The sequence below is a fragment of the Enterovibrio makurazakiensis genome (assembly GCF_050336585.1).
Classification (GTDB): Bacteria; Pseudomonadota; Gammaproteobacteria; order Enterobacterales; family Vibrionaceae; genus Enterovibrio; species Enterovibrio gelatinilyticus.
Genome location: NZ_JAKJSE010000036.1, coordinates 1 through 57,671 on the forward strand (window position 1 = coordinate 1; position 57,671 = coordinate 57,671).

At 47.4% G+C, this 57,671-nt stretch carries 47 protein-coding genes and 2 tRNA genes (1 of these 49 running past the window's edge); 24 read left to right on the forward strand and 25 right to left on the reverse strand.

Going from position 1 to position 57,671, the window contains the following annotated elements:
* Positions 1–5 precede the first annotated feature (5 nt).
* Both L4D06_RS22825 and L4D06_RS22830 read left to right on the forward strand, forming a co-directional pair.
* Positions 6–90: transfer RNA gene (locus L4D06_RS22825), tRNA-Tyr, on the forward strand.
* A 66-nt stretch (positions 91–156) separates the two neighbouring features.
* A tRNA-Tyr gene (locus L4D06_RS22830) sits at positions 157–241 on the forward strand.
* 66 nt (positions 242–307) lie between these two features.
* On the opposite strand, the gene L4D06_RS22835 is transcribed toward L4D06_RS22830, so the two are convergent.
* Both L4D06_RS22835 and L4D06_RS22840 read right to left on the reverse strand, forming a co-directional pair.
* Positions 308–1,276, reverse strand: a complete 969-nt coding sequence (locus L4D06_RS22835) for a glutathione S-transferase family protein (RefSeq protein ID WP_429741587.1) — start codon at positions 1,274–1,276, stop codon at positions 308–310.
* A 226-nt stretch (positions 1,277–1,502) separates the two neighbouring features.
* A complete protein-coding gene (locus L4D06_RS22840; protein WP_429741589.1) occupies positions 1,503–1,931 on the reverse strand; it encodes a hypothetical protein in 429 nt (142 codons plus the stop codon).
* Between the two features lie 211 nt (positions 1,932–2,142).
* Here L4D06_RS22840 and xthA point away from each other — a divergent pair, with 211 nt between their 5' ends.
* Positions 2,143–2,949: an exodeoxyribonuclease III gene (gene xthA / locus L4D06_RS22845; protein ID WP_429741591.1), complete on the forward strand. Its 807-nt coding sequence runs from the start codon at positions 2,143–2,145 to the stop codon at positions 2,947–2,949.
* A 216-nt stretch (positions 2,950–3,165) separates the two neighbouring features.
* Here xthA and L4D06_RS22850 read toward each other — a convergent pair whose 3' ends face one another.
* The 4 genes from L4D06_RS22850 to L4D06_RS22865 all read right to left on the reverse strand — a co-directional run bounded on the left by L4D06_RS22850 (position 3,166) and on the right by L4D06_RS22865 (position 6,429).
* Complete coding sequence (locus L4D06_RS22850) at positions 3,166–3,888, reverse strand: ABC transporter permease (protein ID WP_274165193.1); 723 nt, start codon at positions 3,886–3,888, stop codon at positions 3,166–3,168.
* 11 nt (positions 3,889–3,899) lie between these two features.
* Entirely contained in the window at positions 3,900–4,601 is a 702-nt protein-coding gene (locus tag L4D06_RS22855) for an ABC transporter permease (protein ID WP_274165194.1), read from the reverse strand.
* A 181-nt stretch (positions 4,602–4,782) separates the two neighbouring features.
* Positions 4,783–5,547, reverse strand: coding sequence for a transporter substrate-binding domain-containing protein (locus tag L4D06_RS22860; RefSeq protein ID WP_274165195.1), 765 nt, complete (start codon positions 5,545–5,547; stop codon positions 4,783–4,785).
* Positions 5,548–5,658: 111 nt separating this feature from the next.
* Positions 5,659–6,429 (reverse strand): ABC transporter ATP-binding protein, encoded by a 771-nt coding sequence (locus L4D06_RS22865; protein WP_274165196.1) that lies wholly within the window; start codon positions 6,427–6,429, stop codon positions 5,659–5,661.
* A gap of 382 nt (positions 6,430–6,811) precedes the next feature.
* Here L4D06_RS22865 and L4D06_RS22870 point away from each other — a divergent pair, with 382 nt between their 5' ends.
* Positions 6,812–8,458 carry an ABC transporter substrate-binding protein gene (locus L4D06_RS22870; protein WP_429741594.1) on the forward strand — a complete coding sequence of 549 codons (1,647 nt, stop codon included), beginning with the start codon at positions 6,812–6,814 and terminating at the stop codon, positions 8,456–8,458.
* Between the two features lie 4 nt (positions 8,459–8,462).
* On the opposite strand, the gene L4D06_RS22875 is transcribed toward L4D06_RS22870, so the two are convergent.
* Positions 8,463–9,623, reverse strand: coding sequence for a tetratricopeptide repeat protein (locus tag L4D06_RS22875; protein ID WP_429741596.1), 1,161 nt, complete (start codon positions 9,621–9,623; stop codon positions 8,463–8,465).
* A gap of 206 nt (positions 9,624–9,829) precedes the next feature.
* On the opposite strand from L4D06_RS22875, the gene ycaO reads away from it, so the two are divergent.
* The 5 genes from ycaO to pflA all read left to right on the forward strand — a co-directional run bounded on the left by ycaO (position 9,830) and on the right by pflA (position 18,527).
* On the forward strand, positions 9,830–11,584 hold the full coding sequence (ycaO, locus tag L4D06_RS22880; RefSeq protein WP_274165199.1) for a 30S ribosomal protein S12 methylthiotransferase accessory factor YcaO: 1,755 nt from the start codon (positions 9,830–9,832) through the stop codon (positions 11,582–11,584).
* Positions 11,585–12,071: 487 nt separating this feature from the next.
* Positions 12,072–13,616, forward strand: a complete 1,545-nt coding sequence (locus L4D06_RS22885; RefSeq protein ID WP_274165200.1) for a DUF3360 family protein — start codon at positions 12,072–12,074, stop codon at positions 13,614–13,616.
* 198 nt (positions 13,617–13,814) lie between these two features.
* Positions 13,815–16,091, forward strand: coding sequence for a formate C-acetyltransferase (gene pflB / locus L4D06_RS22890; protein WP_429741599.1), 2,277 nt, complete (start codon positions 13,815–13,817; stop codon positions 16,089–16,091).
* A gap of 224 nt (positions 16,092–16,315) precedes the next feature.
* Positions 16,316–17,521, forward strand: a complete 1,206-nt coding sequence (locus L4D06_RS22895; protein WP_429741601.1) for an EAL domain-containing response regulator — start codon at positions 16,316–16,318, stop codon at positions 17,519–17,521.
* Positions 17,522–17,786: 265 nt separating this feature from the next.
* Positions 17,787–18,527 (forward strand): pyruvate formate lyase 1-activating protein, encoded by a 741-nt coding sequence (gene pflA, locus L4D06_RS22900; RefSeq protein ID WP_274165203.1) that lies wholly within the window; start codon positions 17,787–17,789, stop codon positions 18,525–18,527.
* A 79-nt stretch (positions 18,528–18,606) separates the two neighbouring features.
* Here the strand turns inward: pflA and L4D06_RS22905 are convergent, their stop codons facing one another.
* On the reverse strand, positions 18,607–19,257 hold the full coding sequence (locus L4D06_RS22905) for an energy-coupling factor ABC transporter permease (RefSeq protein ID WP_337992917.1): 651 nt from the start codon (positions 19,255–19,257) through the stop codon (positions 18,607–18,609).
* 211 nt (positions 19,258–19,468) lie between these two features.
* Here L4D06_RS22905 and L4D06_RS22910 point away from each other — a divergent pair, with 211 nt between their 5' ends.
* The 4 genes from L4D06_RS22910 (at position 19,469) to L4D06_RS22925 (ending at position 25,602) form a co-directional block, all read left to right on the forward strand.
* Complete coding sequence (locus L4D06_RS22910) at positions 19,469–19,975, forward strand: YfbU family protein (protein WP_429741603.1); 507 nt, start codon at positions 19,469–19,471, stop codon at positions 19,973–19,975.
* A 659-nt stretch (positions 19,976–20,634) separates the two neighbouring features.
* Positions 20,635–22,557 (forward strand): biosynthetic arginine decarboxylase, encoded by a 1,923-nt coding sequence (speA, locus tag L4D06_RS22915; RefSeq protein WP_274165206.1) that lies wholly within the window; start codon positions 20,635–20,637, stop codon positions 22,555–22,557.
* 51 nt (positions 22,558–22,608) lie between these two features.
* A complete protein-coding gene (gene speB, locus L4D06_RS22920; protein WP_429741605.1) occupies positions 22,609–23,532 on the forward strand; it encodes an agmatinase in 924 nt (307 codons plus the stop codon).
* A 531-nt stretch (positions 23,533–24,063) separates the two neighbouring features.
* Complete coding sequence (locus L4D06_RS22925; RefSeq protein ID WP_429741607.1) at positions 24,064–25,602, forward strand: RNA-directed DNA polymerase; 1,539 nt, start codon at positions 24,064–24,066, stop codon at positions 25,600–25,602.
* A gap of 208 nt (positions 25,603–25,810) precedes the next feature.
* Here L4D06_RS22925 and L4D06_RS22930 read toward each other — a convergent pair whose 3' ends face one another.
* Both L4D06_RS22930 and L4D06_RS22935 read right to left on the reverse strand, forming a co-directional pair.
* Positions 25,811–26,533 carry a retron Ec48 family effector membrane protein gene (locus tag L4D06_RS22930; protein ID WP_429741609.1) on the reverse strand — a complete coding sequence of 241 codons (723 nt, stop codon included), beginning with the start codon at positions 26,531–26,533 and terminating at the stop codon, positions 25,811–25,813.
* Complete coding sequence (locus L4D06_RS22935; protein ID WP_429741611.1) at positions 26,523–27,629, reverse strand: reverse transcriptase family protein; 1,107 nt, start codon at positions 27,627–27,629, stop codon at positions 26,523–26,525. The genes L4D06_RS22930 and L4D06_RS22935 overlap by 11 nt, the downstream gene beginning before the upstream one ends.
* 757 nt (positions 27,630–28,386) lie before the next feature.
* On the opposite strand from L4D06_RS22935, the gene rlmA reads away from it, so the two are divergent.
* Complete coding sequence (rlmA, locus tag L4D06_RS22940; protein ID WP_429741613.1) at positions 28,387–29,202, forward strand: 23S rRNA (guanine(745)-N(1))-methyltransferase; 816 nt, start codon at positions 28,387–28,389, stop codon at positions 29,200–29,202.
* An 85-nt stretch (positions 29,203–29,287) separates the two neighbouring features.
* Positions 29,288–30,244: a ChaN family lipoprotein gene (locus L4D06_RS22945; protein WP_429741615.1), complete on the forward strand. Its 957-nt coding sequence runs from the start codon at positions 29,288–29,290 to the stop codon at positions 30,242–30,244.
* A gap of 42 nt (positions 30,245–30,286) precedes the next feature.
* Here the strand turns inward: L4D06_RS22945 and L4D06_RS22950 are convergent, their stop codons facing one another.
* Positions 30,287–31,858 (reverse strand): cryptochrome/photolyase family protein, encoded by a 1,572-nt coding sequence (locus L4D06_RS22950; protein WP_429741617.1) that lies wholly within the window; start codon positions 31,856–31,858, stop codon positions 30,287–30,289.
* A gap of 349 nt (positions 31,859–32,207) precedes the next feature.
* Positions 32,208–32,657: a terminus macrodomain insulation protein YfbV gene (yfbV, locus tag L4D06_RS22955; protein ID WP_274165215.1), complete on the reverse strand. Its 450-nt coding sequence runs from the start codon at positions 32,655–32,657 to the stop codon at positions 32,208–32,210.
* A gap of 417 nt (positions 32,658–33,074) precedes the next feature.
* Here yfbV and L4D06_RS22960 point away from each other — a divergent pair, with 417 nt between their 5' ends.
* Both L4D06_RS22960 and pta read left to right on the forward strand, forming a co-directional pair.
* The gene (locus L4D06_RS22960) at positions 33,075–34,271 is read left to right on the forward strand and encodes an acetate kinase (RefSeq protein WP_429741619.1); all 1,197 of its coding nucleotides are present in this window, start codon (positions 33,075–33,077) and stop codon (positions 34,269–34,271) included.
* A gap of 153 nt (positions 34,272–34,424) precedes the next feature.
* A complete protein-coding gene (gene pta / locus L4D06_RS22965) occupies positions 34,425–36,569 on the forward strand; it encodes a phosphate acetyltransferase (RefSeq protein ID WP_274165254.1) in 2,145 nt (714 codons plus the stop codon).
* Between the two features lie 101 nt (positions 36,570–36,670).
* Here pta and L4D06_RS22970 read toward each other — a convergent pair whose 3' ends face one another.
* Positions 36,671–39,415 (reverse strand): hybrid sensor histidine kinase/response regulator, encoded by a 2,745-nt coding sequence (locus L4D06_RS22970; RefSeq protein ID WP_429741642.1) that lies wholly within the window; start codon positions 39,413–39,415, stop codon positions 36,671–36,673.
* Positions 39,416–39,688: 273 nt separating this feature from the next.
* Here L4D06_RS22970 and L4D06_RS22975 point away from each other — a divergent pair, with 273 nt between their 5' ends.
* The gene (locus L4D06_RS22975; protein WP_429741621.1) at positions 39,689–40,789 is read left to right on the forward strand and encodes a response regulator; all 1,101 of its coding nucleotides are present in this window, start codon (positions 39,689–39,691) and stop codon (positions 40,787–40,789) included.
* Positions 40,790–40,866: 77 nt separating this feature from the next.
* Here L4D06_RS22975 and L4D06_RS22980 read toward each other — a convergent pair whose 3' ends face one another.
* The 6 genes from L4D06_RS22980 to L4D06_RS23005 form a co-directional block, all read right to left on the reverse strand.
* The gene (locus L4D06_RS22980; RefSeq protein WP_420791227.1) at positions 40,867–41,475 is read right to left on the reverse strand and encodes a LysE family translocator; all 609 of its coding nucleotides are present in this window, start codon (positions 41,473–41,475) and stop codon (positions 40,867–40,869) included.
* 147 nt (positions 41,476–41,622) lie between these two features.
* Entirely contained in the window at positions 41,623–43,002 is a 1,380-nt protein-coding gene (locus L4D06_RS22985) for a TRAP transporter large permease (protein WP_429741623.1), read from the reverse strand.
* Positions 42,999–43,565 (reverse strand): TRAP transporter small permease subunit, encoded by a 567-nt coding sequence (locus L4D06_RS22990; RefSeq protein ID WP_429741626.1) that lies wholly within the window; start codon positions 43,563–43,565, stop codon positions 42,999–43,001. Before L4D06_RS22990 ends, L4D06_RS22985 begins: the two co-directional genes overlap by 4 nt.
* 74 nt (positions 43,566–43,639) lie before the next feature.
* Positions 43,640–44,749, reverse strand: coding sequence for a TRAP transporter substrate-binding protein (locus tag L4D06_RS22995; RefSeq protein ID WP_274165231.1), 1,110 nt, complete (start codon positions 44,747–44,749; stop codon positions 43,640–43,642).
* Positions 44,750–45,125: 376 nt separating this feature from the next.
* Positions 45,126–46,589 (reverse strand): PepSY-associated TM helix domain-containing protein, encoded by a 1,464-nt coding sequence (locus tag L4D06_RS23000; protein ID WP_429741628.1) that lies wholly within the window; start codon positions 46,587–46,589, stop codon positions 45,126–45,128.
* A 129-nt stretch (positions 46,590–46,718) separates the two neighbouring features.
* On the reverse strand, positions 46,719–47,096 hold the full coding sequence (locus tag L4D06_RS23005) for a hypothetical protein (RefSeq protein ID WP_274165233.1): 378 nt from the start codon (positions 47,094–47,096) through the stop codon (positions 46,719–46,721).
* Between the two features lie 377 nt (positions 47,097–47,473).
* Between L4D06_RS23005 and metN the strand changes: the two genes are divergently transcribed.
* The 5 genes from metN to L4D06_RS23030 all read left to right on the forward strand — a co-directional run bounded on the left by metN (position 47,474) and on the right by L4D06_RS23030 (position 51,252).
* On the forward strand, positions 47,474–48,508 hold the full coding sequence (metN, locus tag L4D06_RS23010) for a methionine ABC transporter ATP-binding protein MetN (RefSeq protein WP_274165234.1): 1,035 nt from the start codon (positions 47,474–47,476) through the stop codon (positions 48,506–48,508).
* A complete protein-coding gene (locus L4D06_RS23015) occupies positions 48,498–49,190 on the forward strand; it encodes a methionine ABC transporter permease (protein ID WP_274165235.1) in 693 nt (230 codons plus the stop codon). The genes metN and L4D06_RS23015 overlap by 11 nt, the downstream gene beginning before the upstream one ends.
* 52 nt (positions 49,191–49,242) lie before the next feature.
* The gene (gene metQ, locus L4D06_RS23020) at positions 49,243–50,055 is read left to right on the forward strand and encodes a methionine ABC transporter substrate-binding lipoprotein MetQ (RefSeq protein WP_274165236.1); all 813 of its coding nucleotides are present in this window, start codon (positions 49,243–49,245) and stop codon (positions 50,053–50,055) included.
* Between the two features lie 148 nt (positions 50,056–50,203).
* Positions 50,204–50,968 carry a sulfite exporter TauE/SafE family protein gene (locus L4D06_RS23025; RefSeq protein WP_429741631.1) on the forward strand — a complete coding sequence of 255 codons (765 nt, stop codon included), beginning with the start codon at positions 50,204–50,206 and terminating at the stop codon, positions 50,966–50,968.
* 8 nt (positions 50,969–50,976) lie between these two features.
* Positions 50,977–51,252 (forward strand): Rdx family protein, encoded by a 276-nt coding sequence (locus L4D06_RS23030; RefSeq protein ID WP_274165238.1) that lies wholly within the window; start codon positions 50,977–50,979, stop codon positions 51,250–51,252.
* 21 nt (positions 51,253–51,273) lie between these two features.
* Here the strand turns inward: L4D06_RS23030 and L4D06_RS23035 are convergent, their stop codons facing one another.
* The 4 genes from L4D06_RS23035 to L4D06_RS23050 are packed head-to-tail and all read right to left on the reverse strand — an operon-like array spanning position 51,274 to position 53,553.
* The gene (locus L4D06_RS23035) at positions 51,274–51,669 is read right to left on the reverse strand and encodes a CBS domain-containing protein (RefSeq protein WP_274165239.1); all 396 of its coding nucleotides are present in this window, start codon (positions 51,667–51,669) and stop codon (positions 51,274–51,276) included.
* Positions 51,666–52,016, reverse strand: coding sequence for a P-II family nitrogen regulator (locus L4D06_RS23040; protein WP_274165240.1), 351 nt, complete (start codon positions 52,014–52,016; stop codon positions 51,666–51,668). The genes L4D06_RS23035 and L4D06_RS23040 overlap by 4 nt, the downstream gene beginning before the upstream one ends.
* The gene (locus tag L4D06_RS23045; protein ID WP_429741634.1) at positions 52,016–52,822 is read right to left on the reverse strand and encodes a DUF1538 domain-containing protein; all 807 of its coding nucleotides are present in this window, start codon (positions 52,820–52,822) and stop codon (positions 52,016–52,018) included. The genes L4D06_RS23040 and L4D06_RS23045 overlap by 1 nt, the downstream gene beginning before the upstream one ends.
* A complete protein-coding gene (locus L4D06_RS23050) occupies positions 52,819–53,553 on the reverse strand; it encodes a DUF1538 domain-containing protein (RefSeq protein WP_274165242.1) in 735 nt (244 codons plus the stop codon). Before L4D06_RS23050 ends, L4D06_RS23045 begins: the two co-directional genes overlap by 4 nt.
* Positions 53,554–53,857: 304 nt before the next feature.
* Between L4D06_RS23050 and L4D06_RS23055 the strand changes: the two genes are divergently transcribed.
* Positions 53,858–54,751 carry a TIGR01777 family oxidoreductase gene (locus L4D06_RS23055; protein ID WP_429741636.1) on the forward strand — a complete coding sequence of 298 codons (894 nt, stop codon included), beginning with the start codon at positions 53,858–53,860 and terminating at the stop codon, positions 54,749–54,751.
* 69 nt (positions 54,752–54,820) lie between these two features.
* Here the strand turns inward: L4D06_RS23055 and L4D06_RS23060 are convergent, their stop codons facing one another.
* On the reverse strand, positions 54,821–57,241 hold the full coding sequence (locus tag L4D06_RS23060) for an ABC transporter permease (protein WP_429741638.1): 2,421 nt from the start codon (positions 57,239–57,241) through the stop codon (positions 54,821–54,823).
* On the reverse strand, positions 57,238–57,671 hold part of the coding region annotated (locus tag L4D06_RS23065) for an ABC transporter ATP-binding protein (protein ID WP_429741640.1) (this coding region is incomplete at its 5' end). Its footprint extends 76 nt past the window's final position; 434 of 510 annotated nt are visible. The genes L4D06_RS23065 and L4D06_RS23060, both read right to left, overlap by 4 nt.

Consider the following 57,671-nt stretch of genomic DNA (forward strand, 5'->3'; position numbering starts at 1 on the left):
CTTGTGGTGGGATTCCCGAGTGGCCAAAGGGATCAGACTGTAAATCTGACGGCTCCGCCTTCGAAGGTTCGAATCCTTCTCCCACCACCATCATTCGCTTTGTGGCTTGATGGATAACATTAAGAACGCAACGCACACAGAAAAAGAAAAACTCGTGGTGGGATTCCCGAGTGGCCAAAGGGATCAGACTGTAAATCTGACGGCTCCGCCTTCGAAGGTTCGAATCCTTCTCCCACCACCATCATTTAAAAAGCCAGCTCTCAGAGCTGGCTTTTTTCGTTTCAGTCAACGCTGGCGTTAACACCCTTTACTGACCAACACTTCCTCTGCCATGAGGTGCCCAGAGATCTTGTTCCGGCCCTTTTGGCACAACGCGAGTTGGGTTGATGTTGGCGTGACTGTAATAGTAGTGACGCTTGATATGGTACATATCAACGGTTTCAGCAACGCCCACCACTTGGTATAGCTCTTTCAAGTAACCGAACAAATGACGATATTGCGCGATCTGCTGACGGTTACATTTGAAATGCCCCACATAGACAGGGTCGAAACGCACTAGCGTGGTGAACAAACGCCAATCTGCCTCTGTGATTTTATCTCCAGCAAGATAGCGATGACTCGCTAAATGGGCGTCGACCTTATCGAGTGCCGCAAACAGATTATCAAACGCTTCTTCGTACGCGCCTTGAGTGGTCGCAAAACCATTGCGATACACACCGTTGTTAATGTGTGGGTAGATATAGTCGTTCCATTCATCAATGGTGTGACGAAGCGCTTCGGGGTAGAAATCTTCAGTATTTCCCGTGATGTCATTAAACGCTGAGTTAAACATGCGGATGATTTCCGACGACTCATTGCTGACAATGGTTTGGGTTTGCTTGTCCCAAAGCACTGGTACGGTCACACGGCCGGTGTAATCAGATTTTGCCTTGGTATACACCTGATGCATGAAGTTAAAGCCATACAGCGCTTCTGGTTCATCAAATTGCCACCCACTTTCCAACATGTCAGGGCTGACCACAGACACGTCAATATGTTGCTCAAGCCCTTTAAGCTGCCTGAAAATCAGTGTGCGGTGAGCCCAAGGACAAGCCAGTGAGACATAAAGATGGTAGCGACCAGATTCGGCTTTGAAGCCTGCTTCTCCTGTTTGTCCAGCATCTCCCATTGGCGTGACCCAGGAACGAAAACCTGCATCTTCTCGCACAAACTTTCCGTTCGATGTTTTCGTGTCATACCAAACATCATGCCAGACACCTTCCACTAATTTTCCCATTGTCTCTCTCCTCAATGCATTTATACCCAAACAACCTGAAGATGCTCGATGTTTGGGTATAGATTCAGTGTATAAAGTCACGGCGATAAAGTCGGCAGTAAGATTTTGGCAGACTTATTCGAAAAAATTGAACAGATAAACAAAAAGCCCTCAGTACTAGAGGGCTTTTGTCAGAACATTTGTGTTCACGGTGCGTTGTGTCACTTTTCACTTAAGACGGTCGCACTTAAGAACGACCACCTAGCATGCTGATATTGAAGGTGACATTTCGCGCCGCACTGCCATCAGGATAGGTTTCTTGAATTTCTATTTCATCGTCTTCTATAGCAAAACGAATGGTAGGGTCTTGTGCTTGATCTCGCCATCTACCTTCATTTTGCGACCAAATAGCACGAGTTTTATCCACTTTACAGCGAACATGCCACTTGTTTCCGTCGTCGGGGCGCGAGTAAGACATATAGAAGATATCGAGCTCGGTCTCCGCATCTTTGACGATTTTGTCCGTCGTCATGATGGTCGGACTTTTCCCTTTAATAGCAGCAACGCTCGCTTTGCATATTTGCTCGGTTGTGAAGTCTCCATATTCGCTGCACCCTACCAAGAAAACCAAAGCCGATGACACCAATGCCGTTTTGATCAGCGTGTACATTTTCATGAAAGGCTCTCCTACTGTTCGCGAAATTCAGACAACGTCTTGATTGCCAATAACAATGTTTTACTACAGCATAGTTGTAAATATTAGACTCTGCGTTGTAAGGCATTTCCGAGGTTTTTATCGAGCGCCTTTAAGCAACCATTCAGAACTGAGATCAGGTACACTAAGCCTACGCTCGACGGTTTTCACAGATAGAGAGAAGCACAACAACATGAAAGTCATCTCATTCAATATCAATGGCCTACGCGCCCGCCTTCATCAGCTTCAAGCATTAATCGAAAAACATCAGCCCGATGTGATTGGCTTGCAAGAGATTAAAGTACACGACGAAGCGTTTCCTCTCGCAGACGTAGAAGCCATGGGCTACAAGGTGTATCACCACGGTCAAAAAGCGCACTACGGTGTCGCTATGTTATGTAAACAAGAACCCGTCAGTGTTCAAAAAGGCTTCCCTACTGATGATGAAGACGCTCAACGCCGCATGATCATGGCGACGTTCAAGCAAGAAGATGGCAGCGAAGTGACGGTATTGAATGGCTACTTCCCGCAAGGTGAAAACATTGCCCACGAAACCAAGTACCCTGCAAAGATTAAATTCTACAAAGACTTAATGACGTACCTCAATGACGCGCACACGAACGATCAAAACGTGATTGTGATGGGTGACATCAACATCAGCCCTATCGATCTTGATATTGGTATCGGCGACGTCAACCGCAAGCGCTGGCTAAAAACGGGCAAGTGCTCGTTCCAACCAGAAGAACGAGAAATGCTCGCCACGTTGATGGACTGGGGCTTTGTAGACACCTTCCGCCAACAATTCCCGGATGCTGACGATAAGTTCTCGTGGTTCGATTACCGCTCACGCGGCTTTGACGACAACCGTGGCCTGCGCATTGATGTGGTTTTAGCCACAGCGCCCTTGGCGGCGAAGTGTGTTGATACTGGCATTGATTACGAACTGCGTGGCATTGAGAAGCCATCAGATCACGCGCCAATTTGGGCAACCTTCGGGTAAGAGCGGAAGAGAAGATCCTAGAAAGAGCAGGTCCTAGATCCTAGATCCTAGATCCTAGGGAAGAGCTTTTGGTTACAACGCCCACAAAAAAACGCCGATATTCGGCGGTTTCTTTTTATTTGCTTGAAAGCACCTGCTCTCCCTAGGACCTGCTTTTCCTAGACCCTAGGATCTATTTCTTGTCCTAGGATCTATTTCTTATCCTAGAACCTGCGCTTAACTCTCCAACGGTCTTAGGTGTCTGTGCCAGCGGTGCTCTAAACGCTTAAAACCATAAACAATGGTGAAGGTCAGGCATAGGTAGATAGCCGCCACAAACAAGAACGCATCAAACGGTGCATAGAAACGTGCGTAGATGTCTCGAGCTGCGCCTGTCAGGTCAATGATCGTCACAACCGAAGCGATGGAACTCGCATGCAGCATGAATATCACCTCATTGCTGTAAGCTGGCAATGCACGACGAAATGACGATGGCAGGATAATGCGGCGCAAAATAGTGAAACGCGACATACCATAAGCCACACCTGCTTCGATTTCCCCACGGGGCGTTGCCATCATCGCACCGCGTAAAATCTCAGTGGTATAAGCAGCTGTATTCAGCACAAACGCAATCAAGCAAGGGTAGAACGCGTCTTCAACGATAGCCCAAAACATGGACTGCTGAATGCCTTCTATTGTCGCCACACCGTAATAGATCAAATACAACTGAATAAGGAGTGGTGTACCACGGAAGATGTACACATAGACCCAAACTGGACGGTTAATCCAAGGGTTTTTCGAGGTTCTAGCGACCGCTAACGGCACGGATAAAATCATGCCTAAAAACAGGGAAAGTACCACCAACTGGACTGTCATCGTCAAACCACTCCAATAGTGAAGGATGGTGGTTGAAGTGAAAATCTCATTCTGGTCGAGAAACGCGTATATAGATTCTAACATTCTGACTCTCCCTAGCCTCTTACCACACCAGCACTGAACTTACGTTCAAGTCGCTTTAGGCCAAGCTCCGATACAGACGTGATCAGCAAATAAACCATCGCGACTGGAATGAAGAATTTAAACGGTTCGTTCACCGCCCCTGCCGCTTCTTTTGCTAGACGCGTCATGTCCGCTAATCCAATCACAGAAACCAGTGCCGTGGTTTTAACCAGTACCAACCAGTTGTTACCAATACCTGGCAATGCGTGGCGCATCATTTGCGGGAACATGATGCGACGGAAAACCATCCAGTTGCTCATACCATAGGCGGTTCCTGCTTCAAGCTGACCACGGTCAACTGCAAGGAATGCACCGCGGAAGGTTTCCGCCATGTACGCACCGAAAATGAAACCAATGGTCGACACACCCGCAGTGAATTCATCAACGTTAAAGAACACGTCGATTTCATAGCTGTCATAGAGCCAATCAGAAAAGTTGTTGAGCATGATCTGAACGCCGAAGAAGATCAGCAACATCAGAACTAAGTCCGGCACGCCGCGAACCACAGTGGAATACACCGTCGCCACGCCACGTGCGATACGATTATTGGATAAACGGGCCATCGCTGTGACCAAGCCAAGCAGCAATGCGATCACCGCTGAAAGCACCGCCAGTTCGACGGTAAGAATTGCGCCCATAAAAATGGAAGGGCCATAACCATGCAGATCTAACATCCTTTACCTCCTGCACGTAAAAAAACCGACTTCGATTGTCATCGGTCGCAAGGGAGCATATCCGGCGCCCTTTGGAACGCTCTGTATATCGTTAGCTCTGTGCGTTAACGGTATACAGGGTGTTGCTTTGAACTTGAGGGCGAGCATTCAACAAGGAACGCTCTCCCTCAATGACGAGCAATTACATTTTGATATCGTACTTGAAGTACTTGTTCATGATCTCGTCGTAAGTACCGTTTGCTTTCACTTCATCCAAAGAGGTGTTGAAGATAGCAAGTAGGTCTTTGTCACGCTTGCGCATTGCTGCACCAACGCCGCCACCCAGCTGGATGTTTTCGCCAACAGTTTTGAAGTTAGCACCGTCAGATGCACCCAAAATCGCCGCTTCACCCACAGGGAAATCAATCAGAACCAAATCAAGGCGACCGCCTTGTAGGTCAAGCACCAAGTCATCACCGGTTGTGTAACGCTTGATTTCTGCCACTTTACCGAACGTGTCAGTAGCGTGGTTGTCTTGGATCGTACCGCGCTGAACACCGATACGCTTGCCTTCGAGAGAAGCAACGTCATTAGGGTTAAGGGTTGAGTCTTTTGGCGCAAAATAGCCGCTTGGCGTGTTGTAGTAAGGCTTCGTAAACGCAACCTGCTTTGCACGCTCTTCGGTGATAGACATAGACGAGAAGATCACGTCATATTTGCGTGCTTTCAGACCTGGGATAATACCGTCCCATGCTTGAACCACCCAGCTACAGTTCAGCTTAGCGTTTTCACACACAGCATTACCGAGATCCACTTCGAAACCCGTCAAGGTGCCATCAGGTGCTTTATATTCGAAAGGTTCATAAGGTACATCAACAGCGATGCGCACATCTTTCCATTCTTTTGCTTGAACAGCTGTCGCACCAAGTGCAGCAGTTACCGCTACAGCAACTAACCATTTTTTCATCTTTCTGTCTCCTTATGGATATTTGAACCAGATGGCGAACATTCCTTTTCCATCTGCCGAATATGCGTAGCTACGCGTGTATAAATTGAAGAGCGTTAGTAAATTGAAGCTCTAATAAATCGAAGAAATAAACTGTTTCAGACGTTCTGACTCTGGTGAAGTAAAGAGCTTTTCAGGGTCACCCTGCTCTTCCACTCGACCTTGATGCAAAAACATCACGTGATTAGACACGTCGCGAGCAAACGCCATCTCATGAGTTACCACAAGCATAGTACGCCCTTCTTCCGCGAGGATTTTCATCACATTGAGCACTTCACCGACCAATTCAGGGTCAAGTGCAGAGGTGGGTTCATCAAACAAGAGCGCTTCAGGCTCGACAGCAAGCGCTCGCGCAATGGCGGCACGCTGTTGTTGACCACCTGAAAGGTGACCGGGGTAGTAGTCTCGACGCTCATAAAGGCCGACACGCTGTAAATAGGCTTCTGCGCGTTCAATCGCTTCAGCTTTAGACACACCTAAAACATGTATAGGTGCTTCGATGACATTCTCCATCACCGTCATGTGTGACCAAAGGTTGAACCCTTGGAAAACCATGGCTAATCGCGAACGGATGCGTTGAACTTGTTTTTCACTGACGGGAACGGCTTCACCGCCACGACCGTTCTTCATTTCAATCAATTCGCCGTTCACCCAGATTTCACCACTGGTTGGCGTTTCAAGAAGATTGATACAACGAAGAAACGTACTCTTACCTGAGCCGGAGGAGCCAATAATTGAAATCACATCACCGCGATGTGCATCCAGAGAAATTCCCTTTAATACTTCATGTTGACCAAACGTTTTGTGTAGGTCTTTGATTTGCAGCGCTACTGCTTCCGTCATGCGCTTGACTCCTGTCATTCTGTTAGCACGTCGCTTTTAACACTGTAGCGCTTGGTTCCCATGTTGACATGCTCTACTAATCAATGAGTAATAGAGAAACGCTAACAAAAGGGCGAGCTCGATGGTTCAATTGACAATCTTGCCATTTTCACCCGTGCTACAACACAATTCACTACTTAAGCTCGTTTCTGTGAAAATAACACCCATTAGTTCCGACAGCAACAATTTGTTAACCTTTAAGTCAGTAAAAAATAAGTCATTTAAAGTGCATAAATAAACAGACCGCCAATTTGCCATGGTATCGATTTCATTGCTGGTTTAAAAAGGTTAGTGTAGGGTGTGTTTTGATAGAATATTCTTATATTTCAATGTCGAGAGAACTATGCTTCCCCGCTTGCTGACACTGTGTCTTGCGCTTGTCTCTTTTGCAGGCATGACGACGACCAACACACTCTCCATTATTCCTGAGTTATCGAACGGGTTTGTGCAGAACTACAACCCCTTTCGCACGGATAAGCTGGCAACAACGCGAGATTTCATCTTCGAGCCATTGATGGTGTTTGAGGACGATATGGTTCACTATCGCTTGGCAGAAAGCTATGCCTTATCTTCTGATCTCAAAGGCATTACTCTCAACCTGAGAGAAGGCATTCGCTGGTCGGATGGCACGCCTTTCTCAGCAGACGACGTTACGTTCAGTTTATCGTTACTCAAAAAAGAGCCCGAATTGGATTACAATTCACTTGGCAAGTGGATCGAACGTGTCGAAAAACGTGGCAAAAATGAGGTGTACGTCTCGTTAACTCACCCGAACGCACAAATTGCACTGCAACTGCAAGAAGCCATTATTGTTCCCGCTCACCAGTGGCGCGATATTAAAGATAAACGCTTCTATCTCAATGCGTCTCCCATTGGTACAGGCCCCTTTACTCACATTAAGGCATTTAGCAGCAACAATATCGTCCAGTGCCGCAATCCATACTATTGGCAGCAAGATGAATTAAACGTTGACTGCATCCGCTATCCGCAAGTTCGCAGCAACGATGAACTTATTTCCCGCTTAAGCAATGGGGAATTCGATTGGGCCAGCGCGTTTATTCCAGATATTGAACGCAACTATGCGTCTTACTCTCCTGACTATCGTTATGACTACAAGCCATCAACCATTGTCAGCTTGTTGTTTAACTTCGACCACCCCGATCCGGAAACGCGAAAAGTCATTCAAGACGTGAGATTTCGCCGAGCCGTTTCCATGAGCCTCGCTCGGGAGCTCTTGATTGACGTTGCAGTATTTGGCCAAGGTGAAATAGCCGCATTTGCCAGTGGGTTAGAACCTAGGTTTAAAGATTGGATCACACCATCGGCTGCGGAGCAGCATCTATACTACATTCGCTTTCACCCGAAGGCGGCAGCACGTTTACTGGATGAGATGGGCTTAGAAGACAAAGATGGGGATGGATTTCGCGATTTACCGTCCGGAGCGCCGCTCACTTTGCGCTTGATTTCACCATCAGGGTGGAGTGATTTCGTGTCTGCGGCGAATATCTCTGCTGAAATGTTATCGGCGGCAGGTATTCATGTCGTTAGCCAAGCCGTCTCCTTTGGCAATTACACAGATTTGATGTCCAGTGGTCGCTATGACATGGGTATCACCAACTATTTTTCTGGCCCCACCCCGTACCGTTACCTAGATTCCGCATTTAATAGCCAATATCAAACCCCAAACGACGCACGTTTTTCCCAGCATGGCTATCGTGATGAAAGCATTGATAAATTACTGGATGACTACTTACTTACATCAGATAAGAGCGCTCAAAAGGAAATCATCAATCAACTTCATTTACGCATTTCCAAACAACAGATAACCATTCCTCTTTACTACAAGTTTGAAACGGTTGAATTCACCACGTCACGGTTCAAAGGCTGGCGAATGCTAAAGGATGGTTCACCCAATGTGCCCCCTATTTGGTACACAGAAAGGGCGAGACTGATTCAGTTATTGGCGTTAGAGCCTATCGACGATTTCTAGTACGTTATTGATTCATCATCAAATCGAGCGTTTTTAACCACACAGTCGCGTCGCTCTCTGGGTCAAGCTCAAGAAGCATTTCATAAGCAGAACGCGCCAAAGAGAGTTGACCGCTCTTCATGGCGCTGTAACCCAGTATTTCCCAGAAAAATGTGTCGTCGCCACCACCTAAATCAATGGCTTGTTGTGCTAAGGCAACGGCATCAGGCCACCGTTGAAGCCGAGACGCAATACGACATTGGGCTTTGAGTAGATACAGCTCTGGCTCTTTGTTCAGCGCTGACGCCACATCCCAAGCCTTTGACCACTGCTGGGCTTCCATGTGGTACTGCAGTTTACGCTTTAATAAGTCACGACTCGCCAGTAAATCCTCGTCTTTGATCCCCTGGTCCAAAAACGCCATGGCTTTCTCTGGTTGCCCCAGCATGCTGGAAAATTGCGCCATATCCAGATAGTCCGCGTCTGTTAATGCCGACCCTTTTTTCTGTTCTTCCTTCAAAATAGCCAGCGCTTGTCGTATCGCGCCGAGTTGGGCGTAGGCCATGGCTTGTTTTTGCTGCCAGCGTAACGCATGACCAAATTTTTGCTGGATGATACGCGTGGTATTGATCAGTGCACGATGCTGTTTAAGTTGCTCCTCACTCAGTGCTTTTATCTGCCAGACAAATTCCGGAACATCCGCATAGCGAGCAATAATCGCATTGGTTTGCACGAGCGCTTGGTTGTAGTCCTTTTCTGTGAAAAGTGCGCGAGCATAAAGTTGCTCTACGGGCTGGAACGGCGGGAACTCTTCCAAATAAGTAAGCCCATGAAGCACAGCCATATCGGCTCTTCCTTGCTTCATCGATAAAGAGACAAGTGCACCCAAAGTATCCTGACGAAGACTTGGCGGTAACTGGCGGTATTGAATGGCCTTGCTGTAAGCGGTGTAAGCGCGTTGATAATTCCCTTCGTGCAAATAGATGAAACCCAATAGACGTTGATGCAATGCCTCTTGTTCGTCGTTATCAGCAACAATCGCTTTCGCAAGGTCTGCCGCTTCGCGAAATTGTTCTTCTGACAATAGCTTTTCAATGCGATTCAGGTGCTTGGAGAAATCAGGATCGCTGGCCTGAACTGGAAACATCACACTGAATAAAAGAATGCCGACGCCAATTACTTTCATATCCCTCAGCCATTAACGGGTTGATATCTCGACTATAACGTAATTTAGACAACTGCTGCTTATCTGAGCGTCTATTTTTTGTGGATAATTAGCAATATTTTGCAGTACACCCCAAGTAACTTGGCTTTAACCTCGGAACGCAAGCACCTTCAGGTTGTTTGGGTATACGTATATACTCCCTCCTCCGTTATGAGACAGAGAATCCGATGAAAACCTATATACCTGGTAAAGATGCAGCGCTGGAAGAATCCATTAACCGCTTTGAGGAAAAACTCTCTGCACATGGATTCAATGTTGAACCTGTTTCTTGGCTGAACCCTGTACCCAACGTCTGGTCAGTTCATATCCGCGACGTCGACGCGCCAATGAATTTCACCAATGGCAAAGGGGCGAGTAAGAAAGCCGCGTTAGCTTCTGCGTTAGGTGAGTACTTTGAGCGTTTGTCTTGTAACTATTTTTACGCCGATTTCTACTTGGGTGATGACGTTGCCAATGAGGCATTTGTGCATTATCCAAACGAAAAGTGGTTCCCGCTGACTGACGATGATAGCTTGCCAGAAGGTTTGCTAGATGACGCGATGTCCGCCTTCTATGATCCTGAAGACACGCTAGCTGCCAGCGATCTTATCGATCTACAGTCGGGCAACGAAGAGCGTGGTATTTGTGCGCTACCTTTTGAGCGTCAGCGCGACCAACAAACCGTTTATGTGCCGATGAACGTTATCGGTAACCTGTATGTGTCGAACGGCATGTCAGCGGGTAACACCCAAACAGAAGCGCGTAGCCAAGCACTGTCTGAAGTGTTCGAGCGTGCAATCAAAAACCGCATTATCGCTGAACGCATTAGCATGCCTGAAATCCCTGCAGAGGTGATGGCGCGTTACCCGTCAGTTCAAGCATCCATCGATGCACTGATTGCCGAAGGTTTCCCTGTTGTTGCGTATGACGCATCACTGGGCGGAAAATACCCTGTGATTTGTGTGGCGCTGTTTAACCCAAACAACGGCACCTGCTTTACTTCTTGGGGCGCACACCCACGTTTTCAGGTGGCACTAGAGCGTACCGTGACGGAATTGCTTCAAGGTCGCAGCTTGAAAGACTTAGATGTGTTCGAAGCACCGTCTTTCCACGATGAAGATGTGGCGGATCACCACAACCTCGAAACCCACTTCATTGACTCATCAGGCACAGTATCTTGGGACATGTTCAAGTCTACCGCTGATATTGAATTTGCAGATTGGAACTTCGAGGGCACATCGCAAGAAGAGTGCGATTGGTTGCTAGGTAAACTGCATGCTGAAGATGCCGATGCCTACATCGCCGATTACACCCACCTTGATGTGAATTGCTGCCGCGTCATTGTACCGGGTTGGTCGGAGATTTATCCGCCTGAAGAAATTCAACTGTGCAATAACAACCGCGGTACAGATCTGCGTGACGCCATGTCAATGCTGATCGCCTCTGAATACAGCGATGATTCTGTCGAGTTCTTGTTTGATGTGCTTGAAATGGCAGACTTTGACGACAGCTATATGGTGTGTGAACTGATGGGCATCGCTCCAGACGCGAACACGGTGTGGAAGTCACTCACCATTGGTGAACTGAAATGCCTTCTGGCACTAGCAATGGGCGATTTGGAATCTGCACAAGACTTCGCCGCATGGAGCATGGACTACAACGCAACCATATACAGTCAAGAGCGTACCGTGTTCATGCGCTGCCTGATTGCGAGTCTAGAGCTTGCTCAGGATGAGAATCGTGATCCGGTTGAATACCGTCAGGCATTTGGCTTTATCTATGGTGACAGTGTGACGGAATCAGTGTGGCAGTCCATTTCTGGCGATATCCGATTCTATGGTTTAACGGCGCCGAATAGCTCGTTAACCGAGTTTGGTGCGCATCAAAAACTGATTGGCTCTTACCTGAAATTGCAAAAAGCCAAAGCTCTCGCAAGCGCATAACCTCAAGCCACCAACAGCGCCCATTTTGTCACTGCACAATATGGGCGTTTTTGTACCGCCTCCACCACAAACCCACGTCCATACAAACCATATTGATTTGCATTCGTGACATGCATCCGAAAACTATTCATTCTTGCTGGATGAAGTTCAATGTCCGCTGTAAAACACGGTTAAACAGACCTCCCTGTAGCACGCTAATTCCTCTTATTTTGGTAATTTTATTTCATTTCCGCAGCTAAAATGGCACTTTTAGCAGCATTATTCATCACAAGAACAGAAAACGACCAATTCTGGCACATCTAAAGTGTAATTTATTTTCACGAAAATGATCTAAATCAAGTTTGCCACCATGAGGTTTGTTAGTATTCATGTAACGAATTTTTGGCTCTCAGCTTGATATGGTTTGGCCCGTTACTCAGTGCCTAACATTCACGTAGAAAGTAGAGGGCTTTGTCAGTTCTGTTTGCTTTTGTACGTAGAGGACTTTATGTCAATCCAAGCTCCATCAGAGCAAATCGGTGATAAGGCGCAAAGCGAATATCAAGCTAAGCACCGTCCCGCTTCAGAGTTCGAAACTCGTTCAGAATACCTGGACCACGAACTCCAAATCATGAACCCACGCCGCTACAAGTTAAACCTTCCTGGTCGTGACTTCCGTTTCGAGCTAGAAGATCTTGTTCCTGCGCTTGCTGGTACCATTGGTATCATCGCGATGTACTCAGCAGTAATGATGTCTTGGGCTGAAGGCTTAACTGCCGCATGGGACCACATCGAGCTAGGTAAAGAGTTCGCCATCGAAGTTGCACGTGTAGAAATGCTTATTCCAGCGTTTCTGTTCTGTGTTCTTGCATCGGGTTTCATCAACCCTCGCGCCAACCTCGCGGGCAACCATGGTCCAATGATCCCACTTATCGGCACGATCGCTCTTGCCGGTGCGCACCCTCTTGCATTAGCAATTTTGATTGGTGTCTTTGGTCTAGCTCTGAGCTTCCTTAAAGGGGGGTCCAAGCTGGTTAACCTCACCTCTGAAGGTACCGCTGGCGGCTTGCTGATATTCCTCGGTTTAACAGGTACCGTAAGCCAAATCACGTCCATCCAAGAATGGGCAGTTGGCATTCAATCGCCAACGGTTGAAGCGGGTAGCATGGGCTATGTCGGCCTAATCGTTCTTGCCGTGACCATTGCGCTTTACGCACTTCTTGCAAAGTACAACAAGCGTTGGCTAGCTATCCCAGTTTGTGCCTTTACAGGCCTGGTTATTGCGCTTGCACTTGGTACAGGTTTTGACATCCAGTTTGTTACAGAGACAGGTTTACCAAACCTAAACCCTGTTTACTGGTGGGGTTCTACCTCTGAAGGTTGGATGCTTGGCATGCCAAACGCTCAACACTTCATTGCATCGTTGCCATTCGCTATTTTGGCTGTTGCTATGTGGTCGCCAGACTTCCTCGGTCACCGTATTTTCCAAGAACTGAACTACCCGAAAAAAACGGAAAGAGTACTGATGGACGTGGATGACACCATGACCATGTGTTCTATTCGTCAAATGGTAGGTACAGCAGTGGGTGGTGGTAACATCACATCATCTTGGGGTACATACATGATCCCAGCAGCGATTGCTAAACGTCCAATCCCTGCAGGCTCTATCCTTCTGGGTCTATTGGTGATGATTATTGCGATTCTGGGCTTCCCAATGGACGTTGCAGTATGGCCACCAGTAATGCGCGTTGCTCTGCTTGTAGGTGTATCACTACCTCTACTTGAAGCAGGTATGCAGATGGTTAAAGATTCCAAGTCTTCACAGGCAGCGGGTATCTGTATCTTCGGTGCGGCGGTTGTTAACCCTGTACTTGCATGGGCGCTAACCATGTTACTAGACAACAACGGCCTAATCGGCGACAAAGAGCGCGCAGCGCGTTTGTCTTTCGTGGATAAAATCGTTATCCCTGTTGGTGTATTGGTTATCTGTTTGGTCGCTATGCTGGCAGTCGGCATGTTTGAAGGCCAGTACGGCATCCCTGCTCTACTGTAAGTTCTGATTGGGCAGCCTAAATTGGCTGCCCAAATTACTATCCAAAACTGGGTAAGAGAGCGTAAAATCAAGCACGTTTCGAATTAACGTTATTGCTTTTACCGTTTTTTAATTCGCGTACTGATCACTGTTTTTATCAGTGTAGTGGTTTAATGCTGCTAAGTACTTGTTTTCTTCTACTAAAAAGGTAGGTACATCATGTCTGAGCAATTTGCTAAAGCATGGGAAGGTTTCGCTGAAGGCGAATGGCAGAACGAAGTTAACGTTCGTGACTTCATCCAGAAGAACTACACCCCTTATGAGGGCGATGAATCATTCCTTGTGACCGAAGGTACCGAAGCGACTAACAAGCTTTGGGAAAAAGTCATGGAAGGCATCAAGCTTGAGAACTCAACTCACGCCCCTGTAGACTTCGATACTTCTGTTATCTCTACCATTACTGCTCACGACGCAGGTTACATCATCCAAGATCTTGAAAAGATCGTGGGTCTGCAAACTGAAGCGCCACTGAAGCGTGCACTTATCCCTAACGGTGGTGTGCGTATGATCGAAGGTTCTTGCAAAGCGTATGATCGCGAGCTAGACCCAATGGTTTCTAAGATTTACTCAGAATACCGTAAGACTCACAACCAAGGCGTTTTCGATATCTATACGCCAGATATCATGAACTGCCGTAAGTCTGGTGTTTTGACTGGTCTTCCTGATGCATACGGCCGTGGCCGCATCATCGGTGACTACCGTCGCGTTGCACTTTACGGTGTAGATTTCCTTCTAAAGGACAAAGCTAAGCAATTCCATTCGCTACAAGCGAAACTGGAAGCTGGCGACGATCTACAACTGACCATGCAACAGCGTGAAGAGATCCAAGAGCAATACCGTGCGCTGATCCAAATCAAAGAGATGGCTCAGAAATACGGTGCGGACATTTCTGGTCCTGCAACGACAGCTCAAGAAGCAGTTCAATGGTTGTACTTCGGCTACCTAGCTGCAGTTAAATCTCAGAACGGTGCTGCAATGTCTCTGGGTCGTACTTCTACGTTCCTAGACGTGTACATCGAGCGTGACATTGCTGAAGGCAAGATCACTGAAGTTGAAGCACAGGAAATGATCGACCACTTCGTGATGAAGCTGCGTATGGTTCGCTTCCTACGTACTCCTGAGTACGATGAGCTGTTCTCTGGTGACCCAATCTGGGCAACAGAATCAATGGGTGGTATGGGTTGTGACGGTCGTACACTAGTAAGCCGTACTAACTTCCGCTTCCTGAACACGCTTTACACCATGGGTCCAAGCCCAGAGCCAAACATCACTGTGCTTTGGTCTGAGCAACTGCCTATTGGCTTCAAGAAGTTCTGTGCGAAAGTATCTATCGATACTTCTTCTATCCAGTACGAAAATGATGACCTAATGCGTCCAGATTTCGACAACGATGACTACGCTATCGCTTGTTGTGTATCTCCGCAGGTTATCGGTAAGCACATGCAGTTCTTCGGCGCTCGTGCAAACCTTGCTAAAACACTGCTTTATGTAATCAACGGCGGTGTGGATGAGAAACTGAAACTTCAAGTGGGTCCTAAGCAAGCACCAATGACTGACGAAGTACTAGACTTCGACAAAGTTTGGGCTGGCCTAGACAGCTTCATGGATTGGTTGGCAACGCAGTACGTGACCGCACTGAACGCTATCCACTACTCACACGACAAGTACAGCTACGAAGCATCGCTAATGGCGCTGATGGATCGTGACGTTTACCGTACTATGGCTTGTGGTATCGCGGGTCTATCTGTAGCGGCTGACTCACTGTCTGCTATCAAGTACGCGAAAGTGAAACCAGTTCGTGACGAAGACGGCATCGCGATCGACTTCGAAATCGAAGGCGACTATCCGAAGTTTGGTAACAACGACAACCGTGTAGATGACATCGCTTGTGAAATGGTTGAGAAGTTTATGAACAAGATTCGTAAACTGAAGACTTACCGTGACGCGGTTCCTACCCAGTCTATCCTGACTATCACGTCAAACGTGGTATACGGTAAGAAGACAGGTAACACCCCTGACGGTCGTCGTGCAGGTGCACCATTCGCACCAGGCGCAAACCCAATGCACGGTCGTGACGAGAAAGGTGCTGTAGCATCACTAACGTCTGTAGGTAAACTGCCATTTGCTCACGCAAAAGACGGTATCTCATACACCTTCTCTATCGTGCCTAACGCACTGGGTAAAGATGGCGACACGCAGAAAGCGAACCTTGCTGGTCTTATGGACGGTTACTTCCACCACGAATCAGGCATCGAGGGTGGTCAACACCTGAACGTGAACGTTCTGAACCGTGAAACACTGGAAGATGCAGTTAAACACCCAGAGAACTACCCACAGCTGACTATCCGTGTATCGGGCTACGCTGTGCGTTTCAACTCTCTGACTGCTGAACAGCAAAAAGACGTTATCGCACGTACATTCACTGAAACTCTATAATCTGAGTCTTCTCTGAATGATAAAAACACCTCCCATGTGGAGGTGTTTTTTTATGCCCGTTATTCGTAAGCTTCACCACAAGCCTCTTAGGCAGCACACCCATTCTCCTCTCGCGTTGCCGTATACCGTTCTGTCGACGAATGCAAAAAAGCTGACCATACTATTGGAAACGCTTACTCATCAAACAAATAGCGAAAGCGCATTCGCAACATTTGTGAGGAAATATGAAAATATTACTTGTCGAAGATCATCCCTTTAAGCGGGACATGATGTCCGGACAATTGATGCAACTTTTATCCGGGACTGACGAGTTATTAACGGCAAAAAGCGGCAGCGATGCACTTGAGCAAACTTTGATCGAAAAGCCTGATTTGGTTTTTTGCGACTTACAGCTAGCCGATATCGATGGCATAGAACTTCTCAGCAACATGGCTGAAAGAGGTTTCATGGGCTGTATTGTTATTACCAGTGCTGCCTCACCAAAAGTGCTAGAAACTGTGCAAAATATGTGTGAGAACCTTCACCTAAACGTGCTGGGTGTTCTTCCCAAGCCCGCTTCTATTCCTTTGTTAAAGCACTACATCGAAGTCGCCAACGATCATGACGTGCAATTCCCTCAAGATCTTGTGCCATTGCGGGAAGATGAAGTGCTCGAAGCTTGGAAGTCAGGGCAATTCGAAACCTGGTTTCAACCTATTGTTCGTCTTGAAGACGGTGAGTGGATTGCCTGCGAGGCTCTCCAACGCTTGCGCCATCCAACACGTGATATCATCTTACCTCGTCAATTTCTTCCACAACTCTCTGCGTTGGGGCTTGAGTCAGAGCTAACGATGACGGTAATAGAAGCCGTTATTGAGCATCAAGAGACGTTGCAAGGCCGTCCTGTTGGTATCAATATCTCGATGAATAACCTCATCGAACTTAAGTTCGTCGACAACATCATCTCGATGGCTGAAGACCACCCCAAGCTTTGCGAACACATCTACTTCGAATTGATGGAACCGGAGCATTTTAACCATATCAGCCAAGTACAAGAAGCCGCCTCTCGATTGCTGTTGAATGGATTTCGTATCGCCATCGACGATTTTGGAACGGGACACAGTTCACTGCAAGAAGTGGAGTTTTTACCGATAGACTCCCTCAAAGTAGGGTTATCTTTGGTGCTCCCTATGTTGAGTAGCCGCACGTCAAGCGCTCTTGTTGAAGCCAGTATTCTGATTGCTAGACGTATCGGCATCGCCTCTGTCGCTGAAGGCATTGAGTGCATCGAAACATGGCATGGACTGCGCGACATGGGATGCGATTACGGACAAGGCTTTTTCATCGCCAAAGCCATGCCTGCTAATGACCTAAGCAATTGGTATCCTTTGTGGGTGCAATTGAAGAATCATCGTTCACTCTGCCCTTCTCATGTCATTAGCACGATATAAATACATCGCTCCAATCCAAATACTCAGATAGAAGCTGACCATGACGGAAATGTCTTTCATTTCCGTCAAACTGGGAAGCTCCCCTATCGTGTGACCACTGTTTCCCCCTATAGCTTTTAGCTCGTGTGCAAAAACATGATCGATTGCGGCACCCGCGAAAAGCCCAACGAAAGCATGCCTGTCAAACTCGCTGAATCCCTGTATCTGAGCGGGCTTTCGGTATAATATAACTCCTTACTTTTTACAGTAGTTTTTGGAGAATCTCATGTCGGTGATTGGCCGTATTCACTCTTTTGAGTCTTGTGGCACCGTGGATGGCCCTGGCATTCGCTTTATCGTATTTTTGCAAGGCTGCCTCATGCGCTGCAAATATTGCCACAACCGTGATACGTGGGATTTAGATGATGGCCGTGAAGTCTCGGTCGATGAAATCATGAAAGAAGTCGTCACCTACCGTCATTTCATCAATGCATCAGGCGGCGGTGTCACTGCATCAGGTGGCGAAGCCATGCTTCAGCCTGAATTTGTGCGTGAATTTTTCCGCGCTGCGCACGCCGAAGGTATTCACACTTGTCTTGATACCAACGGCTACATCCGTAAGCACACTGACGTGATTGATGAAGTGTTGGATGCAACGGATCTCGTTATGCTCGATCTGAAGCAAATCAACGACGAAATCCACCAAAACCTTGTTGGCGTGCCAAACAAACGCGTGTTGGATTTTGCACGCTACCTGCATCAGCGTGGCCAAAAGACCTGGATTCGTTACGTGGTTGTACCGGGTTACACCGATGATGAAGACTCAGCACATCGCCTTGGTGAATTCATCAAAGACATGGACAACATCGAAAAAATTGAAATGTTGCCATACCACCAGCTAGGTGCGCACAAGTGGGAAGCCTTGGGTTATGAATACGAACTCAAAGACGCAACACCACCGAAGAAAGAAACCATGGAAAACCTGAAGAACATTCTCGAAGGCTATGGCCACAAGGTCATGTACTAAACCAAGTGTTCACAGATTCTATAAACGGCCTACGGGCCGTTTTTTAGTTTCGCGGCTATCAACTTATCGAGCAGCGTTACTATCGTTCAGGTGACAAATACTCCCTGTCATAAAAGGTTCGCAACCAATGTGGCCTGTATACTGCCAGCAAGGTCACCGCAAAACCATTTAGCAACCCTTCAGGAAACCACATCAGCAAGGATAACATCAAGTAATTGTCCACGATGGTTCCCCAAGGGTGCAGCCCCGACAGCCAATAGCCCGCAGACACCACACAAAGATGCAGCACGACCGTGAACGCGGCATTAAGAAAGCCCGCGACAAAGATATAAATAAACAGGTGATGTGTGAGGTATCGGTAAGAAAGCCAAAAAATACCGTAACTCACAAACGCGGGGATCACGGCGGTGGTGATCGCATATAAACCCACATCCTCCCAAGGCAACAAACCAAACCCGACCATGAGTGACAGCGGCAATACGCTTATCCACACCGCAATGCGAGGGCCATGGCTCAAGGTCAGCACTGTCATGCCAAGGAAATGAATATCGAGCCCTTCACTGATCCCTGCTTTGAGCGCCCACAAACAAAACAGCACCATGGCACTGGCAAACACCAAATGTTGATAGCCTTTGTCTTGTCGCATTTTATGCCATGCTAGCGGTGTCCAGCATAGCCAAAGTGCTAGCACTAAACCTGTCCAACCCAGCACTTGCCAGTAAACCATCAAAACTCCATCACTCTAGCTTGTTGCCACCACTGCCAACCCAGTAAGTCTCTTTTTTTCAAGTTAAAAAACCGTAACTAACCTGTAGTCAGATCAAAAAAATTGAGGGTACTAACTGATACTCTGTGGCACATGAATTACCAAACTCTCTCACTTAAAATCACAACTAAGGGACTGTTTGGGAAAAGAATTTTTAACTTTTGAGGCCACTATTATGGAAATGACTCACGCTCAGCGTCTTATCCTATCTAATCAATACTCTTTGATGTCACAGCTTGACCCACAAAACGCCGACAAATACGGTCGTCTACAAACCATTGTAGAACGTGGTTACGCACTACAAATGCGCGAATTGGATAAAGATTTCGGCGATATGCCAGAAGAGCTTTGCCGTCTGGTTATTGATGTGATGGAAATGCACCATGCACTGCAAGAATCTTTCCGCATGCTAGAGACTGGCACGCGCTGTGAGTGTGATGTCGATGAACGTCGCCTTCAGTTCTGGGGCTTTGATGCAGCAACCGAAGCACATTTGGTCAACTATGTTCGTTTCCTGACTGATGTTGAAGGTCTCTACCCTCAGTTCGACAAAGGGTCACACCACTTTAACAGCCAAATGCCGATGCTTGAGAAGTATCAGCGTATGCTGAAGGTATGGCGTAACTGTCCACGTCAGTACCACTTATGTGGTAACGAACTGTGCCAGATTGTAGGCGCGTAAGTTATCGAAATCAGCTTGAAGCCGCTCCTGTTGAGCGGCTTTTTTGTGCCCAATATGCACCGCGATTTTTCTCGGTTTCGTCGTTAATCTTGCGCCAACCCGCACCGGATTTGCCTACCCATGCCTCCTCACGCCTTCATGAGAAAATTTGTTCGTTAACGACAAATTAATTTATTTGCACCGCAACTAAAACGGTTGTCTAATCGCCACGCACCCGTTCTGGTTTAGATGATACCAAAGAGGTGTATCCAGGCGTCGAACAGCAATCACCAATCTCATCATTGCTGACGAAATATGCCTTGTTCTCTGTCATACCGTACCTGTTTGTCGTACGGCCTTTTATAGGAATGGCAATGAAATCTTTCGCAAAATCGCTTGATCAGGTCAATAACCTGGCCCCCGTTTGCGACGCCACAGCGACACTTCACCCGCACAACTGTTCCCAGCCCCTGTCAGCGCCTTCGCGCAGGAAACGGGCATCGTTAAAGCGAACACGAAGCGCGGATGCCGTCCTTCTTGATCTTTCGCTACAGATGCCTGAATAAGGTCTGCCTGCGTTAACCGCATCTGATAAATTTCTTTGGTACAAGTAAGCGTGATAGCACCACTTATTGGCTATCCGCATTCTTCTTGTGCCCGATCACCGCTGAGGAATAAACATGAGTGATTGGTCTATTAATGACGCCCGCGATGTCTACAACACACCGTACTGGGGTCAGGGATACTTTGACATTAATCCGCAAGGGGAAGTGATTGTTCGTCCTGACGTAAAACGTCCTGAGAACACTGTCGCGCTATCTACTCTGGCAGACGAACTGATTGCCAAAGGCGCTTCGCTGCCTGTCTTGGTTCGCTTTCCAGAGATCCTGCACCATCGCGTCGATAGCCTATGCGCCAACTTCAACGATGCGATCGCCGACTACGGCTACCTAGGTGAATACCTGCTGGTTTACCCGATCAAAGTAAACCAACAAGAAGCGGTTGTTAGCGAAATATTGAAAAGCCAATATGCCCGCCAACAGCGTCAGCTTGGGCTAGAAGCCGGTAGCAAGCCTGAACTATTGGCGGTATTAGCCATGGCACGTCAAGCAAGCTCAGTGATCGTCTGTAACGGCTACAAAGACCGTGAATACATCCGACTTGCCTTGATCGGCGAAAAGCTAGGTCATGAAGTTTATATCGTCCTTGAGAAGCTCTCTGAGCTAGATGTCGTGCTAGAAGAAGCCAAAGCATTGGGCGTGACACCACGTCTTGGTCTTCGCGCACGTCTCGCCTCTCAAGGCAAAGGCAAATGGCAAGCCAGTGGTGGAGAAAAATCCAAGTTTGGTCTTTCAGCATCACAAGTGCTGACCGTGATGGACAAACTGCGCCAGCACGACATGCTAGACACACTGCAACTGCTGCACTTCCACCTTGGTTCACAAATCGCCAATATCCGCGATGTACGCTCTGGTGTGGGCGAAGCCGCACGTGTTTATGCTGAACTCCACAAACTTGGCGCTGGCATCACCACCGTCGATGTGGGCGGTGGTTTGGCAATAGATTACGAAGGCACACGCAGCCAAAGCAGCTGTTCGATGAACTACAGCCTGCGTGAGTATGCCAATAACGTGGTGTATACCATTGGTGATGTCTGTAAAGAGTACGACATTACTATGCCGCGCATTATTTCTGAATCAGGCCGTAACCTAACGGCGCACCATGCTGTTCTCGTAACCGATGTGGTCGGCGTTGAGCGTTACCAGCGTGAAGAAGTGTTTGCGCCAGAAGAGAATGCTCCGCAAATTCTTCACAACATGTGGCATTCATTTAAAGATCTTAGCCAGTCAGGCGATCAACGCTCATTGGTTGAGATTTACCATGACAACCAAAGCGACCTGTCCGAAGTACACATGCAGTTCGCCATGGGCATGGTTAACTTTGCAGAACGTGCTTGGGCAGAGCAAATTAGCCTGCGTATTTGTTACGAGCTCTCGTGCAAAATGTCGCCGAAGAACCGCGCACATCGCCCAGTGATGGACGAACTGAACGAACGCTTGGCAGACAAGTTCTTCGTGAATTTTTCGCTGTTCCAATCATTGCCTGACGCGTGGGGAATCGATCAAGTCTTCCCTATCTTGCCACTCAGTAACCTTGATAAAGCACCAGAGCGCCGTGCAGTCATGCTCGATATCACCTGTGACTCTGATGGTGCCGTTGATCAGTACGTGGAAGGTCAAGGTATCGAAAGTACCCTTGCTGTTCCAGCATGGAGTGACGAAGAACCTTACCGCATGGGCTTCTTCCTTGTGGGTGCGTACCAAGAGATTCTGGGCGACATGCACAACCTGTTCGGCGATACCGACACCGCGGTGGTTCGCAGCTGCGCTGAGGGTGGTTTCAATATTGAATCTATCGATCGCGGTGACAGTGTCGACGACGTGTTGCGTTATGTTCACCTTGATCCGGCACAATTCATGGTGCAATACCAAGAAATGGTCAAAGAGTATTTGCCAGAACAAGAACACGAAGCGATTCTTGCAGAAATGGCAGAAGGCCTAAAAGGCTACACTTACCTCGAAGACATTCGTTCACACCGTTAATTTTTGATTGCCCGCTTATGGCGGGCAATCTTATTTCATAGGGATTTTCACATGGCAACAATGGCCAACTACCCAGACTATTCGCTGTATTCCAATGCGTTCGGTTTCCTTCGTCAGCCTTTGGTTTTTCAACCACAAGGTTGTGACGCTGACGTGATTATCACAGGTGTGCCGTTCGACATGGCAACCACCGGACGTTCAGGCAGCCGCATGGGCCCAGGCGCTATCCGCCAAGCTTCTATCAATCTGGCTTGGGAAGGTAAACGCTGGCCGTGGGAGTTTTCTCTTACTAAAGAAATCAAAATGGCTGACTGTGGCGATTTGGTGTTTGATTGTGGCGACGCCGCGCAAATGTGTGAGCGCCTAGAAGCGCACGCCACCAGCTTGCTGGCTGAAGGCAAAACACTACTGACTTTTGGTGGCGATCACTTTGTTACCCTGCCGCTGCTACGTGCTCACGCCAAACAGTTCGGTGAAATGGCGCTGGTACACTTTGACGCGCACACAGACACCTACGACATGGGCAGTCAATACGACCACGGCACCATGTTCTATCACGCGCCAAACGAAGGTTTGATTGACCCACTAAGCTCAATCCAAATCGGCATTCGCACCGAGCACAGCCACAAACTTGGCTACCAAGTGGTAGACGCGGCAACAGCGAATGATTGGACTGCGGATCAAATCATCGAAGCGATCAAAACACGTGTCGGCGATCGTCCGGTTTACCTCACGTTTGATATCGACTGTCTTGACCCTGCTTACGCTCCGGGCACAGGTACACCAGTGTGCGGCGGTTTGAGCACAGACAAGATCCTAAAGGTTATTCGTGGGCTTCAGGGCATTAACCTGATTGGCATGGACGTAGTAGAAGTCGCGCCAGCGTATGACCACGCAGAGCTAACGTCTCTAGCTGCTGCGACGATTGCGACCGACCTGCTTCATGTGTGGGCGGCGAATCGTAAGGCGAAGTAACCATAACTCGCTAACGAAAAACACCCGCTTAGGCGGGTGTTTTTGTATGTGCTAGTGGGTTGAAAGCTGTTTGTTCGCTCAAGATCGTTTATGCCCCATTCGGTGTTGCCAACGTTAAAACACATCAGCCTCACCCCGAGTGGTTTCGATAGATTTTCTAGTGACAAACAATAGGTTGGTAGCAATACCACATCTTGTCAAAGGGCGTCAGGATTGCATTTGCCCGATAGCTAACACTTCTTTTCCTTTCTAAAAGTGCCTGTCCCAGCAAGTATGCCGTAGGATATTGGCTAATTGATATGCAAAATAATAATTCATTGTATTTTTAGTACTGTAATAAATAAATCAGTACATGTATAGAAAACATCAACAACAAGATCTATCCACTCCTACCTAACAAGGTTATTACTTTTACTCCCTTGAAAATATATTTTAATAACTTATTTTTTCTGGTTTTATGATGAGAAATAAGATATGACCATAAAATAAAGATTAAAGTGTGCCAGTATTTTACATTTTGAGAACACATTCATGGCATTAATTACAGATATGACAGCAAAAGAGGCCAGAAACTTCTTCTTGAAGCACGAGAGTTACTGTAGCTTTTCGCTTCCAATCTACTTTGACTTTGAGCCACTTCTAAAAGCTGTAAGTGATTCACTTGCAGCAAAACAGAACGGTATAAGCGACATTGGTTACAAAAATGCGTGTAACCATGAAGGCGCTAACTACACGTTACAAACAAATAAAGACGGTCACTATTCATGGCGACCGTTTGAGTTGATTCACCCTGCTATTTACGCTCACCTTGTACATAAAATTACTGAAGAGGACGAGTGGAATCTCTTGGTTAAAAGATTCAGTGAATTACAGATAAATAAAAAGATAGTTTGTGCTAGTTTGCTTAGAGAGTCTGATGATGGAGAAACGTCTGATACCGCTGAAACTGTAAATTGTTGGTGGCGAAATGTAGAACAAGAATCTATCAACAAAGCACTTGATTTTAAGTACCTATTCACAACAGATATAGCCAATTTTTACCCTTCAATTTATACCCATTCCATTCCTTGGGCAATTTACACAAAGGAAGTAGCGAAACCCATAAGAGGTTTTAATGCTAACCTTGGGAATCGTATCGACTACGCTTTACGCCAGATGCGTTGGGGACAAACAAACGGTATTCCTCAAGGCTCTGCTCTTATGGATTTCATTGCTGAGTTAATTCTTGGTTATGCTGACGAACTGCTTGGAGAGACCTTGGCCAATGAGGGAATTATTGACTTTCACATAATTCGATACCGCGATGACTATCGAGTATTTACAAATAGTAAGGAAGACGCAGAGGCTATAGCAAGGCACCTAACGGTGAACCTTCAGGAACTAGGATTACAACTTAATGCGTCTAAAACCTCATTGTCAGAAGACATCATCTTCAACTCGATGAAACCTGACAAGCAAGAAGCTCTGATGATATTTGGGAAAACGGTATCAGCTACTACGATCCAAAAGACACTCTTGAAGCTGGCAATTTTCTCCAGAAAATACAAGAACTCCGGCCAGTTGGACAGATACCTTGCGAAGATAAACAAGCGCCTAGAACGAATGAAAAAGCTGAAAGAGGACATTCGTCCTATCGTTAGCATCCTCGCAGACATGATGATCCATAACCCAAGGACATTTGCTTCTTGCGCATTGGTCTTAAGCAACGTCCTCAAGTTCGTTGAAGATGATGACGAAAAGATAGTGCTAATAGAACAGGTTAAGAGTAAATTCGATCCAATATTGGGGACAGGGATTCTAGATATTTGGCTACAGCGTATTTCTTATCATATCAACCCAGACATAGAATATAGTGAGACACTCTGTGCCATTGTATCGGGTATACACGATAAACCGTATGCACATGTTTGGAATTCTGATTGGATTGCAGATAACAACTTCAAAAATGGCGTTATGGCTACGCCTTTTATTGATGAAGTTAAGCTCGCTAAATGTGAATCCGAAATACCTGAGGATGAGGTTGTTCTTTACCCTTATGACATCGACTTTAATCAAGATGATGATGAATAGTACTCTACCAATAAAAATAAATCATATAGCGATCCTCCTTCCTAGATAGGGAGGAGATCAGTGCTGATTTTCACTTGGCACAGCTAACTGGTAAGAGTGAACTCACCACTACATCAAAGCCGTGATAGATGTAATGCCATAGTGCAATTATTTTAAAAAACCAGGTGGAGACTGATACCTGACAATATATTTTAATGTTGAAAGCTAATTATATATAACTGCGTTCTAGTAAATTATCCACAGAAGATCCAGAACAAAAAGCATTGTTGATCGCTTGAACCAAACTATGGAATTCTCCCTCTATCATAATGAAATCATTTCGTGGAGCCAACGGAAGTATGATTCCTATTTTAGAAAGAGCCTCTATCATGCGCTTTTGGTGGTCTTTATACTTATATGAACCATCAGTTACCTTTTTAGATTGGTCATTTGATTTTGATATTTCAAAATTTATATTTTTGATTGCACTTATATAATTTAGTGACACAGCTATAGAGCCCACCTTTGATTCCTCAAAAATCAAATTGTACCAATTAAAAACATCAATAGACGTCAACCTTACTGAACTTCGTTTACTCACCTCAAAAGAAACATAATCCGAAAATATCTTAAAATGATTAATATGACTATTTAAAGCATTTGTCTTGGATGTATTTACAAAAGTAAGTGCAGCAATAAATATACCAAATGTAGTCAGAATAGATGTTAAAACCGACACTATTGTCATTGAGAATTTTATTATATACTCAAACTGATCATACGCTAACTTCAAGCAATCATTCGAAATGCAAATCTTTTGAAGGTATAATTCCTTTTCTATTACCGTCTCAACCAAAGATAAAATAACAAAAATAAGTAAAACAAAAAGAAGAACAGAAATAGCCTTTAGGCATTTCATGAAAAAAGGGTATTTTTTCAGATCATTCATCATAACTAGGCTTAATACTCTTCATACTTTCTCTGATTTCCTCTGCCAACTCTTTATATGAAGCTTTCCTCTGCAAAACATTGAGACGGTCATGGAGACGATAAAACCTTTTCCTATACCAATAACTATCTCCTTTAATTGAAAAATCACTTTTCAAACGATTTAACATTTGCATACAACGTTTTTTATCAACTTCTGACGGTAAGGGCTGAATCTCATTGAGTTTAGCTAATAATACTTTATGCTTTTCGTGTTTAACGCGCTTTAGTTTATTCACCCTACCCATACAACGGGCATAATCTGATCTGTAGGCATGACTTTGCCGATACCCAGCCTGAGACGCTAGACATTGAAGGTTGTGAACACTAGCCCGTAGTTTTCTTATTTCATCTGAGGGGTATCTTGGTTCTGGAAAATTCACCCTCATACCATGCACTGTTAAAGGTGACGAGGATACATAGCTAATCTGTGTTTTTTCACCGTTAACTGGTAGCTCTTTACTTATTAAGGCACTAGTAATTAAGCTAATTGGCAAGTCAAATTTATAATTAGAAACCTTTGACGAGACAGTAATGTCGTCGACTAGTCTCGTGTAAGTTAAGTTCTTTCGGATTAGTTTTTTAACTAATTCCCCTTCAACATTCCACAAAATTAGGTTCGCTAGATAGCTTGAAGTCAATGCGCCTTGAACTAACGTGTCACCTTTACAGCAAATTGATGACAATGCTTGAGATACATCTATAGGAAAATTAAAGAAACCCGTAAACACTTCAAGTACATAGTCAATATGAATATTATCAAAAAAATCTTTAATATCCATTTTAAGAAGACTTTTTGAGCTACAGTGTTGAGCAGCACAATTGACATAGTCTTTATGCTCCAATACTACTTTAGTATTTATATCAATCGTATTTGGGATTGAACCATATAGGTAGCTAGGCCAAATTACCAATTTCTTGAAAATTCTTCTATTAATTCGTCGTTGGATTTTCCTGATTAGATTATGTGGTTTGAATACAGCCCTACTAGTGCCATCTGACTTGTTAACAGACCCCGCAACGTACCTTTCTTCTATTGGTAATAAAATCGCTTTCTGCATTTCAGCTTCACTGATATTGAGAGCAGTGCATAGGTTGCTGAAGTTGGATATCACAGATGTGGATGTTTTTGTAGGATGGAGTCTATACATATCGACCTAAGGTAACGAAAAAGGTTTAGCCATCACTCAATATCCAGAGCTTGAAGAATAGTGTTTACATACACCAACAATAACTGAAAACTGCCACTATTCTTCTGGCTAAACCTAGCGTCCTCCCTCTACTCTCGGTCCGCGATGGGGGAGGCAAATGGAGGGTGTGGGCCTTGGCACCTGCTACTTACGTAGCGCTCAGCTAAGAGCTTAGTTCAGTTATTTTAATATATTGGCTGCAGTATCTAAGCGAATCGCTTATGCGCCGCTAAAATATTATATTCAACTGCACGTGTAAAGCTATAATCAATCAAGCTTAGAAATAAATTATATATCAGTATGCTAGAATAATTTATTGTTCATAAAACGAACTGTCTTTTATTCCTTACCTGCTTCTCACTACGCATTATACCCACAGTGTTAAATAGCTTTAGATAGACCCAAAGATAGCACCTACCCGTAATTTCAAGTCTTCAAGAGAAACGTGCTTAGAACAGTAAGACGCAGATCGTGGTGTATTGCTCCATGATAAATGCGGCTGCATTGCCTTTCGCATCGTTGACAATTGTCTCTATGAATTTTCTTCTTCTATTCTCCTCACCTTGCTTGAACCCCCAGCCCCTACACCGTATCCTTGCCGCTCATCCATTCTTGTCGAAACATCACTATGTCATCATACCTTTGCCCGCTGTGTCAGCTTCCGCTTAAGCGCATTGAACGCACTTACAAATGCACCAACAACCACCAGTTTGATGTGGCGAAAGAAGGGTATGTGAACCTTCTTCCGGTTCAGCATAAGCGTTCAAAAGATCCCGGTGATAACAAAGAAATGATGCTGGCTCGTCGTCAGTTTCTTAACGGCGGTCACTACCAGCCAATGCGCGATGCGGTGTGTGAGTTGCTTTCTGACTTACTAGCCGAACAGTCATACACCCAGCTTTTGGACATAGGTTGTGGCGAAGGGTATTACACCAGCCATTTTGCGCAGGCATTGCCTGACACCAAGGTGCTTGGCCTCGACATATCCAAAGTCATGATCCGTCATGCCGCCAAACGCTATTCAGACTGCGAATTTCTTGTGGCATCAAGCCAGCGCCTTCCCTTCTCCGATACCCAGCTAAATGCTGTCGTGCGCATCTATGCGCCGTGTAACGGGGAAGAATTGCAACGCACCGTCAAAGACAACGGCGTGGTCGTCACTGTGACACCTGGGCCTCGCCACTTGTATCAATTAAAGGCGGGCATTTACGATGAAGTAAAACTTCACGACGTGCCTGTCGAAGCGCTTCCGGGCTTCGAATTGGATACTGAAACCAGCGTCGCTTATCCCATGACACTAAACAGTGAAGATGCGACCACATTGCTTCAAATGACGCCGTTTGCATGGCGAGCACCTGACGCGTTGTGGCAGACATTAAAAGAGACTGAGCAGTTTGACTGTGAAGCGGATTTCACCCTGCGCGTTTATCGCAAGAAAGCCTAAAAATGCGGGAATAACGCAACAAAGCAATCATCCACATTTTCGGTCATACTGGTGCGTATCTCCTGATATTCAAGGTCATGAATTCATGTCGATACGCGCATTCTCCACAGCATTCATTCTCGCGACGCTTTTAGGTTGCACTCACCCGCTTACGCCGAAAGAAACACCCGCCCCCACAGGCACACTTTACGACTACCAAATCGAGTCCTCCAATGGTATTCCTTATTCGCTCAACGAACTCGCCAATGCACTGAGTGACGCTGACGTCATATTGGTAGGAGAATGGCACACACACCCCGGCATTCACTTATTCCAAGCGCAGTTGCTTGCCACCCTCTCAGCGCGTTATCCCGCCACAGCACTCTCTATGGAGCAATTTTCACGACCAGATCAAAGCGTGATAGATGGTTACCTTCAAGGTAATTTTGGGGAAAGCGAACTGTTGGGAAAAAGCGAGAAATGGCCAAACTACGCCAGTGATTATCGCCCCTTGATTGAAATCGCCAAGACCAATGCGCTGCCTGTTATCGCGGCAAATACCACACAAGAGATCGTCCGTTGTCTTGCCGCTAAGGGGGAAGGCTACCTTGATACATTACCAGCGGAAAAGAGACGTCACGTCGCGAACAGGCTATCGAGTGAGGCCTCCCCCTACAAAGAAAAGTTCTTGTCTGTAATGTTCCACGGCGATGAAGAGAAAACCAATAACCAGTATTTGGCGCAAATCGCGTGGGATGACACCATGGCAGAAAGCATGGTTGCGTTTTTAGCAGAAAATCCGAATCACAAAGTGATGCACATTGCGGGCGCGTTTCATGTCGAAAATGGTTTAGGCATTGCCAGCCGCATGTTGGCGCGAAACCCCAATCTCAATATCGCCATCATTTCACCGCAAACCCAAGATGCGCCGCTGCCAAACGACGTTAGAGATTATCGATTAATCGTGAACCCTCTTCCCGAGCAATGGTTATCAGAAGAGGAGATGAATGCTGCGATTGGAACCATGCGCCATAGCCGCCGGAAAGCTCCAGATTGTTCCTGATTCAAGGCTCAAGGCTCAAGGCAAATCAAAAACGTTCAGCCACTACAATTTCTCGATGTTTTTGAGGCTATGAGCCGCCTTGCCCAACACCGCTCTTTGTTGCTCATCTGATTTCTTATTCCAATTCGCATACACCATTTTGGTTCTGGGGTTACCCCCAAAATCGTCTTGGTGTTTGTCCATAAAATGCCAATACAGTGAGTTCAACGGGCAGGCATCATCTTCGGTGGTTTTCGTGACCTTATAGTGGCAGTTCGTGCAGTAATCGCTCATTTTCTTTACATAGTTGCCGCTTGCTGCATAGGCTTTTGAGCCAACAATGCCGCCATCGGCAAACTGGCTCATGCCGCGTGTGTTCGGCAATTCCACCCATTCGATCGCATCGATATAAATCCCGAGATACCACTCATCCACTTGCTCAGGGGCAATGCCCGAAATCAGGCAAAAATTACCTGTGATCATTAAGCGCTGAATATGATGGGCATACGCATAATCGAGTGACTGCTCAATCGCATGTTTCATGCAGGCCATCTTGGTGTTGCCCGTCCAAAACCATGACGGTAAATCACGCGTCGCGGACAAACTATTGAGATTGGCGTAGTCGGGCATGTTCGCCCAATAGATGCCACGAATGAATTCGCGCCAACCGATGATTTGCCGCACAAAGCCTTCCACCTGCGCCAAGCTAATGTCATTAGGTCGTGTTTGGTAATGGTAAACCGCCATCTCCACCACATGCTGTGGGCTGAGTATTTTGCTGTTAAGGGCGAAGGACAACCTTGAGTGATACAAACTCCATTGTTTGCGCTGGCCTTCTTCATCGGCCTGCCCTGTCATCGCATCTTGGAAGCGTCCAAAGTTGGGTAAGCAATACTGGCAGAAGAAAGCCAGTAACGCCTTCGCTTGCGTGCGTGTTGTCGGCCATAGCAGGTTTGAGTCAGGCTTTCCGATCACCTTGATGTTGTGGCGTTCGATACGCGCGAGAATGTCAGTGACATCATGACCAAACAGCAGTGGCTCTGGTACATCGTCGATGTCTTTCGCTTTGAGTTTGTTTCGATTGTCAGCATCGTAGTTCCATTGTCCGCCTTCAGGTTTTTCGCCGTCCATCAACACATTGAAGCGCACACGCATCTTGCGGTAGAAGGCTTCCATACGGTGTCGCTTACCTTGTTTAAAGTCGCGGGGAAGTTCTTGGTCAGAAAGGTAGAAATGCTCTGACTCAACCACATTGGAAGCAATAGACAACGAGGATGCAAATACCGACAGTTGTTCCCTCAGACGATACTCATCCGGCAATTGGTATTCGAATGCACTCACGCCGTGTTGCTCAATGAGGTGGGTAAGCAAAGCAGGTAAATCCGAAAACGGCGCGGTGTCGTCCAAGGTGAGGTGCAAGACTCTGTGCCCTGCGTGTTGCAATGCCTGTGCGAATGCAGACATGGCGGCGAAAAAGGCACAGACCTTTTGTACATGATGAGGCACATAGCGGGCTTCTTGGTGAAGCTCGGCGATGACATACAAGGTGCTGTCATCTTGATCGCGAAACCAGGAATGGCTGGCATTGAGTTGGTCACCCAATATCAAACGTAATCGAGAACAGGTTGCATTCATTGGGTGCTCACTCAGTCCGACGCATCAGTGCGTTTGGAATGGGTACGAAACCTGATGATAAATGGATTGTTCTTTTTGTTTATTAACTGACTGTTTTATCGAGCATCCAGAGAGTAGCACTTAGCTCTGCACCTCCACCGATGAACAAACCGCCAAGGAATCGCAGGTGTGTTGGGTTTTGGCAAACTGAGTTTTAGACATGAAAAGTAGTGTTAAATCACTTCAGGCAGCGTAAGCACAGGTACGCCATCACCTGACGTTGGCGGTTTAGGGCTGAAAACAAAAACGCCTCGATTCATAATCGAGGCGTTTCTTCATTCAACGGATCGCTTGATAAATGCCTAGGCAGTTAGAACCAGCGCTCCAGTGACGATTTATCCAATTGCTTGAATGCTCGGTTTAAGGTTTGCGCAAGTTCTTTGTAGCGAGGTTGGCTTTTGATCGGCTGCATTGCGCCACCTTCACTCACAATTTTCTCATGAAGCTCACGATACCAACCCGCCAAAGCTGGAGGCAATTGGGTGTCGCGACGTCTTCCTAACCACCACATCCCCTGCAGGGGCATACTCAATGCAAACAACGCCATGATCATTGCCTGAGGCAATCCTGCGTAGTTATTGAACGCCATTTGTATCAGCACACTGATGACCGCAACAGCAGGCATCACTTTGACAGCAAACTGTGTTGCTCTTATTACCCTATTTTCAGGGAACATGGGAGCCAACTCCTTTCGGACTGGCCATTCGGTCATATACTTCTGACCATCACGAAAACTGTTCCACATCGATTTTTTGCTCATACGGCGCATACCTCTCAGCGATGTCTCTGTATTATCAGCTAAAATCCTGCCGCAACCTTTAAAATAAAGTTTAAAAACATTAATTCAAATCAATAATGACTCAAAAGTTTTTGTTATCTGCCGCAAGTATCGCTATTCTTAGCCGACCTAAATCAATTGTTGCTCGGATTTGATTATCTCGCAACCACAGAAACGCCATATGGATAACCGGCAGCGCAACAAATCACCAGAAAGGTGAGCGCAGTAGGTGAGTCTGTCTGGCGTTTTTCGTTGCATATCAGGGACCGATGGGCGATGCATCTATTCCGCGACAAATTTTTTGCTTATTGCTTTTGTGAGAAGGTTGGTGAATTTTTTTTCAACTATCCTTCTTCGAATAGTTAACACACTCTACTTTACACGAATAGGTAGTCTCAAATGTCTAAGCTGGTTCTTGTTCTTAACTGCGGCAGCTCATCGCTGAAATTCGCTATCATTGACGCACAAACAGGTGATGAGCACCTGTCTGGTCTGGCTGAGTGTCTGCACCTGCCAGAAGCTCGCATTAAGTGGAAATTGGACGGCAAACACGAAGCTCAACTGGGCGAAGGTGCTGCACACAAAGAAGCACTGAGCTTCATCGTTGAAACCATTCTGGCTTCTAAGCCTGAACTGGCAGAAAACTTGGGCGCAATTGGTCACCGTGTTGTTCACGGTGGCGAGCAGTTCACTCAATCTGCACTTATCTGTGACAGCGTTCTGAAAGGCATTCAAGATGCTTCTAGCTTTGCACCTCTTCACAACCCAGCACACCTTGTTGGTATTGAAGCGGCTAAAGCTGCATTCCCAGAGCTGAAAAACGTTGCAGTATTTGACACTGCGTTCCACCAAACTATGCCAGAAGAAGCGTACCTATACGCGCTTCCGTACAAGCTGTACAAAGAGAACGGTATCCGTCGTTACGGCATGCACGGTACTTCTCACTTCTTCATCGCGCAAGAAGCAGCAAACCTACTTGGCAAGCCAGTTGAAGAACTAAACATCATCAACTGTCACCTAGGTAACGGCGCATCTGTATGTGCTATCAAAAACGGTAAGTCTGTAGACACTTCAATGGGTATGACGCCGCTTGAAGGTCTGGTAATGGGTACCCGTTCTGGTGACCTAGACCCAGCAATCATTTTCCACCTGCACGATGCACTGGGTTACAGCGTTGAAGAAATCAACAACATGCTAACCAAAGAGTCTGGCCTTGCTGGTCTGACTGAAGTGACTTCTGACTGTCGTTTCGTTGAAGACAACTACGGCACTAAAGAAGAAGCAACGCGCGCGATGGACGTATTCTGTCACCGTCTTGCTAAATACGTTGCTGGTTACACTGCATGTCTTGACGGCCGTCTGGACGCGATCGTGTTCACTGGTGGTATCGGTGAGAACTCTGGCCCAATCCGTGAGCTAGTGCTAAACCGTCTTGGCCTTCTAGGTGTTGAAGTTGACCAAGAGCGCAACCTGAAAGCTCGCTTCGGCGGCGAAGGCGTTATCACTTCTGATAACAGCCGTGTTCCTGCGATGGTTATCTCTACCAACGAAGAACTGGTTATCGCTCAAGATACCGCACGTCTAGCTGCTATTTAATTAGCCACTGATGTGAACTTGCGGCTGATCAATGCGATCAGTCGTTTCAATTTGGCATAGTGAATGGCTAAATTGAACACCTCAACAAAGCCTGCTTTTCGCGGGCTTTGGTTTTGACATAGTAAAGAGGAATTATCCGTGTCCCGTACTATTATGCTCATTCCTATCGGTGCTGGCGTTGGCCTGACAAGTGTCAGTCTTGGCGTATTGCGTGCGATGGAACATAAGGGCGTTCGCGTTTCGTTTTTCAAACCAATCGCGCAACCACGTCATGGCGACAACCAGCCAGATCTGACGACCACCATTATCGAAGCAAACAGCGACATGAAAGTGGCAGAGCCACTGACCATGGCAAACGCTGAAGCGCTGATCCGTACTGACCAAAACGACGTGTTGATGGAAGAAATCATCGCGCGTTTCAAAGGCGCAACTGCAGGTACTGAAGTTGCACTGATTGAAGGTCTTGTACCGACTCGTAACCACCCATTCGCGAACCAAGTTAACTTTGAGATCGCGAAAACACTAGGCGCAGAAATTGTTTTCGTTACCACTCCAGGTACCGACAACCCTGCACAGCTAAAAGAGCGCATTGAAGTTGCAGTCTCTAACTTCGGTGGTTCGAAGAACGAAAACATCTCTGGCGTTATCATCAACAAGCACAATGCACCTGTTGATGAAGAAGGCCGCACTCGCCCTGACCTGTCTGACGTCTTTGATGACGCGAACGCAGCGAAATCAGGCAACGTGGAAGTGATGGAAATCTTCAATTCAAGCCCAATCCGCGTTCTGGGTTGTGTGCCTTGGAGCATCGATTTGATTGCAACTCGTGCTAGCGATCTGGCTAAGCACTTGAATGCTGAAATCGTTAACGAAGGTGAAATCAACACACGTCGCATTAAGAGCATCACGTTCTGTGCGCGTTCTATCCCGAACATGGTTGAGCACTTCCGTGCAGGTTCACTGCTGGTAACTTCTGCTGACCGTCCTGACGTTATTGTTGCTGCATGTCTTGCTGCAATGAACGGCTTGGAAATCGGTGCTCTGCTTCTGACTGGCGGTTACAACATCCCAGAACAGTTGCGTGGCCTGTGCCAGCGTGCATTCGAATCTGGCCTGCCAGTATTCACGACCAAAGGTAACACTTGGCAGACGTCTTTGAACCTTCAAAGCTTCAGCCTTGAAGTTCCTGCGGACGATAAAGAGCGTGTTGAGTTCGTTAACGAACATGTGGCTAGCCACATCGACGGTAACTGGATTGAATCACTGTCTGTCGGTTCTAACCGTGCATTGCGTCTAAGCCCACCAGCTTTCCGCTACCAGCTAACTGAATTCGCGCGTAAAGCAGCGAAGCGTATCGTTCTGCCTGAAGGCGACGAACCACGTACAGTAAAAGCAGCGGCTATCTGTGCTGAGCGTAAGATTGCTGAGTGTGTGCTTTTGGGTAACCCAGAAGAGATTCGTCGTGTTGCTGCGCAACAAGGCGTTGAGCTAGGCGCTGGCGTGACCATCATCAACTCTGACGAAGTACGTGAAAACTACGTTGCTCGTTTGGTTGAGCTGCGTGGCGCGAAAGGCATGACCGAAGTTGTTGCTCGTGAGAAGCTACAAGATTCAGTCTTCCTTGGCACCATGATGCTTGAAGCGGGTGAAGTTGACGGTCTGGTTTCTGGTGCGGTTCATACCACAGCAAACACCATCGTTCCTCCGTTCCAAATCATCAAAACAGCCCCTGATGCCTCTATCGTATCGTCAATCTTCTTCATGCTTCTGCCTGATCAAGTATTGGTTTACGGTGACTGTGCGATCAACCCTGATCCAACGGCTGAGCAACTGGCTGAAATCGCTATCCAATCTGCAGACTCTGCTGCTGCATTCGGTATCGAGCCACGCGTCGCAATGATCTCTTACTCTACCGGTGAATCTGGTAAGGGTGCAGACGTTGATAAAGTACGTGAAGCAACGAAACTGGCACAAGCGAAACGTCCTGATCTGATCATCGATGGTCCGCTTCAGTACGACGCAGCGATCATGGAAAACGTAGCAGCATCGAAAGCGCCTAACTCGCCAGTAGCGGGTAAAGCGACTGTATTCGTATTCCCTGACCTGAACACCGGTAACACCACGTACAAAGCAGTACAACGTTCTGCTGACTTGGTTTCTATCGGTCCAATGCTTCAGGGCATGCGTAAGCCTGTGAACGACCTGTCTCGCGGCGCACTGGTAGACGATATCGTTTACACAGTTGCACTAACTGCGATTCAAGCGAAACAAGCTGACGACGCGGAAGCAGCTAAATAAGCCACGCGCTTATTGGTAAAAAAAAGCCGATGCTGATGCATCGGCTTTTTTATTTCAATTGATCCAGAGCTTCACGTTGACTGTCTGGTGTGACATTGTCTTCAACCCGTTTTCTTTTTCAGGTCTTTAAGGTGGTCTTCTGCTGTCAGAAAATCAAATTGGCCTATCGCCTCCTGCAAACGCTGGAACTCCTCAAGCTGGTTGCACCATTGCGGCAGTGCTTTCGCCAAAACAGTCACCTTGTCCTGCACCTCAATATCAAACTCTTGCAAACTGACTTGCAACGCATTGATCTGCTCAACAAGATAAGCATCAAGCGGTTTGATCTCTTCGTCGGCTTGCGGCTCAGGCGTTTCTTCTGCGCTAGCGGCTATTTCATCAAACTTCTCAATGGCAGCGATAATCATCGATTTCAGCACTAGCACTTCACTTTCTGATACGGGTTCTCCCGCGTTATATTTGTCTTCCAACGCCGAGGCGACACCGGCCATTTCATCCGCGCCAATGTTGCTGCCCGCACCTTTACACGAATGCGCCAAAATGCCTTTCTCGCTATTGTCATCCGACGTCAGCAATTGCTCTACAGAACTCACCTGAGAGTTGAGGAAAAGCGACAGTATTTTGAGATATTTTGCCTTGTTGCCCCCCAAGCGTTTAACGCCGTCGGCAAGGTTAATACCGGGGACATTATCCACCATCAGGTCGAACATGGTTTCGGTGTATTCCATTATTGCTCTCCTTCGGGTCTCGTCCGCTTCAAGATCTGCTTTTTTGGGTTGCGGTTGCGGTTGCGGTTGCGGTTGCGGGGTTGTTACCTCAGTATTGTTACTAACATCGTCAAGCTCTGAGACTTGAGAGTTGGATGGTGTCTCTTCAGCCAACAACGCTGGAGGCGTTTCAACCGCCATGCCAATGTCATCACTTTTCACCACGGTGGAATCTTGTGAGAAGCGAGGGCGTTGGGTGTCTTCAGGCTTGTACTCAGAAATCGCTAGCCAATAAATCAGTCGCTCTTTCAACAATTCGAAATTTATGGGCTTTGCAATATGCTCATTCATTCCCGCTTCACGGCAGGCAGCGACATCGTGTGAATCGGTGTTGGCGGTCATGGCTAAAATGGGTAAAGTCGTTATTCCCATTTCTCGGCGAATGATTTTGGTTGCTGTCACCCCATCAACAACAGGCATTTGCATATCCATGAGCACCAAATCAATGGCATGTGCTTTTAATAATTGAATCGCCTCGTCGCCATTGTTTGCCACAAGCACTCTCACCGGCAAACTTTCCATCGCGCCAATCGCGACTTCTTGATTGATCAAGTTATCTTCAACCAACAATATGACGCGATCTCGAAGCACCCACTCTTCCTCTGGAACATCTTCCAGTTCCAGCTCAGGCCCAGTTTCAAAGGAACTTAAACGAATAGGACTGATTGTATTGTTTTCGTCAGTTAACGTGCGCATCAACGCGGAAGGCAAGGTCGGCATTGCAAGCCAATTAAACGGAAAAGGCGGGCGTGTTTCAACAATATCGAAATTATCATTTGGACCGCTCAGTAGCAGCACTTTCGGCGGAGTCTCCAATGCAATAAATATGCTCGTCAGTAGTGATTTCATGTCGGGATCAATACCCTCCCAATCCACCACAAGATGCGCGTAGTTACCACGCTCTATACCCTTCTGACACTCTTCCAATTCGGAGAAACTACGACACTGACTGACATTCGCACCCGCAAACACAAGAGGGTCACAAATGTTGGCTTGAAGCGTTGTGTGAGATGCGACTACCAAAACACTTTTTGTGGTCAAAGCACGAGACCAAGCACCGCCAAGCCTCGTATTTTCTCGCACCCCTGATTGACATGGGAGTGTGAAAGAAAGGGTAGTTCCAATCCCCACACGGCTTTCAACTTGGATATCGCCCCCCATCAGCGCCACCAACTCTTTGGAGAGAGACAAACCCAACCCCTTTCCGCCCTTTGCTCGTGACGTTGAGGTGTCGGCTTGAGAAAATGGCAGAAATAACATTTCCAGCTCTTTGCGCTTAATACCTATCCCCGTATCTGTGACGGCAAAGCGGATTTTCACATCGTCTTCACGGCGAGATTCCAGCGATACTGAAATGATAACCTCTCCATGATCAGTAAATTTGATGGCATTGTCTCCCAACGCCATTAACACCTGAGTCATTCGAACAATGTCTGCGTCAATGACTTTTGGAATAGACATATCGACATTCACGCACAGCAGTATCCCTTTATCTCTGGCCCGCTCTCCCAGCGCTTTTGCCACAGGTGATAGAATGGTTTCGACATTACACTCAACCCACTCAATTTCTAGGTTTCCGGCTTTCACATTGGTAAAGTCCAATGTCGCATTCACGGCGTCCAACAATGCATGTCCTGACGTCACAACCCGCCGAATATACTGCTGTTGCTTACCTTCCAGCCCTGCATCAAGTGCCAGTTGAGACATACCAATGATGGCGTTCAGAGGCGTGCGAAACTCATGAGACATATTGGAAAGAAAATCGCGCTTGGCTTGTTGGGCTGATTGCGCCGCTTTTTTTGAAATTTGCAGTCGTTTTTCGGCTTGTTTGAGTAATTGTCGTTGCTCTTGCATCTCACTTTGGTTGCGCTTAATGATCAAGTTATTAACGACCAATGCTCCTGTCAGAACAATCACGAGGACAACAAGCAATGTAGTAATATTCGTGACGCCATCAGCGAGCGTATGGTTCACTGCTGGTAAGCTCACACCAGACAGGTATCCATGGTCTTCCTTGCCGACGGCGAGAAGAGAGAAAGAAGCAAACACAGCATAAATATAGATTAGCAATTTGGTCATAAGGCGATTATCAGGCACGCTCTGTAGGCTCAGCCATTCCATCATTTCAACATGCAACCTACCCGCATCACTGTCCGAAGCGGATTCATACCTTCATCACTCCGAAAACACGGATACTGCTTCCAGATGCCAGCCAGGATTTCGCTGATCCGTTGAGACTCTCATTTTGGGCTAAATGTATGTCTCAAATTAAATTAATGTGTTTCAAGATTGGAACAATATTAAGAGTAGACCTAGGATTGAATTAGTGAAAAGCAAATCAGGATCCCGTTGATGGAGTCACCGGAAAATAAACCCAACAAGCGAGCAACCGTCCTGGTCGTTGACGATACTCCTGAAAATTTAGTGTTCGTCAGCGAAATGCTGAAAGACCGTTACGAAGTTAAAGCGGCAACAAACGGACAAACTGCACTCGCTATCGTGGAGAAGTTCTCCATTGACCTCATTCTTTTGGATGTGGTTATGCCTGGCATGGACGGCTATGAAGTATGCCGTCAAATAAAAGCGAAAAAGAGTGGCGGTGATATTCCTGTTATTTTCCTGACGTCGAAATCAAAAGCAGAAGACCAAGAGTACGGTTTTTCGGTAGGTGCTGCGGATTACATCAACAAGCCGCTGAGTCCGCCGATCACCATGGCGAGAATAAAAATCCATTTAGAAAACAAAGCGTCACAAGACTTCCTTCATGACCAAAATGAATATCTAGAAGATGAAGTTCAACGACGAGTCAAAGAACTTAGCGTTATCCAAGATGTCACGATTAATGCGCTTGCCAGCCTCGCTGAAACCCGAGATCAAGAAACCGGAAATCACATTCTTCGTACTCAATACTATGTGAAAATTCTTGCTGACCAACTCTATCTTCGCGGTAAGTACCCAGAGGTTGTCACACCCGAATACATCACCATGGTGTTCAAAACCGCCCCCTTGCATGACATCGGCAAAGTGGGGATTCCAGATGCCATCTTGCTCAAGCCTGGAAAGTTGACGGCGGAAGAATTCGAGATCATGAAAACCCACGCAAAGCTGGGTTACGACGCTATCGTCAAAGCAGAAAAAGAAGTTGATGCGCACTATCCTTTCTTGAGCGCCGCAAAAGAGATTTCTTATGGCCACCATGAAAAGTGGGATGGGTCTGGCTATCCACAAGGTCTAAGCGGAGAAGATATACCGCTCAGCGCCCGTTTGATGGCTGTGGCGGATGTATTTGATGCTCTTGTGAGTAAGCGTGTCTACAAATCAGCCATGACTCATGATGAAGCGTTTGAGATCATCAGAGAGGGCAAAGGGACACATTTCGATCCCATGCTGGTCGATTTGATGTTTGATATGCAAAACGACTTTATAAAAATCGCTGAAACCTACAAAGATTAGTCTGCTCTAACACCCTGCAAATTACCGCACTTTTTAAACCATGCAGAACAGCATTAAAAGTGCGGTAATCACGGTAATTAGCCCACAGCCAACCAAACGCCAACACCCATCATTAGTGAGCCAGCAATACGATTCATCAAGCGTACATTGCCGCTTTTCTGCAAAAAGTGACGCAACGTGCGACCACCACTTGCGTAAAGCAACAAACAACCGAATTCCGTCATCAAGATAATGCCGATGAGCACAGCGAGCTGCGGGGGCATCGCTAACTGAGGGTTAATAAATGGCGGAAGCAACGATACCATGAACGCCCAGCCTTTCGGGTTCGCAATCGCGGTCACAAAGCCCTGCATCGCTAAAGAGAATGGAGACGTGTTAGTGCTAACTGACAAATCATCAGGAATAGCCATTTTCCCTTTGGACAGCCACATTTGAATACCCAAATAGAATAGGTATGCGCCACCCAAATACTTAAGCACAGCAAACAGGCTTGGATAGTTCAACATGATTGCCGCCACACCGACCACTGAGGCTAGCGACACCAAGCCAACACCAATCAGCTCACCCCACATCATGTGCAGGCTTTTACGAACACCAATACTCATTCCAAGCGTCATGGCGAACGTCATACACATCCCTGGGGTTACCGAGACAAAGAAAAAAGTAGGAATAAAGACCGCCAACATGGCGATATCAACAGCAGATGTCACGTCATCTCCAGACAAAAAGTGACTCAAAAGAAACGTAGTAGAAACTGAGACTGGATAAGCGTCAAGCGTAATTGTTGAGACAAAAAAGCCTCCGTTATTTGGAGGCTTTTTTTGGGCTATTTCTTAACCGTAAACGATGTCTGGTAACCATGTAGCTAAGGTAGGCCAGTAGGCCAATAGCCCCAACATCACCAATTGAATCAAAATGAAAGGCAACACGCCACGATAGATATCCATGGTTGATATGGAATCCGGTGCCACACCTCGCAAGTAGAACAGCGAGAAGCCAAATGGCGGCGTCAGGAAAGATGTCTGCAAGTTCAGCGCAATCATGATCCCAAGCCATACTGGGTCGACGCCCATGGTCAGCAGTATTGGCGCGACAATCGGGATAACCACGAAGGTAATCTCAATGAAGTCGAGGAAGAAGCCCAGTAGAAACAGCACCAACATCACCAACAACATGGCACCGAAAACACCTCCCGGCAAGCTCATCAAGAAATCACGAACAATGTCATCGCCGCCAAATCCGCGGAACACCAACGCAAACAAGGATGCGCCAATCAGGATCAGGAAGACCATGGCCGTCACTTCGGTGGTACTTCTCAGGACATCACGCAGAATCGACAGGCTGAACATACGTTTGCTGACAGCAAGAATAATGGCTCCCACCGACCCGACAGAAGCGGCCTCTGTCGGCGTTGCGATACCACCAAGAATTGAGCCTAGCACCAACACAATCAAAAGCACGGGTGGGAACAAAACGGTAAGTACCTGCATCCACAACTCTTTACTGACCTTTCTTTCTTCAGCAGGGATCGGCGGAACACGGTGCGGTTGGGTAATCGCAATCACAATCAAATAAACGATGTACATGCCGACGAGCATAAAGCCTGGGATCAACGCACCAAGAAAGAGATCGCCAACAGTGACGCTTTCTGGTGAGTAAATACCTTGGTCTAGCTGAGCTTGTTGATACGCCGAAGATATCACATCGCCGAGCAATACTAAGACGATGGAAGGTGGAATGATTTGTCCTAATGTGCCCGAGGCACAGATGATACCCGTAGACAGTTTTGGACAATAGCCACGCTTCATCATAGAAGGTAGCGACAGCAAACCCATGGTGACCACGGTTGCGCCCACAATGCCAGTACTTGCCGCCAGCAACATGCCCACAATGGTAACTGAAATGCCTAAGCCACCCGCAAGGCCACCAAACACTTGCCCCATGGTATCAAGCAAATCTTCTGCGATACGCGATTTCTCAAGCATGACTCCCATGAAAATAAACAAGGGAATCGCGACCAGCAATTCATTCGATAGCGTGCCTTGAATACGGTTCGGAATCGCTTCTAAAAACGCAGGATCAAACGTGCCAGTCACACCGCCAATCAATGCAAACAGAAGTGCAGAACCACCAAGGGTGAACGCGACAGGGTAGCCGACCAGCAACACGCCAAAGGTAAACAGGAAAAGGAACAGGGCGAGGAATTCACTCATAGCGCGTGCTCCTCATCGTGTTCTTCAAGTTGTTTGGCAATATCTTGGTGACCAGTAATGGTCAGCACTGACTTCAGCGCTTCGGCGAATCCTTGAATAATCATAAGAACAGGCATCAGTAAGATACTGGTTTTAAAAAGGTACTTTGCATCTACCCCGCCCGCTTCTTGCGAGCCTTCCATGATTTGCCAAGACACGGAAACGTAATCCCAAGCGATGTAAAAAATGAAACTGCATGTTGGGAGCAATAAGAAGAGAAATCCGAGCAAATCGACCCATGCTTTTTTCTTGTCTGACATAGGGCGGTAAAAAATATCAACGCGAACATGAGCGCCTTTCAATAAGGCATATGCCGCGCCGAGCATGATGACGTAGTTATGGAAATAAAGGACAGATTCTTGCAAAAACACCGATCCAGAATTGAGCACATAGCGCATGACAACCACGACAAAGGTGATTAGCACGATGGCTAAGACGAACCAGGAAACAATGCGTCCCGTCCAATCACTAAAACGGTTGATCCCCTTAATAAGAGCGATCAATTGGGGAGAGGCGGTATTCATAGAGCTACTCTAACATCAGCCTGTTGGCTAAAATTGGAAAGAAAAAGAGGCGATTCAGAATCGCCTCTTAAAGGTTACTGCGGGTTACGTGCGTTCAGCATGGCTTGCTCTGAAATGGCATGCCAATCGATCGCTTGGTCACGGAAGCCTTTGTAAGACTCGTAAACTTTCTTGCTGATTTCATCGACCTGCGCTTGCTCGGCAACCACTTCATCAGACAATACTTGAAGTTGTGACAGCACTTCTTTCGGGTACGGACGCAAATCCACATTGTGCTCGTTTACCAAGCTTTCCAACGCGGCATTGTTACGCGCAGTGAACTCAGCAATCATGTCCGCGTTCGCCACGCGTGTTGCTGCCAAAACGATAGCTTGCAAATCTTTTGGCAAGGCATCGAAGGCTTTTTTGTTGATCAGCGCTTCAAGGGTTGTGCCCGGCTCATGCCAACCTGGGTAGTAGTAGTATTTCGATGCTTTATGCAGACCAAATGCAAGGTCGTTGTATGGACCTACCCACTCAGTTGCATCAATGGCACCTGATTGCAGTGATGGGAAGATTTCGCCACCCGGTAACAGTACAGGTGTACCACCTGCGCGTTTCAGCACTTCGCCACCCAGACCAGGAATACGCATTTTCAGGCCTTCAAGGTCGCTGATGGTGTTGATTTCTTTGTTAAACCAACCGCCCATCTGAACGCCAGTGTTACCCGCAGGCATAGGAATAATGCCAAACGGTTCGTACGCTTCAGCCCAAAGCTCAAGACCGCCACCGCTGTAGATCCAGCCATTCATTTCTTGTGCAGTTAGACCAAAAGGTACTGCCGCGAAGAATTGACCTGCTGGCGCTTTGCCTTTCCAGTAGTAGCCTGCACCGTGACCCATTTCAGCCGTACCACGAGACACGGCATCAAACACATCCAATGCGCCAACTAGCTCACCGGCACCGTATACTTTCACGTCCAAACGACCATCACTCATCTCGGTGATTAGCTCAGCAAGGTTGTTTGCACCTGTACCTAACCCAGGGAAGTTTTTCGGCCAAGTCGTTACCATTTTCCAATTGATTTTTTCCTGTGCTACTGGCTGCGCCTGCGCACTTGCTTCCTGCTTTTCTTCACCACAACCAGTTAGCAGCACACTGAGTGCAACTGCTGTTGCGGCAAGAAACGAACGACGTTTGTACATGAGAGTGATCTCCTTGCTTGGGAAAGGCGAAAGATATGGCAGTACTGAAGGTTTACATCTAAAAGTAGGTACTGCCTTACTAACACGATACTCATCAATCACACCGATGAGTTAATGGTTTGTTGCAATAACTTTACCTATTATCGCAGCCAGCAAGTAGTAAAAGGGCGAGGTTGTTTGAAGTTGGTCAAACAATGATCACTAGAAATCTAAACATCTGATAGATAACGGCCTCTGTGACCGACCAATAACGTGCTACGCCTCGTCAACCTTATCCCTGCGCGTTGTGTTTACATTTTTTTGGTAGAGACGAAAATGCCTTCCCACAGGAAGGCATGTCATCGTGTTTTTTGTCGAAACAAAAAACGTTTTCGCGTTAACTTAACGCATCTTTAAATGTCACCATATATCGGCAAATCAACGCATCTATCACCATCAAAGCCACAATGGTTAATCCTGCCATCGGAAATGCGATACACACCAAAACAACGCTGACAATTCCCACTTTCCAAAGCCCTGAATCTGCGAGTTTCGGTGGTGCGCCCAGCTTTCGCTGACCTACAGGGCGACGTTGCCACCACATTACGCCTCCCGTGATAGCGATCAGAATAAACGCCAAACAGAAGAATACATTTGCGACTTTGTTGATAATGCTTATGTCTCCCTGATGCAGCGCAATACCTGCCGCCATGGCTTTCGCGATGGTGTTGTAATCATTCCACGTGACGTCAGCGAGTACCTTTCCAGAATACTGATCAATGTGGGTGGTTCTGTCTTGCGTTGGGTCTGTAATATCCCCGCTCATGGTGTTCGCTGATACCGTGAACACACCTGTTTCTGAGCGCGGAAAATTGAGTTTGTATTGCCCAAAACCCAACACTTTCGCTTCATTCACCACACGATCGATGCCGATTTGCTCAGTGGCCATTCCTGCTTTTTCAGCACTCCCTGCCGATGAACCCGAGGTGATTTCTTCGCCGTGCACATGCACGTTAGATTGAGGTAACGGCGTCAGTTCAAGGTTCCACGGCATCTCTTCTTCTGAACCATGATTTAGCGCCTTGTGGTTAATGTCAGACACAGGCACATCATCCCATTTCTGGGCAGGAAAGCTGTTCCAAGGCTGCACGATTTTCGCGCCCCATACGCCCGCCCACGCCAAGCCACTCAGCACGAAAAAGAGAAGCACAATAGAGAGTACGCCACCTATGTTGGCATGAAGGTCACGCAGTAAAACTCTTGACCCACTGTCAGTGCGAATTTTCAGAAAACCAGCACGGCGCGCATTGTCGTTGGGTAGCCAAAGATATATCCCCGACACCAAGAGAATCACCGTCAGGCTAGCGGCAATCTCGATCAAATAATCGCCCACATCACCGATCAATAAGGTGCCGTGAATGTCGTTCGCCAATTGATACCAACTGTCGCTGCGATCAATCGTGCCAGTGATGTCTGCGTTGTAAGGATTCACCAGTACAAACCGCGTCGATTCATCAGCCATGGTGACGGAAAATCGGTTAGCGACGTCAGAAGAAGTCGCTGGCACAAACTGCGTTACCGTGCCATCAGGGTACGCGTGTTGCACAGCCTCTAATTGCGCAGATATGGGCAACGGTTCTTGAGATGGATACGTGCTAGGGTTGACCGACAGCACCTCGCCATATCGCACCGCTTCAATTTCATCATCAAACAGCATGATGAGACCGGTAACACTTAGCATCAGCATAAAAGGGATAACGAATAACCCTGAGTAGAAGTGCCAGCGCCAAGTGAGAAAATAACGAGATTTTTGCTTCGCCAGTGTGTCTAGAGGATTGTTACTGGGGTTAGAAATAACCATGAATCATTCCTTTTTTCATGCGCGACCTCACCGCGCTTCTTAAGCATCATGAGATGCACCGAAAAACGCAGTGACATTGCATTTTGACTTTACGTTTGGGTATAAGCCCTTGTTGTTTTTATGCGGTATTTAAGCAAGGAGGAATGAAGGTGGCGCTCGGGTCACAGGCAGCTCAAACCGAATCCTTTTTACGAAGTACGGATAGGATTCAAGCGCGATTTCAGAGCTACGTGTATAAACCGGATTGAAAGAAAGCGAGTGATGATGAAAGGAAGAAAAATGGCTAAATGGGCAAGGCTTACTGCTGTGCGTTTTGGAGGTTTCCCCCTCTTCGACTTGCACCAACTCAAAGCCATTCACGGTGCAAAGTGTCGCCCACACGCCCGCACTGCTGCCGTGTGCGTTAATCACCGGCATCAAAGAAACAAGCAGCCAACTCAAGGTGCTCGCGCAGAGCATTGCACGCTTAAACGACTTATTGTGTGCTAAATAGGCAGTTAACGTCATATTCACCATTCATATGAAATTAACCCGATACCTTACTGTAAAAGCGACGTTAACGACGTGCTTCAGTGCAAAAACTAAGCAGTTGGTTCACGAACAACAGAAATTTAATTACAAACCGTTCTGGTTTGGGTATTTCTATAGGGCCTTCCCAGTAAACGTCCTGCCTTACTCGGCTTTTATTAAGACATTGTCTTCGAGCTTCCCTCAAAACACACCAAGAAACCCACCCAAACAACCGTATAGACGTCTAGCCGTAAAAATATCTATTGACTTGTCGTTCGACTATAAATAGCATCAAATTCCACAGTGAAGAACAAAAGCAACGATTATCACTACATTTTAACGATTATTTAACACGATTTTGTCCAGGATGGCTTATGATCGAAATTAGTCAGGTTAATAAAGAATTCAAACAGGGCGTGAAAACGATTCATGCTTTGCGTGATATTGACCTTCACATTCCAAAGGGCAGAATTTTTGGGGTTATCGGCGCATCTGGCGCAGGTAAAAGTACCTTGATTCGTATTGTTAACTTGTTGGAGCGACCAACAAGTGGGAATGTCAACGTCGATGGCGTAGAACTCACCACCCTTTCAGCGTCTGAGCTGACACGTGAGCGCCAGAAGATCGGCATGATCTTCCAGCACTTTAATCTTCTCTCTTCTCGCACCGTGTTTGATAACGTCGCGTTACCTCTTGAACTCGCTGGTAAAGACCACGCGCATATCCAAAACAAAGTGACAGAGTTACTTGAGTTAGTTGGCCTAGAAGATAAACGTTCCAGCTATCCTGCAAATTTAAGTGGCGGACAAAAGCAACGCGTTGCCATTGCTCGCGCACTCGCCAGTGACCCAAAAGTCCTGCTATGCGACGAGGCCACCAGCGCCTTAGATCCTGCCACCACCCATTCAATTTTGAATCTGCTGCAGACGATTAATCAGAAGTTGGGTTTAACCATCTTGCTGATCACCCATGAAATGGATGTGGTAAAGCGCATCTGTCATGAAGTGGCAATTATCGGCGACGGCAAACTGGTAGAAAAAGGCACGGTCGGCGATATTTTCGCCCACCCAAAAACCGAACTTGCCCGCGACTTTATTCGCGCCACCCTGAACCTGTCGATTCCTCAAGATTATGCAGCGCGACTGCAAACTGAAAACACAGGGGATCTGCCGCCATTAGTTCGCCTTGAATTTACCGGCACCAGCGTGGATGCCCCACTGGTAAGCCAAGTTTCGCGCAAGTTCAATATCGATGTGAGCATTTTAAGCGCCGACATGGATTACGCTGGCGGCGTGAAATTCGGCCTCATGCTGGCAGAGTTTTTCGGTGATGCTCCAGATGTCACACGCGCATTGGATTACTTAAAAGAACACAACGTCAACATCGAGGTGCTTGGTTATGTCGCTTAATATTGCTGCCATTTCTGGCTGGTTCGCGGAAAACGAACGCCTCGTTAGCTTATTGATTGATGCGCTCGGCCAAACCCTCACCATGGTGTTTGTCTCTGGTTTCATTGGCTTTGTATTTGGTATTCCTTTAGGCGTCTTGCTTCATCTGTCCAAACCCCGTGGTTTGCTGGAAAACAAGCTACTTAATCGCAGCCTAGGGGCCGTGGTGAACATTGGTCGCTCTATCCCCTTCATCATATTACTGGTTGCCATCATTCCGTTTACTCGCCTTGTGGTGGGTAGCTCGATAGGTACAGCCGCAGCCATCGTGCCTTTGATTGTTGGTGCCATCCCTTTCATTGCCCGTCTTGTCGAAGGTGCGCTGATTGAAGTGCCTTCAGGTCTTGTTGAGGCGGCGCAAGCAATGGGGGCAACCCCGCTGCAAATTATTCGCAAGGTTCTCTTGCCCGAGGCGCTACCCGGCATTGTGAACAGCGTAACGATCACCTTGGTCACGCTGGTTAGCTATTCGGCGATGGCTGGCGCGGTAGGCGGCGGTGGCCTGGGCGATGTTGGCATTCGCTATGGATACCAGCGCTTTGACGGCACCGTCATGATGATCACCATTGTCATGCTCGTCATATTGGTTCAACTGATTCAGTCGGCGGGTGATTACTTCGTTAAACGCGTCGACCACAGATAAATCTAGAAAATCAAAAAAATAATGGAAATTTAAGCTCATAGGAGATGCGCAAATGACGTTCAATCTTAAAAAAATCGCCACCGCTCTAGGTTTGGCTTCGGCACTGGCATTAACTGGCTGTGGTGAAGAAAAGGCCATTGACCTGACCAAAGTAAAAATCGGCGTGATGGCGGGTGCAGAAGAGCAAGTAGCAGAAATCGCTGCAAAAGTGGCCAAAGAAAAATACGACTTAGACGTGGAACTGGTGACGTTTACCGATTACGTTTCACCGAATGCGGCGCTGGAAGAAGGTGCGATCGACGCCAATGCTTTCCAGCACAAGCCTTACTTGGACCAGCAAATCAGCGACCGCGGTTACAAATTCACTATCGCAGGTAACACCTTGGTTTACCCAATTGCGGGTTACTCAAACACCGTGACTTCTGTTGAGCAAATCCAAGATGGCGCACAGATCGCGGTACCTAACGATCCAACCAACCTAGGCCGTTCTTTGATTCTTCTTGAAGAGCAAGGCTTGCTAACACTAAAAGATGGCGTTGGCCTTCAAGCGACCGTTCTTGATATCGTGGGCAACCCAAAGAACTTGGACATTGTTGAGCTAGAAGCCGCGCAACTTCCGCGTTCTCTGGACGACGTGACGTTGGCGATCATCAACAACACATACGCGGCGACTATCGGTCTTTCACAAGAAAAAGACGGTGTATTCGTTGAAGACAAAGAATCTCCGTACGTGAACCTGATTGTGGCTCGTGCAGACAATGTGAAAGCGCAGAACGTTCAGCAGTTCGTTCAAGCTTACCAGTCAGATGCTGTCTTTAGCGCTGCGATGGACATCTTCGATGGTGGTGCGGTGAAAGGCTGGTAATCTTCCTTCTCTGCTATCCAACGCTTAAGCCTGTGCTCGTCACAGGCTTTTCTTTTTTTCTAATACTGGCATCTATTTAACCGCCGTGGTATCAACACTCAATAACGGCATAACCACTGCCAACTCATCTCTTGTTAACTGAGCGAATATGGATATTCTCGCAACCTTTGGCCTGTTCATAGGCTCACTCATAGCCAATACATTGGCCTCTCTTGCTGGCGGAGGCGCTGGGTTGCTGCAACTGCCGCTTCTGCTGTTTCTCGGGCTCACATTTTCAGTGGCACTCGCCACACATAAAGTCGCGTCTGTGGCACTTGGCTTAGGCGCGGCAATAAAGCACTGGAAAAGTGGCAACCTCGACCCTGCACTGACTCTCTATGTGGTGCTGGCTGGGGCTACAGGGGTTGTTGCAGGCGCTAACCTTATCCTGTTCGTGCCCGGCCCTGTGGCAGAAGCACTGCTGGGGGCGCTGATCATTGCGCTTGGTCTCTATTCCCGAATGCGAAAAACCTTGGGGCAAGAAGCTGAGCCTAAACATCGCGACACCTTGGGCTTGGTCATTGGCTGCATCGGGTTGAGTGTCATTGGCATACTCAATGGCTCTTTAACAGCAGGTACTGGGCTTTTCGTTACCCTCTTTTTGGTGCGATGGTTCGGTTTAGACTACAAGCAAGCGGTGGCGCTGACCTTGGTCAGCGTGGGCATCTTTTGGAATGGGTTGGGTGCGGTAACACTCGCTGTCGCTGGTGCCGATATCTATTGGCCTTGGATACCCGCACTGCTGGTTGGGTCGTTACTCGGCGGATACTTGGGCGCTTACATGGCTGACAAGTACAGCAATCAATTGATCAAAGTGGCCTTTGAATGGCTTACGTTCGCTGTCGGATTAAAACTGCTTTGGAGCGCATGGTAAGGAACATCATGAACAAAATGAATATCGATATTTATTACTGCCGTCAGTGCAACTGGATGTTGCGTTCAGCATGGATGGCGCAAGAACTACTTTCTACCTTCAGCGAAGAAATTGGCTGCTTAGCACTTCACCCTGATACAGGAGGCCGCTTTGAAATCCATTGTAACGGTGAAGTCATTTGGGAACGAAAACGAGATGGCGGCTTTCCCGAAGCCAAAATCCTGAAACAACGCGTACGTGATGTGTTCGACCCTGAGCGAGATTTAGGCCATAACGATCGCTAAAAACGCGAGGCAAGTGTTGGCCTAATCCGCCAACATGCCATACATCACGATGCTGTTATAACTGACCACGCCCAGTACCTTGCCGTTATCAATCACTGGGGCACGACTAATGCCGAATCGCTCAAACAGTCTGGCGCAGTACTTCACATTCATATCAGGCGAGACACCCAAAGCAGGTTTCGTCATGATTTCGTAGATGTTTACACGTTCTGGTGACTTGTTCTGCGACAAGACTTTTTTCGCAATATCATTCATCAACACCAAGCCGTATTCGTCATTTTCGTCGCGCTTGTTTACCACTAGCGCTTTGATGTGCTTATCACGTGCAATACGAATGGCTTCTGCAACGGTAATTAGCCCATCAACCACGGCAAAATCGTCTTTCATTACGTCACCGACGCGCTTCAATATTTTCATAACTCATCCTCAATCACACTACTCAATTCTTGAACCTGATGGGCCACACCCACCGCATCCTCGATATCCAGTTGTACAGCTATTCCTTTGCCGGACGTCGCATCAAACTCTCCCACTTCATTGATGGTTTCGAGAATACTGCGCGCTAAATGCTCTTCCACCACAAACAACAACACATCTCGCTGCACGTCTAGGGTTAAGCCAAAGAAGGTTTTCTGCTTGGTGAGCCCTTCACCTCGCGCATTGTTAATTACGGTCGCGCCCGTTGCTCCTGCCTTTCTTGCTGCATCAAGCACCGCATCGGTTTTTGAATCTTCAATGAAAGCGACAATCAATTTGAATCGCATTATGGTTCCCTCGTTTCTTTTTGAGCCAATCCGCGCTTTGCCGACCACTCGGTTAACTGGGCATACCCCATGACAGTAATCATTGGGAACAAGCTGGCAAACGCTATCAATCCAAATCCATCAATAAGTGGGCTTCTGCCCGGAACAGTCGATGCAAGACCAAGGCCAAGCGCTGTGACCAAAGGCACCGTTACTGTTGATGTTGTGACACCGCCGGAGTCATACGCCAACGGCACAATAAACTTTGGCGCGTAGAAGGTTTGGCACACCACCAAGACATAACCCGCAATGATGTAGTAGTGGATAGGGTCACCTGCAACAATGCGATAGCACCCAAGAGAAATCCCCATCGACACACCCAGCGCCACCGAAAATCGCAGCCCGTTAACACTGATAGCGCCGCCAGACACTTGTGCCGCTTTAATCGCAACCGCAATCAAGGAAGGCTCTGCGACCGTGGTACTAAAACCAATAGCGGCAGCAAAAAGGTATACCCAGTAGTAGTGATGCCATTCCACAACGCTTGGCATGACTGCGCCTTCACCGTATAAAAACGCTGGTGCAGTAAGCTGAATCGCCATCGATTCACCCAGCGGGAACAAGGCCATTTCGAGCCCCATCAAAAACAAAGACAGCCCTAAAATAACGTAGGCGAAACCAAAAACGATTTTCTTTAGGTTGACCACAGGTTTGCGCAAAACCGCAAACTGAAAGCCGAAAATAATACAGACGATCGGAAATACATCCCGGACCGTCGAAAGTAAGGTGTCGAAAAAGGTAGGGATGAGGGAAAGGAATAGGGTCATACCGCCACCATCCCGTAAACCATCACAAATATCATCGGAGACAGGGAGGCAAAGGCGATCAAACCAAAGCCATCAATCATTGGGTTTCGCCCTTTAATCACGGTGGCTAAACCAACGCCTAATGCTGTCACAAGCGGCACGGTAATGGTGGATGTAGTGACACCACCGGAGTCATAGGCAATGCCAATAATATAGCGCGGCGCAACCATGGTCATCGCCACCACCAGCATGTAGCCACCAATGATAATGCGATGAATAGGCCAGCCTTTGAGTATGCGCAGTACCCCGAGCATGATCGCAAAGCCTACCGACAATGCCACCGTGATTCTTAGCCCATTGGCGTAGGAAGATTGCGACTCTTCGTCCATCGTAATAATTCCGCCTTCTGCCGCGACCTCTGCGGCTTCTGCGGCAACAGCAGTCAATGCGGGTTCAGCAATCGTGGTGCCAAAACCCAACAAAAATGCAAAGACCATTAGCCAAAATACGCTGCCTTTTTTGGCCAGCGCATGAGCCATTGATTCCCCAATAGGAAATAAGCCCATTTCCAAACCAAAAACAAAAAACGTCAAACCCATCACTACAAGGACGAGCCCTACGACAATAGAGATCCAATCTGGCAACGGTTGTTGCAAGACAATAACCTGAAAAAAACCGATGACTAAGATGATAGGCAGCAAATCCTTCAAGCTTCCTAACATAGCGGTCAGTAATGCAGTAATTCCCTTCACACACTCTCCAAGCGAGCAGATTCAGGCAATGAGATAGCCAAAATCACGAGCGGTAAATCAAAATAAAAAGACGGTAATGTTACCAACCCTCTTTATAACCCTGTTCCACTGTACAGAAATTTTCCATTCCACAATGTCTATAGGGTGATAGAGGTAACAAGGTTTTATTTAAAATCGGAATCACGATCGTTTATGTCCCTAAACTGCCTGAAGATGCTCAATTTCCAGTTACTTGGGGATATAGTGATCATTTAACCAATTGAATGCATACTCAATCTTATCGCTCATAGAATGGACAAATCTCATGCATATTCTTGTTACTGGGGGAACGGGCTTAATTGGCCGCGTACTCGTTGCTCAATTAGAACACCATCAGGTGACCGTATTGACGCGATCACCTGAAAGCGCCCAGAAGATCTTGCCAAGCGGTGTTCGCTTTATCCGAGATTTGGATGAGTTGAGCGATTTCAGTGAGGTGGATGCGGTCATCAATCTTGCGGGAGAACCCATCGTCGACAAACGCTGGAGCGAGCAGCAAAAAGGCATTATTTGTTCAAGCCGCTGGGGGATCACGGAGAAAATCGTCAAACGAATTTTGGCAGCAGACAAGCCTCCGCATACCTTCATCAGTGGTTCTGCTGTTGGTTATTACAGCGACCAAGGCGATACGATCGTCGATGAAACTCTAAAAGTCGATTCAACAGACTTTGCCCATGCGGTGTGCGCGAACTGGGAAAAAATCGCGAAGAGAGCGCAGTCCGACAATACGCGCGTTTGCCTTCTTCGAACGGGCATTGTGTTAAGCAAAGAAGGCGGCGCACTGAAAAAAATGCTCTTGCCTTATCAGCTAGGTCTGGGCGGGCCTATCGGTGATGGGAGTCAGTATTTTCCTTGGATCCACATTAGAGACATGGTGTCCGGCATTCTTTTTCTTCTTAATAACGAAAAAAAGCAAGGCCCCTTCAACCTCACAGCGCCCAACCCGGCCACGAATAAAGCGTTCAGTAAGGCACTGGCTTCAACGCTGAAGCGCCCTCACCTGCTATTTACCCCAAAATTTGCCATCTCTTTAATGCTGGGTGAAGCTGGTCAGCTTCTTTTAGAAGGCCAACGCGCCGTGCCTCGCGCACTCGAAGATAACGGGTTTACTTTTGAATTCCCCGACCTCCCTTCGGCATTGGAAGATTTGCTGAGGTAAACCTATACCCATCGGCAAATAAAAAGGCACGTGAGTCACGTGCCTTTGGGTCTGTCAGTGCAGATACCATTAGCGTTTGAGCGGTTCTAGTAACCCTCGGATCATCCAAGCGACCGTCAAGAATACCAACCCTACCGCCAACGTCGGCAGCACCAGCCACACTTCAGGGTGAAGGCGAACAGGCAATTCGACGCCCCATTTAAGCAATGCCGCCATCGCTAACTCCGCACCACCCACCGCCATACAACCCGAGACTAACGCCATGATGCCGTATTCCGCCCACAAGGTAGTATTGATACGCTTCTTGCTTGCACCTAAGGTGCGATAGAGCATGATTTCACGCTGACGCTCCGCAAGCGTAATGCGCAACAGCGTGAGAAGAAGTAACAAGCCACTCACCACAGCAAGACCCGCCAACACTGACAGCGACAAGCTCACCTGACTGAGAATCGCTTGAATACGACTGCTCATGGCGCGTAAATCCAATAAGGTGACAGTTGGGTAGTCACGCCCAAGTCCATTTAATATGTCACTCTGCGCTTGCTCTAACCGGAAACTGATCAACCAATTCGCAGGGAGTGTTTCCACCAGTTCAGGGTCAAAAATAAAATAGAAGTTAGGCTTCATATTTCGCCATTCAACATCGCGAATCGAATTGATGGTCGCGGTAAACTCCTGACTGTTAACACTAAAGGTTAACTCATCCCCCAAACGTAACCCTAAGCGCTGGGCAATGCCCTCTTCGACCGACACGCCACCTTCACTAGGCCAACTGCCTTGCAACAGTTCATTATGGCTCGGCAAAGTATCACGCCACGTAAAATTCAATTCACGACGCAGCGCTTCATCACGCTCTTCGCGATTGGGCGTTAACTCTGCATAATTTTGACCATTTAAGCCGATCAGTCTGCCACGAATAATAGGGTATGCTTCCGAGCGCTCTATGTTGTTTTCATCGATACGGGAGACATAATCCCCCAGCTCTTGCTTGGCAATGTTCAATGCGAACACATTTGGCGCATTTGGTGGCAGAGTTTGTTGCCAATCTTCCAACAAATCTGTTCTCAACAGCCAAATAATCGACAACAACATGAACGAGGTCGCCAAGGCACCGAGTTGCGCCCCACTGGAGGCTGGATTACGGGTAATACGACTTAACGCTAGCTTGAAGGCCGGACGTTTTACCCGCTTTTGCGCAAAGCGCAATACCATCACACCCAAGCCTGCGAGTAAACTTAGCATGAGCACCAGTGCCGCTAAGACTAACCACAGCAAGCGGTTGTCATAAGACCACGCCACCAAGGCCAGTAAAGGCACAGCCGCAAGTAGCCAGCTCCATGGGTTTTTACGAGCACGTACTTTGCTTTGTGCTTGGAGCACGCTCATTGCGGGCGCTTCAACAAGGCGAATCAATGGAATGCCTAACGCAGGCAAAGCGACAAGTAACGCCACAAGAGGGCCTAAAACCCACGGCAGGATCCCATAACTGGGCAACGGCGAAGGCAGGACATCAGCCAGCGGTAAACGCAGCAAAAACTCCAGACCAGCGCCCACTCCCAGCCCTAAAACAGTTGCCATCAACATAAGCATCAATAGCTGTCTTGATAGCCAGCGTCGAACCCATGATCGCTGGGCCCCTAGACTTTTCACCATCGCCAAGGTTTGCGTTCGGCTATCAACATAATGCTGACAAGTCAGTAGCAAAGTCGCTGCCGCCATGATGATCACTAACACGACAGTTAAGGACAAATACCCGCGACTGCGATCTAGCATATCTCCCGTGCGGTCACCGTCGTTTTCATCAATCCAACGTTGCCCTTCATCAAGCGTATAACTCGCCTTTACGGCGGCTAGCTCACTGTCTTCTCCTCGGAAGAAGTAACGATAACTGACACGGCTACCCGGACGCACCACACCAGAGGCATCAACATCACTTTGGTGAATCAATGCCGCGGGCATTTGGCTGAACGGGTTAAAGGACAGTTCAGGCTCTGAGACAATCATGCCTGATACGGTCAAGGTAACATCACCAACGTCTACCGTGTCGCCGCGCTCAACCTCTAACAATGAGAATAAGCGCTCTTCCAACCACAACTCCCCCGGCTGAACCTTGTCACGCAGTTCAGCATCGCTTTGAAGTTCTAGTGCACCGCGAAGTGGATAATTGCTTTCAACCGCCTTCACGCTGATCAGTTGCATGCTGTTATCACTAAACGCCATGGTGCCGAAACGCGTTTGATCCGATGATTCTGCGCCAGTGGCATCAAGCTGAGTCAGGATTTCAGGGGCGAGCGGTTGATTGCTACGCAGCACTAAATCGGCTGCCAGCATTGTTCTACCTTGCTGGGTCAAAACGGATTCTATCCGCCCAGCTAAAGCTGAAAGCGCAAAAACACACGCAATAATAAGCGCGAGTGCAGCAACGACAGGCCAAAGCTGCCCATGGAATAATTCGCGCCAAGCCCAGCGCCAAACCAAGGTTTTTCTCATGCAGCCTCCACCATCTCGCCAGCATTGAGATGTAAGGTGCGATGGCAACGCTCCGCCAACGCGGGATCATGGGTCACGAGAATTAGCGTCGTCCCATGATCTCGGTTCAATGAGAACAGAAGATCGATCACTGTCGCCGCCGTGTGTTGGTCAAGGTTACCTGTGGGTTCATCCGCAAACAGAACCTGCGGTTTTGTCATGAATGCACGAGCGATAGCGACGCGCTGTTGCTCACCGCCAGAAAGCTGGGATGGCAAATGGGTTTCTCGCCCGGTTAGGCCAACAGAAGCAAGCAGTGACATTCCACGCTCTTCATCCTCGTCTTCACCACGAATGGTGCAAGGCAGAAGTACATTTTCGAGCGCAGTCAAAGAAGGAACGAGTAGGAAGCTTTGGAAAACAAAGCCAATGGATTCGGCACGCAATGCAG

What these genes read in the sequence shown, in the direction of transcription:
- L4D06_RS22835 (WP_429741587.1), bottom strand. Translation starts at nt 1,276, where the DNA reads ATGGGAAAATTAGTGGAAGGTGTCTGGCATGATGTTTGGTATGACACG.
- L4D06_RS22840 (WP_429741589.1), bottom strand. Translation starts at nt 1,931, where the DNA reads ATGAAAATGTACACGCTGATCAAAACGGCATTGGTGTCATCGGCTTTG.
- xthA (WP_429741591.1), top strand. Translation starts at nt 2,143, where the DNA reads ATGAAAGTCATCTCATTCAATATCAATGGCCTACGCGCCCGCCTTCAT.
- L4D06_RS22850 (WP_274165193.1), bottom strand. Translation starts at nt 3,888, where the DNA reads ATGTTAGAATCTATATACGCGTTTCTCGACCAGAATGAGATTTTCACT.
- L4D06_RS22855 (WP_274165194.1), bottom strand. Translation starts at nt 4,601, where the DNA reads ATGTTAGATCTGCATGGTTATGGCCCTTCCATTTTTATGGGCGCAATT.
- L4D06_RS22860 (WP_274165195.1), bottom strand. Translation starts at nt 5,547, where the DNA reads ATGAAAAAATGGTTAGTTGCTGTAGCGGTAACTGCTGCACTTGGTGCG.
- L4D06_RS22865 (WP_274165196.1), bottom strand. Translation starts at nt 6,429, where the DNA reads ATGACGGAAGCAGTAGCGCTGCAAATCAAAGACCTACACAAAACGTTT.
- L4D06_RS22870 (WP_429741594.1), top strand. Translation starts at nt 6,812, where the DNA reads ATGCTTCCCCGCTTGCTGACACTGTGTCTTGCGCTTGTCTCTTTTGCA.
- L4D06_RS22875 (WP_429741596.1), bottom strand. Translation starts at nt 9,623, where the DNA reads ATGAAAGTAATTGGCGTCGGCATTCTTTTATTCAGTGTGATGTTTCCA.
- ycaO (WP_274165199.1), top strand. Translation starts at nt 9,830, where the DNA reads ATGAAAACCTATATACCTGGTAAAGATGCAGCGCTGGAAGAATCCATT.
- L4D06_RS22885 (WP_274165200.1), top strand. Translation starts at nt 12,072, where the DNA reads ATGTCAATCCAAGCTCCATCAGAGCAAATCGGTGATAAGGCGCAAAGC.
- pflB (WP_429741599.1), top strand. Translation starts at nt 13,815, where the DNA reads ATGTCTGAGCAATTTGCTAAAGCATGGGAAGGTTTCGCTGAAGGCGAA.
- L4D06_RS22895 (WP_429741601.1), top strand. Translation starts at nt 16,316, where the DNA reads ATGAAAATATTACTTGTCGAAGATCATCCCTTTAAGCGGGACATGATG.
- pflA (WP_274165203.1), top strand. Translation starts at nt 17,787, where the DNA reads ATGTCGGTGATTGGCCGTATTCACTCTTTTGAGTCTTGTGGCACCGTG.
- L4D06_RS22910 (WP_429741603.1), top strand. Translation starts at nt 19,469, where the DNA reads ATGGAAATGACTCACGCTCAGCGTCTTATCCTATCTAATCAATACTCT.
- speA (WP_274165206.1), top strand. Translation starts at nt 20,635, where the DNA reads ATGAGTGATTGGTCTATTAATGACGCCCGCGATGTCTACAACACACCG.
- speB (WP_429741605.1), top strand. Translation starts at nt 22,609, where the DNA reads ATGGCAACAATGGCCAACTACCCAGACTATTCGCTGTATTCCAATGCG.
- L4D06_RS22925 (WP_429741607.1), top strand. Translation starts at nt 24,064, where the DNA reads ATGGCATTAATTACAGATATGACAGCAAAAGAGGCCAGAAACTTCTTC.
- L4D06_RS22930 (WP_429741609.1), bottom strand. Translation starts at nt 26,533, where the DNA reads ATGATGAATGATCTGAAAAAATACCCTTTTTTCATGAAATGCCTAAAG.
- L4D06_RS22935 (WP_429741611.1), bottom strand. Translation starts at nt 27,629, where the DNA reads ATGCAGAAAGCGATTTTATTACCAATAGAAGAAAGGTACGTTGCGGGG.
- rlmA (WP_429741613.1), top strand. Translation starts at nt 28,387, where the DNA reads ATGTCATCATACCTTTGCCCGCTGTGTCAGCTTCCGCTTAAGCGCATT.
- L4D06_RS22945 (WP_429741615.1), top strand. Translation starts at nt 29,288, where the DNA reads ATGTCGATACGCGCATTCTCCACAGCATTCATTCTCGCGACGCTTTTA.
- L4D06_RS22950 (WP_429741617.1), bottom strand. Translation starts at nt 31,858, where the DNA reads ATGAATGCAACCTGTTCTCGATTACGTTTGATATTGGGTGACCAACTC.
- yfbV (WP_274165215.1), bottom strand. Translation starts at nt 32,657, where the DNA reads ATGAGCAAAAAATCGATGTGGAACAGTTTTCGTGATGGTCAGAAGTAT.
- L4D06_RS22960 (WP_429741619.1), top strand. Translation starts at nt 33,075, where the DNA reads ATGTCTAAGCTGGTTCTTGTTCTTAACTGCGGCAGCTCATCGCTGAAA.
- pta (WP_274165254.1), top strand. Translation starts at nt 34,425, where the DNA reads ATGCTCATTCCTATCGGTGCTGGCGTTGGCCTGACAAGTGTCAGTCTT.
- L4D06_RS22970 (WP_429741642.1), bottom strand. Translation starts at nt 39,415, where the DNA reads ATGACCAAATTGCTAATCTATATTTATGCTGTGTTTGCTTCTTTCTCT.
- L4D06_RS22975 (WP_429741621.1), top strand. Translation starts at nt 39,689, where the DNA reads ATGGAGTCACCGGAAAATAAACCCAACAAGCGAGCAACCGTCCTGGTC.
- L4D06_RS22980 (WP_420791227.1), bottom strand. Translation starts at nt 41,475, where the DNA reads ATGTTGGCGGTCTTTATTCCTACTTTTTTCTTTGTCTCGGTAACCCCA.
- L4D06_RS22985 (WP_429741623.1), bottom strand. Translation starts at nt 43,002, where the DNA reads ATGAGTGAATTCCTCGCCCTGTTCCTTTTCCTGTTTACCTTTGGCGTG.
- L4D06_RS22990 (WP_429741626.1), bottom strand. Translation starts at nt 43,565, where the DNA reads ATGAATACCGCCTCTCCCCAATTGATCGCTCTTATTAAGGGGATCAAC.
- L4D06_RS22995 (WP_274165231.1), bottom strand. Translation starts at nt 44,749, where the DNA reads ATGTACAAACGTCGTTCGTTTCTTGCCGCAACAGCAGTTGCACTCAGT.
- L4D06_RS23000 (WP_429741628.1), bottom strand. Translation starts at nt 46,589, where the DNA reads ATGGTTATTTCTAACCCCAGTAACAATCCTCTAGACACACTGGCGAAG.
- L4D06_RS23005 (WP_274165233.1), bottom strand. Translation starts at nt 47,096, where the DNA reads ATGACGTTAACTGCCTATTTAGCACACAATAAGTCGTTTAAGCGTGCA.
- metN (WP_274165234.1), top strand. Translation starts at nt 47,474, where the DNA reads ATGATCGAAATTAGTCAGGTTAATAAAGAATTCAAACAGGGCGTGAAA.
- L4D06_RS23015 (WP_274165235.1), top strand. Translation starts at nt 48,498, where the DNA reads ATGTCGCTTAATATTGCTGCCATTTCTGGCTGGTTCGCGGAAAACGAA.
- metQ (WP_274165236.1), top strand. Translation starts at nt 49,243, where the DNA reads ATGACGTTCAATCTTAAAAAAATCGCCACCGCTCTAGGTTTGGCTTCG.
- L4D06_RS23025 (WP_429741631.1), top strand. Translation starts at nt 50,204, where the DNA reads ATGGATATTCTCGCAACCTTTGGCCTGTTCATAGGCTCACTCATAGCC.
- L4D06_RS23030 (WP_274165238.1), top strand. Translation starts at nt 50,977, where the DNA reads ATGAACAAAATGAATATCGATATTTATTACTGCCGTCAGTGCAACTGG.
- L4D06_RS23035 (WP_274165239.1), bottom strand. Translation starts at nt 51,669, where the DNA reads ATGAAAATATTGAAGCGCGTCGGTGACGTAATGAAAGACGATTTTGCC.
- L4D06_RS23040 (WP_274165240.1), bottom strand. Translation starts at nt 52,016, where the DNA reads ATGCGATTCAAATTGATTGTCGCTTTCATTGAAGATTCAAAAACCGAT.
- L4D06_RS23045 (WP_429741634.1), bottom strand. Translation starts at nt 52,822, where the DNA reads ATGACCCTATTCCTTTCCCTCATCCCTACCTTTTTCGACACCTTACTT.
- L4D06_RS23055 (WP_429741636.1), top strand. Translation starts at nt 53,858, where the DNA reads ATGCATATTCTTGTTACTGGGGGAACGGGCTTAATTGGCCGCGTACTC.
- L4D06_RS23060 (WP_429741638.1), bottom strand. Translation starts at nt 57,241, where the DNA reads ATGAGAAAAACCTTGGTTTGGCGCTGGGCTTGGCGCGAATTATTCCAT.